The 48,827-nt window shown below is 60.9% G+C and carries 44 protein-coding genes and 1 pseudogene; 32 read left to right on the top strand and 13 right to left on the bottom strand.

All coding sequences use genetic code 11. The annotated features are described in order from the left end of the window. Positions 1–121: 121 nt before the first annotated feature. The 3 genes from G8767_RS30145 to G8767_RS30155 all read right to left on the bottom strand — a co-directional run bounded on the left by G8767_RS30145 (position 122) and on the right by G8767_RS30155 (position 3,176). The gene (locus tag G8767_RS30145; protein ID WP_166813532.1) at positions 122–862 is read right to left on the bottom strand and encodes a hypothetical protein; all 741 of its coding nucleotides are present in this window, start codon (positions 860–862) and stop codon (positions 122–124) included. Beyond that, positions 859–1,824, bottom strand: coding sequence for a ParA family protein (locus G8767_RS30150; protein WP_003942441.1), 966 nt, complete (start codon positions 1,822–1,824; stop codon positions 859–861). The genes G8767_RS30145 and G8767_RS30150 overlap by 4 nt, the downstream gene beginning before the upstream one ends. Before the next feature lie 677 nt (positions 1,825–2,501). Beyond that, complete coding sequence (locus G8767_RS30155) at positions 2,502–3,176, bottom strand: hypothetical protein (RefSeq protein WP_166813534.1); 675 nt, start codon at positions 3,174–3,176, stop codon at positions 2,502–2,504. Positions 3,177–3,553: 377 nt separating this feature from the next. On the opposite strand from G8767_RS30155, the gene G8767_RS30160 reads away from it, so the two are divergent. After that, a complete protein-coding gene (locus G8767_RS30160) occupies positions 3,554–4,297 on the top strand; it encodes a hypothetical protein (protein ID WP_346843051.1) in 744 nt (247 codons plus the stop codon). Between the two features lie 265 nt (positions 4,298–4,562). On the opposite strand, the gene G8767_RS36020 is transcribed toward G8767_RS30160, so the two are convergent. Then, complete coding sequence (locus G8767_RS36020; protein WP_070161016.1) at positions 4,563–5,087, bottom strand: hypothetical protein; 525 nt, start codon at positions 5,085–5,087, stop codon at positions 4,563–4,565. A gap of 172 nt (positions 5,088–5,259) precedes the next feature. On the opposite strand from G8767_RS36020, the gene G8767_RS30170 reads away from it, so the two are divergent. Further along, positions 5,260–6,021 carry a hypothetical protein gene (locus G8767_RS30170; RefSeq protein ID WP_166813536.1) on the top strand — a complete coding sequence of 254 codons (762 nt, stop codon included), beginning with the start codon at positions 5,260–5,262 and terminating at the stop codon, positions 6,019–6,021. A 140-nt stretch (positions 6,022–6,161) separates the two neighbouring features. On the opposite strand, the gene G8767_RS30175 is transcribed toward G8767_RS30170, so the two are convergent. Then, the gene (locus G8767_RS30175; RefSeq protein ID WP_166813538.1) at positions 6,162–8,162 is read right to left on the bottom strand and encodes a cutinase family protein; all 2,001 of its coding nucleotides are present in this window, start codon (positions 8,160–8,162) and stop codon (positions 6,162–6,164) included. A gap of 280 nt (positions 8,163–8,442) precedes the next feature. Beyond that, positions 8,443–9,282, bottom strand: a complete 840-nt coding sequence (locus G8767_RS30185) for a sigma-70 family RNA polymerase sigma factor (RefSeq protein ID WP_176741996.1) — start codon at positions 9,280–9,282, stop codon at positions 8,443–8,445. Positions 9,283–9,622: 340 nt separating this feature from the next. Between G8767_RS30185 and G8767_RS30190 the strand changes: the two genes are divergently transcribed. The 8 genes from G8767_RS30190 to G8767_RS30225 all read left to right on the top strand — a co-directional run bounded on the left by G8767_RS30190 (position 9,623) and on the right by G8767_RS30225 (position 19,471). After that, positions 9,623–9,877, top strand: a complete 255-nt coding sequence (locus G8767_RS30190; RefSeq protein ID WP_070161006.1) for a hypothetical protein — start codon at positions 9,623–9,625, stop codon at positions 9,875–9,877. Next, positions 9,874–11,067, top strand: a complete 1,194-nt coding sequence (locus G8767_RS30195) for a conjugal transfer protein (RefSeq protein WP_166813540.1) — start codon at positions 9,874–9,876, stop codon at positions 11,065–11,067. Before G8767_RS30190 ends, G8767_RS30195 begins: the two co-directional genes overlap by 4 nt. A 26-nt stretch (positions 11,068–11,093) precedes the next feature. Continuing rightward, a complete protein-coding gene (locus tag G8767_RS30200; RefSeq protein ID WP_070161002.1) occupies positions 11,094–11,414 on the top strand; it encodes a hypothetical protein in 321 nt (106 codons plus the stop codon). Between the two features lie 139 nt (positions 11,415–11,553). Continuing rightward, on the top strand, positions 11,554–12,168 hold the full coding sequence (locus G8767_RS30205) for a hypothetical protein (protein ID WP_166813542.1): 615 nt from the start codon (positions 11,554–11,556) through the stop codon (positions 12,166–12,168). Positions 12,169–12,204: 36 nt separating this feature from the next. After that, the gene (locus G8767_RS30210) at positions 12,205–14,700 is read left to right on the top strand and encodes an ATP-binding protein (RefSeq protein ID WP_240952909.1); all 2,496 of its coding nucleotides are present in this window, start codon (positions 12,205–12,207) and stop codon (positions 14,698–14,700) included. Then, positions 14,697–17,063 (top strand): hypothetical protein, encoded by a 2,367-nt coding sequence (locus G8767_RS30215; RefSeq protein ID WP_166813546.1) that lies wholly within the window; start codon positions 14,697–14,699, stop codon positions 17,061–17,063. The genes G8767_RS30210 and G8767_RS30215 overlap by 4 nt, the downstream gene beginning before the upstream one ends. Continuing rightward, positions 17,063–18,778 carry a peptidoglycan DD-metalloendopeptidase family protein gene (locus tag G8767_RS30220; RefSeq protein WP_070160994.1) on the top strand — a complete coding sequence of 572 codons (1,716 nt, stop codon included), beginning with the start codon at positions 17,063–17,065 and terminating at the stop codon, positions 18,776–18,778. The genes G8767_RS30215 and G8767_RS30220 overlap by 1 nt, the downstream gene beginning before the upstream one ends. A gap of 12 nt (positions 18,779–18,790) precedes the next feature. After that, the gene (locus tag G8767_RS30225) at positions 18,791–19,471 is read left to right on the top strand and encodes a hypothetical protein (RefSeq protein WP_070160992.1); all 681 of its coding nucleotides are present in this window, start codon (positions 18,791–18,793) and stop codon (positions 19,469–19,471) included. Between the two features lie 260 nt (positions 19,472–19,731). Here the strand turns inward: G8767_RS30225 and G8767_RS30230 are convergent, their stop codons facing one another. Beyond that, positions 19,732–20,601, bottom strand: coding sequence for a hypothetical protein (locus tag G8767_RS30230; RefSeq protein WP_166813548.1), 870 nt, complete (start codon positions 20,599–20,601; stop codon positions 19,732–19,734). 563 nt (positions 20,602–21,164) lie between these two features. Here G8767_RS30230 and G8767_RS30235 point away from each other — a divergent pair. The 9 genes from G8767_RS30235 to G8767_RS30275 all read left to right on the top strand — a co-directional run bounded on the left by G8767_RS30235 (position 21,165) and on the right by G8767_RS30275 (position 28,958). Then, complete coding sequence (locus tag G8767_RS30235) at positions 21,165–21,935, top strand: TnsA-like heteromeric transposase endonuclease subunit (RefSeq protein WP_240952910.1); 771 nt, start codon at positions 21,165–21,167, stop codon at positions 21,933–21,935. Next, on the top strand, positions 21,932–23,905 hold the full coding sequence (locus G8767_RS30240) for a Mu transposase C-terminal domain-containing protein (RefSeq protein ID WP_206029933.1): 1,974 nt from the start codon (positions 21,932–21,934) through the stop codon (positions 23,903–23,905). Before G8767_RS30235 ends, G8767_RS30240 begins: the two co-directional genes overlap by 4 nt. 126 nt (positions 23,906–24,031) lie before the next feature. Further along, positions 24,032–24,604 (top strand): AAA family ATPase, encoded by a 573-nt coding sequence (locus G8767_RS30245; RefSeq protein WP_166813550.1) that lies wholly within the window; start codon positions 24,032–24,034, stop codon positions 24,602–24,604. Positions 24,605–24,910: 306 nt separating this feature from the next. Then, positions 24,911–25,135, top strand: a complete 225-nt coding sequence (locus tag G8767_RS36025) for a hypothetical protein (protein ID WP_240952911.1) — start codon at positions 24,911–24,913, stop codon at positions 25,133–25,135. Between the two features lie 191 nt (positions 25,136–25,326). Then, positions 25,327–26,082, top strand: a complete 756-nt coding sequence (locus G8767_RS30255; protein WP_166813553.1) for a VOC family protein — start codon at positions 25,327–25,329, stop codon at positions 26,080–26,082. Positions 26,083–26,099: 17 nt separating this feature from the next. Next, complete coding sequence (locus G8767_RS30260; RefSeq protein ID WP_083291413.1) at positions 26,100–26,933, top strand: SAM-dependent methyltransferase; 834 nt, start codon at positions 26,100–26,102, stop codon at positions 26,931–26,933. Beyond that, positions 26,930–27,538 carry a TetR/AcrR family transcriptional regulator gene (locus G8767_RS30265; protein ID WP_070160024.1) on the top strand — a complete coding sequence of 203 codons (609 nt, stop codon included), beginning with the start codon at positions 26,930–26,932 and terminating at the stop codon, positions 27,536–27,538. The genes G8767_RS30260 and G8767_RS30265 overlap by 4 nt, the downstream gene beginning before the upstream one ends. After that, positions 27,535–28,377: an NAD(P)H-binding protein gene (locus G8767_RS30270; RefSeq protein WP_070160022.1), complete on the top strand. Its 843-nt coding sequence runs from the start codon at positions 27,535–27,537 to the stop codon at positions 28,375–28,377. Before G8767_RS30265 ends, G8767_RS30270 begins: the two co-directional genes overlap by 4 nt. Further along, positions 28,374–28,958 (top strand): ASCH domain-containing protein, encoded by a 585-nt coding sequence (locus G8767_RS30275; protein ID WP_070160020.1) that lies wholly within the window; start codon positions 28,374–28,376, stop codon positions 28,956–28,958. The genes G8767_RS30270 and G8767_RS30275 overlap by 4 nt, the downstream gene beginning before the upstream one ends. Before the next feature lie 818 nt (positions 28,959–29,776). Here the strand turns inward: G8767_RS30275 and G8767_RS30280 are convergent. Then, a pseudogene (locus G8767_RS30280) lies at positions 29,777–31,041 on the bottom strand (IS256 family transposase). 755 nt (positions 31,042–31,796) lie between these two features. Between G8767_RS30280 and G8767_RS30285 the strand changes: the two are divergent. Continuing rightward, entirely contained in the window at positions 31,797–34,154 is a 2,358-nt protein-coding gene (locus tag G8767_RS30285; protein ID WP_240952912.1) for an FtsK/SpoIIIE domain-containing protein, read from the top strand. Here the strand turns inward: G8767_RS30285 and G8767_RS30290 are convergent. Together G8767_RS30290 and G8767_RS30295 are read right to left on the bottom strand one after the other, a co-directional pair. Then, positions 34,133–35,071, bottom strand: a complete 939-nt coding sequence (locus tag G8767_RS30290) for a nucleotidyl transferase AbiEii/AbiGii toxin family protein (protein WP_070160986.1) — start codon at positions 35,069–35,071, stop codon at positions 34,133–34,135. The genes G8767_RS30285 and G8767_RS30290 overlap by 22 nt on opposite strands. Next, complete coding sequence (locus G8767_RS30295; protein WP_070160984.1) at positions 35,071–35,868, bottom strand: type IV toxin-antitoxin system AbiEi family antitoxin domain-containing protein; 798 nt, start codon at positions 35,866–35,868, stop codon at positions 35,071–35,073. The genes G8767_RS30290 and G8767_RS30295 overlap by 1 nt, the downstream gene beginning before the upstream one ends. Positions 35,869–36,112: 244 nt before the next feature. On the opposite strand from G8767_RS30295, the gene G8767_RS30300 reads away from it, so the two are divergent. Then, positions 36,113–36,481 (top strand): hypothetical protein, encoded by a 369-nt coding sequence (locus G8767_RS30300; RefSeq protein ID WP_070160982.1) that lies wholly within the window; start codon positions 36,113–36,115, stop codon positions 36,479–36,481. Between the two features lie 66 nt (positions 36,482–36,547). Here G8767_RS30300 and G8767_RS30305 read toward each other — a convergent pair whose 3' ends face one another. Then, positions 36,548–37,012 (bottom strand): helix-turn-helix transcriptional regulator, encoded by a 465-nt coding sequence (locus tag G8767_RS30305; RefSeq protein WP_083291532.1) that lies wholly within the window; start codon positions 37,010–37,012, stop codon positions 36,548–36,550. A 443-nt stretch (positions 37,013–37,455) separates the two neighbouring features. On the opposite strand from G8767_RS30305, the gene G8767_RS30310 reads away from it, so the two are divergent. The 5 genes from G8767_RS30310 (at position 37,456) to G8767_RS30330 (ending at position 41,590) form a co-directional block, all read left to right on the top strand. Continuing rightward, a complete protein-coding gene (locus G8767_RS30310; protein WP_240952913.1) occupies positions 37,456–38,727 on the top strand; it encodes a hypothetical protein in 1,272 nt (423 codons plus the stop codon). A 131-nt stretch (positions 38,728–38,858) separates the two neighbouring features. After that, positions 38,859–39,497: a hypothetical protein gene (locus G8767_RS30315; RefSeq protein ID WP_166813555.1), complete on the top strand. Its 639-nt coding sequence runs from the start codon at positions 38,859–38,861 to the stop codon at positions 39,495–39,497. Beyond that, positions 39,490–40,158 carry a TetR/AcrR family transcriptional regulator gene (locus tag G8767_RS30320; protein WP_166813557.1) on the top strand — a complete coding sequence of 223 codons (669 nt, stop codon included), beginning with the start codon at positions 39,490–39,492 and terminating at the stop codon, positions 40,156–40,158. Before G8767_RS30315 ends, G8767_RS30320 begins: the two co-directional genes overlap by 8 nt. A 159-nt stretch (positions 40,159–40,317) precedes the next feature. Then, positions 40,318–40,599 (top strand): hypothetical protein, encoded by a 282-nt coding sequence (locus tag G8767_RS30325; protein WP_118604099.1) that lies wholly within the window; start codon positions 40,318–40,320, stop codon positions 40,597–40,599. 187 nt (positions 40,600–40,786) lie between these two features. After that, on the top strand, positions 40,787–41,590 hold the full coding sequence (locus tag G8767_RS30330; protein ID WP_166813559.1) for an alpha/beta hydrolase: 804 nt from the start codon (positions 40,787–40,789) through the stop codon (positions 41,588–41,590). A gap of 12 nt (positions 41,591–41,602) precedes the next feature. Here the strand turns inward: G8767_RS30330 and G8767_RS30335 are convergent, their stop codons facing one another. Further along, positions 41,603–42,385, bottom strand: a complete 783-nt coding sequence (locus tag G8767_RS30335) for a helix-turn-helix transcriptional regulator (RefSeq protein ID WP_166813561.1) — start codon at positions 42,383–42,385, stop codon at positions 41,603–41,605. Between the two features lie 268 nt (positions 42,386–42,653). After that, on the bottom strand, positions 42,654–43,130 hold the full coding sequence (locus tag G8767_RS30340; RefSeq protein WP_240952914.1) for a helix-turn-helix transcriptional regulator: 477 nt from the start codon (positions 43,128–43,130) through the stop codon (positions 42,654–42,656). A 206-nt stretch (positions 43,131–43,336) separates the two neighbouring features. Here G8767_RS30340 and G8767_RS30345 point away from each other — a divergent pair, with 206 nt between their 5' ends. The 6 genes from G8767_RS30345 to G8767_RS30370 all read left to right on the top strand — a co-directional run bounded on the left by G8767_RS30345 (position 43,337) and on the right by G8767_RS30370 (position 48,639). Then, positions 43,337–44,041, top strand: a complete 705-nt coding sequence (locus tag G8767_RS30345; RefSeq protein WP_166813563.1) for an SAF domain-containing protein — start codon at positions 43,337–43,339, stop codon at positions 44,039–44,041. Between the two features lie 99 nt (positions 44,042–44,140). Further along, complete coding sequence (locus tag G8767_RS30350) at positions 44,141–44,845, top strand: hypothetical protein (protein WP_238704744.1); 705 nt, start codon at positions 44,141–44,143, stop codon at positions 44,843–44,845. Next, positions 44,842–46,491 carry an ATPase, T2SS/T4P/T4SS family gene (locus G8767_RS30355; RefSeq protein WP_166813565.1) on the top strand — a complete coding sequence of 550 codons (1,650 nt, stop codon included), beginning with the start codon at positions 44,842–44,844 and terminating at the stop codon, positions 46,489–46,491. Before G8767_RS30350 ends, G8767_RS30355 begins: the two co-directional genes overlap by 4 nt. A gap of 2 nt (positions 46,492–46,493) precedes the next feature. Beyond that, entirely contained in the window at positions 46,494–47,372 is an 879-nt protein-coding gene (locus tag G8767_RS30360) for a type II secretion system F family protein (RefSeq protein ID WP_070161042.1), read from the top strand. Beyond that, complete coding sequence (locus G8767_RS30365) at positions 47,369–48,268, top strand: type II secretion system F family protein (RefSeq protein ID WP_003944267.1); 900 nt, start codon at positions 47,369–47,371, stop codon at positions 48,266–48,268. The genes G8767_RS30360 and G8767_RS30365 overlap by 4 nt, the downstream gene beginning before the upstream one ends. A 116-nt stretch (positions 48,269–48,384) precedes the next feature. Then, entirely contained in the window at positions 48,385–48,639 is a 255-nt protein-coding gene (locus G8767_RS30370; RefSeq protein ID WP_070160963.1) for a hypothetical protein, read from the top strand. The last annotated feature ends 188 nt before the right edge of the window (positions 48,640–48,827 follow it).

The following is a 48,827-nucleotide window of genomic DNA, read 5'->3' on the forward strand; positions in this document are numbered from 1 at the left end:
TTGGTTTCGCAGCTACTGAAAGCCTCGAATTCGATGACAGTCCCCAGCGTCGTTCAAGAGGGGCCGATGACGGAGACGACCTCCGAGGCTCACCTTTTGCGGCCGCGGAGGTCGTCCGCCACTACCGTGTGTGCGCGCCCAGGTGCAGCGACAAGACGCCCGCAAGCAAGCGGCTGCGCGATTTGGAACCGACTACCTTCACTTGCTCGTCAAGCCAGTCGCGTTGAGCGGTGGTGAAGCGGAACCATGTCTCGACAGGTCCCCTGACCGCGAACGGCTCTTGATGGACTGGAATCCCTGAGGACGATCTGCCCGCTACTGGTTGGAAGAGGCCTCGCAGTCGCTCGATACCTACTGCGTCGAAGGCTTCGATGGCGACGTCGGCGTGGTCGCATCTCCGTTCAGCCGCCCGACTCACCAAGGCGTCGCGAGTGGCACGATCCAGGTAGGCGGTGACAGTCACCTTCGAGGTATCGGCAGGCGGCAGATACTCGTCTTCCAAAATCTGGGTTGACGGCGCTCCGGCGGCAGTGGGTGCAGGTTCGACCACAACAGGAGGCGCCTGCGGTGGCGCGACTGGAGCGGTGACAGCTTCGGGTTCCATCGGCTGCACCCGCACTGGAGATTCAGGCGCCGAGACGGCGGGTTGAGGGGCGTCGGTGACTCGTTTGGGAGCCGCCGGGTGAGGAGCGGTGGAGTCGATCTCGGGTTGAGCCGTGTCCGGTGTCTGTGGGCTCATGGCGCGGCGAGGCTGCAGACCGCCGGCCGGGGGCAAGAGACCAGCGAGTCCCTCTGCTCGGTTGTGCTTCGGGGCGAAAGACCTGGCAATGCTCTTGCGGTTGCGGACCTTATCTTCACTCATGCCGAAGCCCTCTCAGCGGTGATGGTCGACATCCGTACGAGGATCTCGCGGGTGAGGTTTGAGTAGTCCTCGGCCAGGCCAGAGGCGTTTCGCGAGAGCATCAGATCCTTCGGTTTCGTGCCTTTCCTCAGCGCTGCGATCCGTGATGCGGTTTCCCCGGCCGATCGCTCCTCGAGCTCATGCACCAGTAGTCCCTGGCGTCGCGCGTCGAAGGCGGTGGTCTCCATCGTGCGGATCCGAGATTCGAAAGTCGGGGCCGAATCGCCGATCATCTCCTCCACTGCTTCCCTAATCGTTGCGTCAAGTTTGGTTGCGCGTGAGCTGACGCCGAAGAGGCAGATCCCGCCGAGTTGGAGCTGGGGGTTCACGGCAGGAAGGTTTCGTTCCGGATCTCCGTCTCGTGCTGCCGAGAACTGGCCGGCGATCGTTTCCATGCCGTCGAGGCTGGCATCATCTGCGCGGATTGGAATGACCACAGCGTGGACTACTTCCATCACTGCTTCGATGATCGTGAGATCCGTCGGAGGGGTATCGAAGATAATGACGTCGTAATCTGCGGCCACTTGAAGCAACATGGCCAGCAAGAGCTGCCCTAATCGTTTGCCTCCCTGTCGTTGCTGCCTGGACACCATGACTGCGGCAAGGTCGAACATCGCCGGGCCACCTGGAACGATGTCGAGATTCTCGCGGCCACCGACGTTTTGGATGATCGGCGGCGCCGACCCGCTCAAGAGGGCTGAGAACAAGGGCACACCGTCCTCCTTCACGAATCCGAGGTCGCGGCACAAGTTGGCCTGGGGGTCGAAGTCAAGCAGGAGAACCCGGTAGCCGCCGGCAGCGAGTAGGCCTCCGGTGTTCGCGCAGAGTGAGGTCTTGCCCACTCCCCCTTTGCCGTTGAAGAATCCGAAGCAGGCAGGCAGTTGCTGATGAGTGGGTGTCGTTGGAACGGCATCTACAGACATGGTGGTTCTCCCAATGGACGTTGGTTTGTGACGAGTGGTCTGTAAGAAAAGTTAGCAGGGGTCCTGGACAACTCGCGGTATGCCACGCGTGCGGAGCCGTATGTGTTCAGGCATGTAGTTCAGCATGCGGATCGGCGTGATGTACTGCAGAGCGACCTCCGGTACGGACCGCAGATAAACACGCTGGTAGGAGCGCATGACCATCAACGTGATTGTATGCGTGAAGTTATGCGTGAAGGTACGCGTATACACACGCGTGAAGTAACGCGGAATGAATGGCGGGTAAGTAAACGTGATCGTCTGCGTGCGATCCCGTGTGAGGTAACACGGAGAACCACACGGGATGCTCTGCGTGTGAAACCGCAGGATGACGTGCGGAGCGTACAGCGGTTTGATACGCGGGTATGTCTCCGTGAAGTATCACGTGACTTCTCGCAGGATGAAGAGCGTGCACGAGGACGGGCAGTCGTGCGGGGTGCAGCTTCGGGTTCCTGTACGGAATTGCGTGCGGACCGGCCTCCTGTGTCACAAGCGGAATCAGTTGGCGATTGACGTGCGGGTCGGCCTGCGTGCAGGTGTGTGTGACCACGTGCGTGTTCAGGATTCCAGGCCCCGGCTTTTAACTTGCGTGATGCAACATGGATAGCAGTGCGTGAACGTGTGCGTGAAATAGCTGTTTAGCTGTATTGATGGGGAGTCCTGCGTGGATCGCCTATGGCCCCACGCAGTGCACGCTGCGACCTAATTCGATGCCCGAGGCCGGCGACGGTGCTCACATCTGCGGCCCGGGCGATGTCATCAGCCCGGCGTAATCCGTCGAGTTCGACGGCGAGATCGACCAGAGTGTCTTCGAGGATGTCCTCTGCAGCCGCATAGAGGCTCCACAGTTGTTTGAGCTCCCATGCGCGGATTAGGGGGTTCGAGAAGTAGAGCCCGTCAACGATCTTCTGTACCCGGGCTACCTGGGCATTAGTGCGTTCATGTGCCTGCGACCAGATCGAGAAGTGGGAACTCGCCGAGCAAGTGAGCACTGTCGTGTCTAGTTCGTGAGCAACTGTCGACCAGGATGTGGTCGTTTCGAGGCCTCTGCGCGCATGTCTGGCGGCCTCGCCGAATGCACGTTGACACACTGTGGCGTAGGTGGCGGCCGAGCGTCGTGCCTGGCTCAGTTCGCGCAGCTCAGACAAGGTGGTGAAACTTTGACGTCCGCGAGTGAATTCGGTCGCGGCTAAAAGGGCGTCGCTACTTGTCCATTGAAAACGTGACTGTCTGTACTGGTCACGGTGCCAGCGAAGATCGTCGATCCATGCGAAGTTGAGCTTGAGGCCCATCTCACTGTTGGGAACGGTCATAGAACAATGATGACACCACACCGGTGGTGTGTCATCAGTAGTTCTAGTTGCGTCCCAATCGGCGGTAAATGCTCTGGTGGTTCGAAATTAGGAGCCAATAACAAGCGGGTGTTACTCATCGCGGAATAGCATGGACGTCGGTTTGGAACGCGCTCAAGTGGGCATCAAGACCGTCCCAATACCGTCCCGGTTGACGTTGCATCCAGCAGCAAGTAGGGGACACTCTGAAATTGGGACGATACTGGGATGACATCGGTAGGTCTGCGAAGTGACTTTGAGTTTGTGAGGGCAGTACGCATAAGGCAATACAGTGCTCGTGCCTTGGTCGTAGCGGAATGATCCGATACGTTTCTCTAACGGCGACGACGGCGACTTGGGTGGAGGATTCGCGGGTCTTGGGTGGCTCGTCTTACCGCACCCGAGTTGTCCAGGGAGGGTTGTATAACTCTCAGCAGGTTCATTTTGGGTTTGAGCGAGCGCATCTCGTTCCCTGTTCAGTATCGGAGATTGACGTGACCAGCATGCACAACCAGGGCCCGACTGAGTCGACTGGCGGGCACCGGCCGCTCGCCGGCACCTTTCGCTCGGCAGCAGCCCGATCTCTCGAGGGCATCGCTACGGCGTACATCGAGGGTGATAACGACGAAGTTCAACACCAACTGGAAGCACCCGCGCAGGCTGAGCGCCCTGCCAAGTTGGAAGCTCCTGAAAGTCAACAAGATCGGGAGCCAATCGACCGTTCCTCCGATCTGGAGGGGGGAGGGAAGTCCTCCAGTGTTCGGGTCCCGGCCAGGTGCTATGCGAAGCTCGAGGAATTGCGTGCGAGCACGGGGATGACGAACGGTCAGATCTTCATCGTCGCGATCGAAGCGACTCATGATCGGCTTTCGGAACTGCTCTATCCGGGCGGGCGAATCGGTGGCGGGTTGTTCGCGGCCCGAGGTATCCGCGCTAAAACGTCACGTGACGATAATGAGACGCAGGTGACTTACCGACTATTCCACGCCGACTTCGATGTTATCGATCACCTCGTCGCGGAACTTGGCGCGAAATCCCGCTCGCACCTGATCGCCGCGGCGCTGACCGGATACTTCTTCAAAGACGACGAACTCGGAACGTGACGCGGGGGAGTGGACGCGGGAGAGCCTTCAGCGTTTCCTCTTCGCTCGCACCCAAAGGGCAAGAACAAGCACGGGAGAGAGAGCGACAGGAACCGCAAGTACCCAATGATAGGCCGTCCCTGTCTCAACCTTGCTGTTGATCAACGTCAGTAGCAGGGCTGCGACGAACCACAGGAACGCGACGTGGCGCCAGCGTAATCGCCGCAAGAACAGGGTCAGGCCTGCAGGCATTTTCAGTCTCGATATTCGGTTTGGCATAGCTGACTCAATTCAGTTGGACATCGACCATGCGCCGTCGGTCACCTGCTGAGAAGTAGGCGAGCGCGTCGAAGCACGCTGCCGCCGCTTCCGCCATTTGGACGGCGCTTTCGCGTGCTCGTACAGGAACACCCCACAGATTGCAGGTCTGTTCCGTGGTGGGCATATGGGTGGGTGGGATCCCCAGTGCGCCGGCTGTCAGTTGCCGGATATCGGAGTTCTGATGCCACGTCGGAGAAAGACCCAGTTCTACGAACAGACGTCTGAGGAGCCGGGTGTGCGCATCCGGGTGGAACCCCCCGGCGATCTGACCTTCGATGTTGCGTGCCAGTGCCGCGAGTTTGGGGACTGCTGCAGCGTCGTCTGCCAGTGCGTCTTCGCCCGCCAGGATGATCTCCCACGATCGACCGCTACTTGTATCAATCGCTGCAATTTCCCGCACCCACTGGTCGCCAGTGCTCGTCGCCGCCGTATGGAGATGGACGACGAACAAGTTGCGGCCGCTGTCATCGAACGGCGAAGGGGGAGCCATGGGGGGAGGCTATCTGCAGTCATGGACTACCCGCCGCGCTGAACGCCCTCAGCATGAAATGGAGGTCAACGGGCACATCGGGTTTGGGTCCGCCCAATTCATCCCCCGGTTGATCATGTTCTCAGCTGGCACGTCGGACCCGCACGCTCCATAATCGGGCAGGATGGGGCTTATGTACAGCGAAGCGCAACGACAAGGCGGTAGCAAAATAGATTTCTGTGACCGTGACCCGCTGCAAAGGTGGCTGACCCAGGCGACGCGAGAGAGCGTCACCGACAGTTTTCGTCGCAAGGTCGCGGACAGAGCGCACGATCTTGGTGCGGGCGCCGATAAGTCAGTCCTCATACACCGCCTTGCTGAATGGCAGGTCGATATCAAGTCGGGAGGTCGGCCCGTGGGACTCTATGTCCCAAGGCTCGTGCTCGAACGAGAAATCACCGCTGTCGACCCAAGATTCAAGCGGCTTTATCGCGATGACCGGAGCAGTTCCGGCCGAGCCCGATTCGATGAGGCCGGCCAACGGCTTCGAGCTGATCCGTCGCTTACGAATGACTGGCTCGCGCTGACGGCGTCATTTGGGAAGACGTTCGCCGACCACGTGAAGGAGAGGTATAGCGCTGCGCGGATCCGCTTGTTCCGCGGCGTTCGTGGCGATGCCGGCGAGCTTGCAGGCATGGCGCACGATCGCCGTTTGAGCTGGGCTCGCGAAAATCTCCTCCACGGAACTGCGGAGAACTGGAGCCCTCTTCCTGGGGTTGCCGAAGGAGCTCTCAACGGGACACCTGGGATCGTCATCGGAGCTGAATTCGACACCGCCGCAGTCGTCTGCACTCACGAACTTGGAGCCGAAACGAATGTCAGACCTTGGCGGGTCGAATCCGGCCAAGTCATTACGACCTTCCGCTACACCAGCATCGACGTCTACGTTCGATAGTCGCGCAAGCACTGCGGACGATCCACCGCTGGCCAGTGTCCGCGTGAACGAATCCCACGAAACAGCTGTAGACAAACGAAAAGGGTCCCACCGGTAAACGGTGGGACCCTTCTCTGGCCATGCGGATCTTTTGCAGAATGTCAGGCGGTCACTTTTGCGATGGCGTCGCGGAAGTGGTTCGTCAGATCTTGGAGGGCGGTCGTGCCGGCGGAGTCGATGACCATTTCGCCGTAGCTCTGATGAGCTCCGGAACCGATGAACGAAGCGAACTTCAGTCCTTCGGTCCCTATCTGTGCCAGTGCATCGGCGCCGTCAGAACCTGCCAGTGCGGTGAGGTTCGAGGCGAGACCACCAAGGTCTCCGGCCTGGGACTGCTGCGTGAGCTGCTGGCTGGTCGCCGACGATGTGGACGCAGCTCCCAGTTTGGCCGGATCAGTCTTCTGTCCACCCCCGAGCGTGCCGACCGCGATCTTCGCGAAGTCGAGGATGTGGGGGAGTGCACCCAGACCGGCTCCGATGACATCGCCGGTTTCGATCGCATGCCAGAGCTGCTTCTGCAGTTCGCCGGCGGAGTTGGCCAATCCTATGATGTCGAGGTTGCCGACGAGTCCAACGATCATCGACACGATCTGAGCGGTACCGGACGGATCGGGGATCATCGCGATGAGCGATGCTGCGGTTTTGTAGTCCAGCCCGGCAGCGAGCTTGACGAGTGGTTCGAAGAGAACATTGATGCGGTCGAACTCGGCGTGCACGGCCTTGACCTTCGCCATGGGATCGAGTGCGGGGTCGAGAACGATCTGCGGGATACGAGTGACGAAGATGTCCGCGACAGCAGGGATGTTGTTGGCCAATGCGAAGGCATTCGTCCCGATGTGGGTGACCTGATCGATCAGGACGCTTGGCTTGATGATCGAGAGCGCGTTCGCGGCAATGGAGAGTCCATCCGCCGGGGTAGCAGTCAGAGGTGAGACCTGATTGGTGAGAGTGTCGACGGAGGCCTGCAGCTGCGGTACCTGCGCCGCGCCTGTGGCTCCCTGGACTGTCTTCGCGATCGTGTCGGCGGCCTTCAATGCGCCGGCTACATCGATGCCCTTGACCGTCTCGACGATCTTGCCGGCCGCGAACTCAGGCGTGGATGCGTCCGCTGTCTGGAGTGACTGCTCGACAGCGGGATTTTGTGTCACCCACTTGGTCGTATCGGCAACAGGGACCAGAGTGTTCGCAATGTCGGATGCCGCTTGGCCCACGCTGGCAAGGTCGGGGGAGCCAGATTGGAGCTGCTTCTGCAGTGTGTCGACGTTGCCGGCAAGGCCCGGGAGGTCGACCTTCGAGTAGTCCGAAACCAAGGCGTTCTGTAGCGCCGCGGTGTTGGGCTGAGAACCGTCACTCTGCTGTGGACCGGATGCAGTAGGAGGTTGGGAAAGCACTCGGCCGAGCCCGGCGAGTAGCCCGTCCTTGTTGCTGCTCGTCGAGCAGTAGAGGTCGTCAGGTGCGCAGTACGACCGCGTTACCGCCGCGGTCTTTCCGAATCCGCCTGGCCGAGCCCCCGCAATACCAACTCCGTCGACAGGTGGACCAACGAGAGTGTTGTCGCCGTTCGGACTCTGTCGGGGATCGGCAACCAGGCCGACTGCGATCAGCTTCTCCGCGGGAATCGGCCCCTTGTCGTGACCGATCAACCACGTCAGATCGCCCGCGACATCGGCACCCTGGCTGTAGCCGCCGAGAGCGAAGACAGTGTTGGCGCACTGCGCTGCACGTGTCTGCATAACTTTCGCGGCGGCCTCTATTCCGGTGGCCTTACTCGTTCCGTAGGTCTTGCCCTTGTTGAACGCTGATGCTTCGTATGCGGGGTAGGTGACTTTGATGGAGCTTCCGAACTGCTGAACAAGTGGGTCCGTTACTTGCTTGAGAAGACCAGTCGCGACTGAAGGATCAGCAGCCGAATCTGTCTCGAAGGTTCCGGTCAGCATGACCACCTCTGCGGTGGGGCATCCTTCAGAACCAGGTGCCGCGTGAGCGGTCCCGGGCGTCGAAATCATGAGCAGAGTTGACGCTACGGCTGCTGTGAGGAGGGCTGCCGATCCGGTCGAGAATGCGCGTCGGTAGCCGGCGGATGTGGAATCGGTAGTCGTCATGACAGGTCTCTTTTCGTGAGCGATTACAGCGAGGGAACGGTGGAAAGCCCGCCGCTCGAATGTGCGGTCAAGGTGTTCGGGAGAAGGTCGACCACGGTGAAGGCAGCGCGGTGAGCGAGTGACATCGCTTGTCCAAAAAATTCGGGATGAGTCGCGAAAGGAATACGTAACGCAGCGTCGAAACTCCGTGCATTCTCGAGCAATAGGGACGATTCGTTCAGAACGAAACCAGCGATCAGGAAGCACGCCACCAAAGAAAGTGTGTCGAGGGTTCGAGTCATCACAGAACCTGTTCGATCGGTCGAGCGCTGCGCGATGCACGGGCGAAGCGCGCATGATCGGTCGCCTGATTCGAAGTTCCCATGCTCTTCCGGATCTTCGACACCGCTCGATAGAGCCTCTGACGAAGTGCGGCCGATGTCATGCCGAGCTCAGTTGCAATCGATGTCAGATCGGTGTCTGTCTGGTCGAGATATGCACGTTGAATGAGATCTCGGTCGGTGCCGCTGATGACTCCGTTTCGCACCGACCATGCGAGCAAATCCTGGGCGAGAAATGGGCTCTCGGTCTCGGCCTCAGGAGCATCTGAACGATCCATCAGATCGGATGCGGGGATTTCGCCGGCGAAGGTGTTTTCGTGTGCGATCTTCTTCAAAGTCCGCAAGAAGAGTGCTGCATAAATGTTCTCTCCGGACGGGCGATAGTCGGCGATCAATGACATGAAGGTTGCGATGGTTGTGGCGGCGCGCTCGTCGTAGGCGTGGTAGGAATCGAAGCCCGTCACTCGTGCGTGACGGGTCAACGAGATGAGCTTTCCGAGCATCAGCTGCAACAGCGCGCGGCCGGCAAGAACGCTGCCTTCCTGGTGGAGGGTCAGCAGTGCCAGCAGTACGGCGTCGCGATCGAGGCGATGGGCGCCAGCCAAGTCGTTGAGTTCTTGCACCTGCTTCAGGGCCGACTGATTGACCGACCATGTGAGCACCTCTGCCGCTGCTGAGGGTCGTGCGCACAGCTGCATCCATTCGGTGTTCAGGCGGCTGTAGAGGTCGCCTCGAGTCGCGTCGTGGGACGGCAGGGCGGACGACGAATGGCTGGGTGCGGTTGCTGCGTGGGTGGACATTTCCACGGGTCTCCTCTGTGCGCGTGCGAGGTTGGTCTCGCGCCCAGTAGAGCAGCCCTATATTGCCTCTGACCTGCATGTTTGTTGTTGCCGGAGGTGTGTTTGTTGTTGCCGGAGATGTTGTTGCCGCGTGCTTTGCCGTGAGTGGATGCGCATGTATCGAGGGCGCCGACGTGCACGTTTGAACCTCTGGCAACAAGCACCTGGCCGCCCTCGGAAAAAACTTTGAAAAAAGTTTGGCGAGCTCTGTCACTCAGGTCTTCGCGCCCGGATCTTCCTACAAGTAGAAGCCCACAAATTCGGTGCGGTTTTCACACTCGCCAGTCGCCAGGAGGACCGGATGCACGACTCGATGCAAGCGCTACTGCACGATCTCGGCTACGCCCATGCCATTGCTGAGGAGATCCGTCGAGTCGCCGCGGCTCTCACACGAAACCCATTCGACGAAGAAGCCAGCGCGGCGCTCTCGTTGTTGGTATTCGCAGAGGCGCCCGCCGCTCGTGCAGCGCTTACGCGGGCAATGAGCGCCGACATCTCGGACGGCGAATCAGACCACGACTCGTCCGAGCAGCCGACCGAGGCAGGTATCCGATGAACATCGATTGGAAGAAGATCAACAACTTCGGGCGTACTCCGAAAGGGAAACAGGAAGGCTCCGACGTCGCCGATTCCGCCGAGACGATCGTCGATGAAGTAGAGGAGCGTGTCCGCGCAGAGCGAGTCCAGTGGGGCCTTCGACAGCAGTGGACTACACGCGCAATTCGCGGTGCGATCATCGCCGCTCTCGTCGCAGGAATCGCCTCACTGCTGCTCGTCGTATTCGGATCGTCGTCAACTCCGGCAGTCGTCAAAGCAACTGACAACGAAGCACAAAGCATTGACACCGCAGCACAAGCCCAAGCCGAAGACGTAGCCCGTCAACTGGTCGTGACGTGGCTTCAAGGCAGCCGAGGAAACGAGCGTGAGATCGAACGGTTCGTTGCCACGCCACCGAACCTCCCGGCATCTGCGCTCTACGTTGCGACGGACCCCGCCATCGCATCAATTGCCTTCGATCGCGACGCACGAACTTACGCCGTGACGGTATCGGTCTCCGTACGCCCCGCCGACGATGCCTCCGCAACAATCGTTCGGCGCTACTTCCAAGTTCCTGTTGTAGTGACCGAATCCGGTGCACGTGCCGCGACACTTCCTTCCGAAGTTGCGCAGCCGTCGACAGCCGTGGACGTCCAACTCGGATATAAGTTCCGCGTCGCGAACCACCCGATCGGAACGTCGGCCAACCAGTTCCTCGCCGCACTTCTGACAGGCAACGGCGAGGTTGCTCGCTACCTGACGCCGGGGGTCTCCATCGCACCGATCGTCCCGGCGCCATACCGCAGCATCGCACTCACCGATGTGCTCTCCTCGGTCGATCTCAGTGCCTCGAACTCGGCAGCACCACGTTCAGATGGCGACGTTGTGCGCTTGTTGATCACTGCATCTTTGAAGATCACCGACGCCGAATCCGTCAACGGTCAGTACGCGCTGACGATGACTTCCCGCGGCGGTCGCTGGGAAGTCAGCGCCATCGACTCAACGCCGCTCTTTGCCGCGACTGCTCCTCGCAGCGGAGTCAATTCGGCGACCACGAGCGCCCCGATCCCGTCGACTCCGAAGAACGCTCCGTCTACTTCCGCATCGACATCCGTAGCGCCGACTCAGGCTCCCGCACCAAGCCAACCATCCGGATCGTCGCTTCCAGCTGTCGGCGAAGTCCCACTGTTTTCCCCTTCAGGAAATTGACCCCTCGAACCGAAAGGTGACCCATCATGTCCATCGCACTCGCCGCCGCTGACCCCAACACCGCGGTCCTAGCCGCCGGTGTCTTCGACAAGATCGCAGAGCTGACCAGCAATGGAAAGCTTGCCCTCCAGTCCGCCGCTGGCTGCCTGGTCCTGTTCTTCCTTCTCCGGAACCTGATCCAGTCCTTCACGATCGCCCGGCTGGTCGTGACCTCCCTCATCTGCGCCGCAGCGCTCTGGGTGGTTTTCAACATGGACTCCCTCAAAGACCGAACTGGAGAGGACCTGGCCATCTCGGTCGTGCAGGTCGTAGAAGCACCGGACCCGAGTCTGGATCTGCCGGTGTAAACGGCGACCGCGCGCCCACTCGAATCGCCCTTCACCGACCCTGACAAGGAGGACTGCAGATGTCCGAGGTAACCACCGCGGCAACGGACGCGACCACACAAGCACACCGACAGAACTCCTCACGCGAGTCGGTGCCCGCATGAACGACGACAACAACGTCGAAGTCATCAAAGACTTCACAACAGCTCGGAAAATCCCTCAGCTGATCGGCCGCACACCCGACGGTAAGAAGCTCCCTTTCGGCCCCTACACAGTCCCTCAAGCAGTCAGTGGCGCCGCTGTCGGAGCAATCCTGTGGCTCCTGCATCCGCTATGGCTCGGCGACAACATCACGTGGAACGTCGGATTTTTCGTCGCATGCTGCGGCGGCACGGTGTTCGTCGTCGGCAAGCTCCGACTGGCCGGCCGCAGCCCAGCATCTGTCGCTCAAGGGGTCAACAAGGCAGTCTTCGCACCGCCTGAGGCCAAGCTCAAGATCAACGGCAAACGCGTGAATATCCGAGCACCGCACCTTGTTCACGACGGCGGCTATATCACTGCCGATCCGCGCATCGCAGACCAGGCAAATCCTCTCGCTACCGCTGTGGAACAGGAATCCCCTTCTGAATCTGTACCAGCCGCACACAACGCTGCCGGCACTCAGTCGCGACCTCAGGAACTGCCCGCCCTCTCACCAAACGACCCCGCCCCGCGCCCCGGCCGATCAAGCGTCAAGGAACTCCTTGCGCTGGCCAACGCCGGAAACCCCGAGTAGAAAGCGATCGCCGCAATGGAACAGCCAACTCTGTCGATGGCAGCAAATATCCGGTGGACGAAATCCGGTGTCGTGTGGGCCGACTACGTACTGAGCGGAATGGACTACGGCTACCGACCCAACGTCGACAAGCGCACCGCCCGGACTCTGCACACGATGCTCGTGCGCGCACTGCCCGGCGAATCGATGTTGATGGGCATCGCCTCATCGCTGAGCGCCGAAGCGGTCGTGGCGAGGATGACCGAAGGCGTTGATCTCGACGTCCACACAGACTGGGCGATCGAATGCGAAGCAACCCTCGACTCCATCGAGCTCTATCGCCCCGGCCAACGAGTGTTCTATCTGAGCATCCCTCTGACAACGACAGGACTCGCAGGACAGGCAAAAGCCGCCACGCACGCGGCATGGTCGTCGCTGTCGGACTTCATCGGACTCCCTCGAACCTCCGTCCCCGAAGACGAGGTCCGGGCGCGTATCCGTCAGGCGGATCTCATCGTCGCCGATATCCCCGCAGTCTTCGAAGCTCGGCCGGCAACACCAGCACAGATGGTCTGGCTCTGGCAGCACTCCATGACCCGCGGCCTCCATGTCGATCGAGACATGCCTGGAGCCGCGTCCACACCTTCCCCGAAATCGGGAGCGGCGCTCGCCCCAGCACGACTCGACGAAGGCGCGCAGTCAGATCGCGATGCGCCCACGACTTGGTGGCGTCCGAAGGTCCCCACATTCAGTCGAGTCCTCAAGATCGATCAGCCCTACGACATCGACGACCGACCAGCGTCGTACCAAGTAATTCTTGCGCTAGCGGGTATGCCCTCCGGCGGCGTCCTCTTTCCCGGCTCGGAATTCTTTTCCCTGGCTGACGACTTCGGAGACATCGACGTCGATTTCGTTGCTCGACTCAAGGTGACGGCAGGCGCTGACGTGATGCGAGCGAACAAGCGAGCGCTGGAAAACCTCAAAGAACAGTACGAGCAGCGGGAAGGCGAGCTTGCAGGTGGACAGGGCGCCCTCGATATCGCAGCCTCTGCACTGACCGAGTACAGCTCGCTTCTCGAAACCAACCGTGACGAGGTCGAAGTCGCCTGGACAGCGCTTTTCGCCGTAGGCGCGCCCACCGAAGAGCAGGCCCTCGCTGAAGCCCAAACAGTGAAGAAGTCCTTTGAACATCAGGACTACAAGCTGGTCGCGCCGCTCGGATTTCAAGAGGACCTGTGGTGGGCGATGATTCCCGGCGTTCCGACGTCGAAGATCGTGCGCGAATTCGGGCACATCACCACCTCGACACATTTCGCGGCCTACATGCCGTTCACTCGCAACGATCTGGGCGACAGTTCCGGACCCCTGCTCGCACTGAACATCACGGCAGCCCGGATCGGTGCGGTGTTCAACGACATACTCGGTAAATCCCTCCGCGACCAGTCCTCTTCGTGGGCTGTCACCGGGGAGCTCGGATCCGGAAAGTCCGTCACCATGAAGGTGATCGCCGGCCACGTCGTCGACTGCGGCGGCCAGGTCATCGGCATCGATCAAAGTGACCTCGGCGAATACGCCAACTGGGCTCGGGCGGTCACCGATGCGGTCATCGTCGATTTGGTCGAACCCGATTACAGCACCGACCCATTGCGGATCTTCCCGCCCAGCATCGCGGCGGAGATGACGCAATCGGTGATGCTGGCGTTGCTGCGAATCCAGCCGACATCAACACACGGCAAGGCGTTGGCCAAGGTGCTCGAACCGTCCTATCGCGCGAAGCACCCCTACGCAGGGCTGGGCGAGCTCACCGAGCACCTCCTCTCCGCCGACTGCCTGATCGCCGGTGCACACGACCTCGGCGAAGAGATGAACGTCTACGCCCGGTTGACCTATGCTGCAGCGCTCTTCGCGAAAGACCTTCCGGCATTGCCGATCACCGCACCCGCGATCATCTTCCGCACCCACCGCGTGGAGCTCCCCACCCAGCTGCAGACAGAGAAGCAGCACCTGTACGACAATCTGCCGCTCGAAAAGCGATTCGGTCACGCCGTCTACACACTCATCGCGAAGATCGCCCGCGGTCAGTGCTTCGCCGACGCTGATCAAATGGCGCTGTTCCTCGTCGACGAAGCTCATCACCTTCTCAACGCCGACGACGGTATCGACATCGTCGAAGATTTCGTACTTCAAGGCCGAAAGTCCTCTGCAGCAGTGGGATTAGGTGATCAGGACTGCGCGTTCGGGACACCGAAACTTCGCGGCCTCATCAAAACCCGATTTGTTCATCGCCACACCGACGAAGGCCTCGCCAAGCGCGCGATCGAGTGGCTGGGCCTGGACCCAGAGAACCAAGACCTGGTCAAAGAGCTCACGGAGCAGACAGCGCCGGTCACGGGGAAAGACGGCTACGTCGAGCCGCACCGTCGAGGCGAGGGCTACATGCGAGACGGCAGCGGAAACGTCGGCCGCATCAAAACTCTTCTCCCCGCCACCGAATCGCGCCGTGAAGCCGCGCTGACCACCCCGAAAGACAACAAGAAGCTGGTGAAGGCATGACCTCGACCGCGGCGCACCCCCTCGACCAGGACGCTGTCGAGGGCCGTCCCGAAGCCCGCGAGTACTTCAGCGTCCGCGCCGCGGTCACACACTCACTGCGTTGGCTCCTGCACTCCGCCAGCCGGATCGCCCAAGCGTGGATTCCCGAATCCTGGTTGGTCGTCATCATGTACGTGAGCAAACCGATCTCTCGCTGGCTGTGGTCACGCTGGTGGAGTCGCCTGCTCATTCGGGTGGTCGCGGGATGGCACGCTCTTGGTGCACTTTTGCTGATTTTCGCTACGCCCGCGGCTGCGGATCCCAGCGGAGGAGGAGGTGCATCACCGTTCTTTGCATGGATGGCGCTCAAGGACACGCACGGAATCGACGCCTGGAGCTACTTCCTCTCGATCGACAAGGGCAACGCCTCAATGGGCGGCACCTGGAGAATGATCTGGGCGTACATCATCACCCTCGAATACGAGGTCTTCCGATTCATGATGGCGACGGCGATCTGGTTCATCACTTACGCGTTGTCCTTCGACTGGATCGAAATGATTCTCACGCCGGTCCGCACCATCGCAGACTCCGTCACTTCGATCACCGACCAATTCGCGCTCACCCCACTGATGTTGACAATCGCCGGATTCAGCGTGGCCGTGTGGTTCGTACGCGGGCGCTTCTCCACTGGCATCTACGAACTGCTCATGTCGTGTGTCATCGCGGCCGCGGCCGTCGGATTTCTCGCCAACCCGCTCGACCGGGTCGTCGGTAACGACGGTCTGGTTTTCGCTGCACGCGATGCCGGACTCGAAGTCGCGTCGGGACTGGCCAACGGTGGGAACACCAGCGGCAACGCCGATCAACAGATCGACACCATCAAATCGACCCTCGTAGATACCTTCCTGCGCCAACCCACCCAGCTGATCAACTTCGGTGTCGTCCTCGATGCGCCGGACAACAACGGCAAGTGCGTCAAGGAATTCGACGAGGCTTACGCCGCAACCCCGGACGGGCCAGGGGTCATGGACAAGGTGCAAGAGAAGGTCGGTGACATTCTTCCCGGCGCGGGGGCAGCGCTGGACCTGATCAACCCGGACGACAAGCCCGAAGACCGCATCAAAGACGCGATCGCGGCCTGCGACGGCGATGACGGGCCGATGAAGCAATACGCCGACAACCCTGGCCCTGGTCAAGCGATGGGCCTGCTCTTCTTGATCTTCGCCGGCACCCTGCTGATGGCCTTCGCGATCTACCTGGCGGGCAGGCTGGTACTCGCGGCCGGGGTGTCGATCGGCAACGCCATCAAATCCATCCCTGGCATCGTCGTCGCCATCGCACCGTCGATGCGTGGGCAGTTTTGGCGCACGATCGCCAACGTCGCGATGGCGCTGCTGCAGATGATGTTTTCCATCGTCTTCCTGGTCGGATACGTGCTCGTCGTCCAAGACCTTTTCGCTTCAGACGAATCGAATCTCATCCGCACCGTCTTCTTCGTCGACATCTTCCTGATCGTCGCACTCCTCCTCTTCCGTCGCGCGATCAAGGGTCTGCAACGGATGTCGGACAGTCTGGCGTCGATTCTGGCGAAGCGCCCCGATGCCGCACCGACATCCATCACCCGATCTACCCCGACGTCAGGCCGCGATCTGGCGTTGATGGCTGCACAAGGACAGCAGATCTACCGGGGCGGCAAGGCCGCGGTCCAGGGTGCCAGCAAGCTCGCCAAGAAAGCATCCACGTCGGGCAAGGCTGCAGCCACCGCGGGCAAGACCGCTGGGGCAACGGCTGGCAAAGCGACGGTCGGAGCAACATCTACTGCGGCAACGGCAGGCGTCGCTGCGGCAGTATGGGCGGGGACGAAGGCAGTCTCCGCAACAGCGAAGAAGACCAAGAAGACGATCGACAAGGTCTCCGATCCTGACACGATCACCGCCTCACGGTCCTCCAGTTCGCCGAGCCGAGGAACTGGTGCGAATGCCGCGGCCGCCGCGGTTCGCAGTCGACTTTCGAAGTCGGCTGTCGCGGACAAGGCAGGCATCAAGAGGTCGATTGGCACGGCACTGTCGGGGTTTGCTCCGGAGCGCGGACAAGTTCGCAGTTCAGCATCGAAGACCGTTGCACCAGACGGTCGGGCTTTCCGCGAATTCATCACCGATTCCGGTGCGCCGCTGTTGTTGCCTACTACTCCTACCCGTGCTCCGAAGGCGCCGAAGCCAGCCGCCGCGCCGGCACGTCCGCCAGCTGCTCCAGTTGTTCCCGCCGTCAACATTCCCACCGGATCCAGCTCCAGAACTGCCGGACTGATGGCGGCGGCAGCTCAAGCAGGAGCAGGTAACGCGAGGACCCCGCAGCCGAGCTCGCTGACCCGGCGGCCGCGCTGATGACGCTCCTCGCCGCACCACCGTCCCCCGATTCGGAAAGTTCGTCGAAGAAGTGGTGGTGGATCCTCATCTCCGTGCCGATCGTGTGCATGGTCGTGTTGATGGCGCCGATTCTCGTCATCTTGTCCCTCACCGGTGAGGACTCCACCTGCGGACAGCCGACCGGTACCGACATTCGTGCAGACGGATCCTTGGTAGGTCTGAAACCCGGATCTCTGGCAGTGCCGATGGCCGAAGGTACGTACACGATCAGCTCGCCGTTCGGCATGCGAGAAGGCGGAATGCATGACGGACAGGATTACGCCGCCCCATTGGATACCCCCTTCTACGCCGCAGGCGACGGCGAAGTCGTCGTCGCCGGACCGGCCTCGGGCTACGGACACTGGATCCGCATCCGACACACCATCGATGGGCAGACCGTCGAATCTCTCTACGGACACATGACCGCAGCAGGAGTGCTCGTCAAAGCCGGCGACAAGGTCACCGCAGGCCAACTCATCGGCAAAGTCGGCAGCGAAGGACAGTCCAGCGGCCCGCACCTGCACTTCGGTATCTACCCAGGACAATGGTCGATGGGCGGCGGAGTGGACCCGGTTCCCTGGCTCAAGCAACGAGGAACCGCCTCCCCGGCAGCAGCCTCCGTCCCAGCTCAGCCCGACGCAGAGTTGGTGGCGAAATCCACCCCCGCCGGCACGGGCGGTCTCAACGCCAGCCAAACAGCGCTGGCGAAACAGGCTGTAGCCATAGGTGAGTCCATGGCCGTTCCTGATCAAGGAATCGTGGTTGCCCTGGCCACCATGAGCCAGGAATCGACCTATCGAATGCTCGCCAGCTCCAACGTGCCCGAGTCGCTGCAGTATCCCCACGACGGCGTCGGAAGCGATCACCTCTCGGTCAATCAATACCAACAGCAAGTCGGCATCTGGGGTACCGCGGAAGAGTTGATGAACCCCGTCACGGCGAACGTCAAATTCTTTGACGCGTTGCTCAAAGTTTCGGGCTGGCAAACTATGCCAGTCACCGTCGCCGCCCAAACCGTGCAGGGATCGGCCCACCCTGAGGCATACGCCGACGACGAAACGCTCGCTCGGCAACTAGCTTCGCAGTTCAAAGGTTCAGGCAAAGACCTGACGCCGCAGGAGCTGGCAGACATCGTCAAGGGCGGCGGCGCAACAACGATCATCGATGGTGGCGCTTGCGCGCCTGGAACCTCGAACCCCGGTGGACCCCAGTTCAAGCCCGGGGGGCCATTCGCAGAGAACGTGATCGCTGCGGCCTCCCAATGGATCGGAACAACGTACGCGTGGGGAGGCGGAGATCAGAACGGCCCAACGAAAGGCATCAGTGATGGCGGCGGGGCAGGAGATGCGAACGGCGATTCGAACAAGGTCGGCTTCGACTGCTCAGGCTTGACGTTGTACGCGGTTTACCAAGCATCCGGTGGCCAAATTTTGCTCCCTCACTTCACCGGAAGTCACTCCAACCCCGGCCAGCTGTATGACTCCCGAGGCCAAGACATTCCGTTCGACCAGAAGCGTCCAGGTGACCTGATCTACTTCGGCGCAGGCGGCGACACCCATCACGTCGGCATTTTCTACGGCACCGAAAACGGACAGGACATGTTGCTCAACGCCCCGGAATCGGGGAAAAGCGTCTCGATCATGCCGCTCTCCGGCTGGGCCGGCGAAGAGATGTACGTCAAACGATTCGGATAGGAACCCTTCACCATGATTACTCGCAAACGCTCGATTGCTCTTGCTGCTCTCACATCTGCCGCGTTGGTACTGACAGCGTGCGGGGGAAGCGACGAACCCGAAGATCATCCGGTGGAAACGAGCGCCGAGGCCGACAGCTCGTGGACGGTGCCCCCACTCCCATCGACAGACGTCTTCGCTGAAAGTAGCCAGTCCGGTTCGGCGTCGACGACAGTTCCATCGCCGTCGACCGCTCCTTCAGCACTGACCACCGCTCCGCCTCCAGTGCTCCCCGACACACTGGCCGGAGCCAACGAGAACGACGCGCAGTCGGTCATGCTCGCCGCCGCTCGTACCCTGCTCTCCTACGCGCCAGGAAAGGACGTAAACCAATCCGCGGCAGCGCAACGGGCGGCGCCGCTCCTCGACGAGAGGTACTACGCCGCGAACGCCGACTCATTCATTGCGCTCGCACCCATCACCGGCAAGCAATGGCAGAACTGGGCAGACGACCATGCGATCGTCATTGCCACAGCGAGTATCGCCGGCGACGAACACCCTGCTGATCAACCCGAAAAAGTTTCCCGCGTTCTAGCAGTGACGCAGACTGCCACCGGACCGGATGGAAAAGAACTGAGCAAAAACACTTTCGCCGTCTACATGAGTGCCATCAAACTCGGTGTCTGGCGTGTGAGCGCCGTAGCCGTCCGATGAGCCAGGAGTGGTCCACTCATCTGCCACAGCACAAGCCTGCGCCGTGGCAGATGAGTGGACCACGCGAGAAATTCGGTCCCGATTCGGAGTCGAAACATGTCAACGAGGCTCGTCCGGTGTTATTGCCACAGTCCCGGCGAGGTGTGTTCACGTCAATCGCGGACCCAACATCCACTTTTGCAGGAACCTGGCGTTGAGCAGCAAGAACGACCGCTTGGCAACAACGCGCATCGATCGAATTCGGATCACTGACACCCCCTTTATGAATCGCCAATCCTGGTTGGCCTCCAAAAAGGTCGACGCGCTGGACCGAGAAGGTTGGCGGCTTCATTCACTGCGTCGCTCGTGTGATCGGACTCGGTCAGTAGAGCGGTCGATGTCGGACCGTTGCGCCCTCGTCCACTGGAGACCGCAGCGACTTCGGAAACTGTGGGAACTCCCCGCACTCCGCCCGGCTTCATGACAACGACGACGTTGACGACCTCGTGAATGAACTTTTCGATGTCCTCGATTCCGTCGGCACGCACACGAGTGGTCTCTGTGACTGGTAGTGCCGCGAAGTTCGCGGCCATTCGCGATAAGGCCTCGTCGGCAGTCTGCCCCTGAATCGTCGCCAGCGCCCCGCACACATTTTCGGAGACGAACCGAGTGAAGAAATGCCCATCACCAGGCTCGATGATCTCGTCCACGACCAGGTACTCGAGTTGTTGCCGACTCAGCGAGAACTCCCAATCCAGTGATGGAGTGAGACCTGAGGGAACTTCGGCAACGACCGCATTGTTCAAGTGAGGAACGAGCTCGTCGAGTCCTTTCCAGTCCCCGCGCGCCACGATGCCGACTCGTGCATCCTCCCGGATACCTCTGACCAAGGCGTTCAACAGGGCGTTGCGCCCGCTGCCGATCGGTCCGGCGATGACGACAACTCTGCCCACGGCAACGCAGCGTTTCAGAAATGCTGCGGTGCCATCGCTGAGCACGCCGTCCTCGATCATTCGAGACAGGGTCCACGAGGACAGACTTGGGACTGAGGCTTCGATCTTCTTCACTGCAGCGAGCGCCGATGCGTAAGTCCCGCCGTGCAGTATCTGGTGTTCTCGGGCAGCTTTCTTACGAGCCGAATTCGAGACCATGAGTGTGCTCCGATCACTGGGCGCGTTGACGGGTGCCCCGCATGTACCCATCAAGGGGTCAGTGTCGAAAAGCATCCGCGGATCCGGAGGACCTTCCCCAACTTTGTGCCGAAACGACGATGCGGGCGCCTGCTCGAACATGGGTGGGAGTCACGCGAAACGACTCGACACCGAACATATCGCAGACACCGGACAGGGACAGGCTCGCGACGTTGATTCCCCCATAGGAGGGGCGTGGGTGGCGATCGGGAGAAGACACTTCTGCGGTTGTCTGCCTGGGTGCGACGAGGAGACAAGGGCCGGTTCGGGCCCTCGTTTCCAAGGCCGCAACCAGCTGAACAGCGCGAATTAGATCTAGTTGCCGGGGAGAGAATTTATCCCCTACGCGGGGGGTCGCTCCGATCCATGCTCACTTCGTTGCGCTGTTCGGAGCGTAACCCACGTGTCAAGGGGTGACGGTGTTATTTCGTGTTCTGGCTCATAGCACCTGATGTGGACTCATCGAATCTGATCTTTCGATACGTCAATATGATGCAGACTCAGGGCATCTGATGCGGTGTGTCATGATCGCTGCCCCATGGGGTTGGCTGCGGACGAACGGGAGCGCGGAGTTGTCGGTCGGGTTGGACGCATTCGAGGTCGGCTTCGTGGGCTCGGGTGGGGTCGAGGTTCGGTGTTCGTTGGCCGACGCGGTGGCGGTGGGGTTCGAGCGGGTTCCGCCGATCCGATCGATTCCGTCGTATCGGGGCCAGCGGCACAATCCTGGCTTGTACTGGTCGGCGACGGTGTCGGCGCATGTGGAGTACGAGTCCTGGTTGGAGCGTGACGAGGCACTGGCGCTGGACTTCGATCCGGATGTCGTGGGTTTCGCGGCGCAACCGTTCTGGCTGTTCTGGCGCGACGGACACAAGAGACGATCACATGCACCGGATTTCTTCGCCCGCCGCGCCGACGGGACCGGGGTAGTGATCGATTGTCGACCCGCGGTGCGGATCAAGCCGCGGGACGCGGCCGCGTTCGCAGCGACCGCGCGGGCATGCGCGTCGATGGGCTGGGTCTATCGGCGAGTGAGCGAGCACGATCGGGTCTGGTTGGCGAACGTGCAGTGGCTGGCCGGATATCGGCACCCTCGTCACCGAGTGGAGTCGACAGTTGCGGCATTGATGGCAACAGCGTTCGCGGAGCCTCGGCCGCTGATCGAGGGCGCGCGTTCGGTAGGCGATCCGGTGGCTGTATTGCCGGTGCTGCATCACCTGTTGTGGTCGAAGGAGCTGATGGTGGATCTGTCACAGCGGTTGGAGTCGGTGTCGATCGTGTCGGCGGCGGCGAGATGACGAAGCTGCTGAAGGTCGGTGACCGCGTGTTTTTCGACGACGACGAGTATCTGGTGGTGGCGCTCTCCGGTGTGCGGGTGAGGTTGACGGCGTCAGACGGGACGGCGTCGGTGGTTCTGGTGTCGCATCTGGTGGACTCGTCGGGGTTCGCGATTCTCGGACAGTCCGACGCCGGGGTCGTGTCGGGTGGACTGCCTGGGCAGAGCCTCGCCGATGTTCCCGCCGACGCTGCCGAGCGAGCCCGTGATTGGGAACGCCACGTGGTCGAGGTCCAAACCGGGTTGCCGCCCGGAGCGGATCCGGGAGCCACTCCTCGACCCGAGTACGACCCGGCGCGGACCACCATTCGCCAGCGCGAGGCAGCCAAGGCCGCCGAATTGACTGCAGCGGGGTTTCCGACCAGCGCGATCACGGTTCAGCGGATGCGCAGCCGCTATCGTTCCGGCGGCGTGCGCGGGCTGGTCGACGGCAGGGTGACACGGCCGTCGTCGACCTATCGGCGCACTGACGAGCGCGTGGTGGCAGCGGTCCTGGATGCGTTGGACGGGGAAACGAAACGGTCCACCGGAACCCGGGATCGACTGCGCCGGCAGGTAGAAATGCTTCTGGTGCAACGGCACGGTGACGGGGTGGTCGCGATGCCGTCGAAGGCGACATTCAACCGGCTGGTGACAGCGCTGTCGACGGGACAGTACACGTTCGGTTCGGCGAAGACGCGGCGATCCGCGGCCAATCGGCCGACCGGCCCCTTCACCACGACATGGGCGTCGCGGCCGGGACAACACGTTCAGATCGACACGACGCCGTTGGACGTGTTGGCGGTCTTCGACGACGGGATCGCCCGACGAGTCGAGTTGACCGCAGCGGTCGATGTCGCAACGCGCACGATCGCGGCGGGAGTGCTCCGCCCGGTCGGTACCAAGGCGGTGGATGCATCGATGCTGCTGGCGCGGATGCTGGTACCTGAGCCGATGCGACCGGGTTGGGCAGACGCGTTGCGGATGTCGGTGTCGCGGTTGCCATATCGAAGTCTGGCAGACATCGATATCCGTATGGAGCAGGCTGCGGCGAAACCGGTAATCGTCCCGGAGACGATCGGCTGTGACCGCGGAAAGGTCTACCTGTCCGAAACGTTCCTGCGGTCGTGTCAGGCGTTGGGCATGTCGGTTCAGCCGTCCCATCCGCGCACTCCGACCGACAACAGCGTGATCGAGCGGACATTTTCCTCGATCAACACCCTGTTCTGCCAGTATGTCGCCGGTTACGTCGGCCGCGACGTCAGCCGCCGCGGCGCGCATGTCGAGGACGAAGCTGCGTGGTCGCTGGCGCAACTGCAGGATCTGTTCGACGAGTGGGTGATTCACTGGCAGCGCCGTCCACACGACGGGCTGCGCAGTCCCGACAGCGGTCAGGCGGTGTCACCGAACGAGATGTACGCGGTGCTGGTCAGCGCCGCAGGCTATCTGCCGTTGATGCTGACCGGTGAGGACTACATCGAACTTCTGCCTTCGCAATGGCGCACCATCAACGATTACGGGGTGCGCCTCGACCGGCGCACGTACGATGATCGCGCGTTCAATCCCTATCGGCGCCAGCATTCCGGTGTCACCGCCCGCAACGGGGCTTGGGAAGTCCGCTACGACCCGTACGACTTGTCTCAGGTGTTCGTCCGCAACCATCACGAAGGTGGTTGGATCCGAGCGACCTGGACGCATCTACCGATGGTGTCGGCTCCGTTCGCGGACTTCACCTGGCGTCACGCCCGCCAGACCGTCGCCGATGCCGGGCCGACAGATGAACCGGTGGAGACCGCGACCGCGCGGGCGCTGGCAGACCTGCTGGATCGAGCATCCGCCGGCCCGGATACACAGCCAGCACCCAGGAATCGCCTCAGGACCAAGGTTGATCGCAAGATCGCGGCCCGTACCCGGGGCTGCGACACCTCACCGAGCCACGGTCGCGCCGGATGACCTGCGAGTGCTCGACGGTGACGACTTCGACGAGGGCAGCGGTGGTGACGAAGGCGAGTGGGGCACGGTGATCCCGTTCGGTGTCTTCGACGCCGCTGCGGAGGCACAGCGGTGGCCCTGACCAGTATGAGTAAATTCGACCCGCCACCGGACGCCCCACTCACCACCAAAGAAGGCTGGAAACGCTGGGTTGACCGTGATCGCTCTGCGCCTGAACTGCGCGGAGACTGGCGCGAGCTGGCACCGCCCGAACGTGCCGACTACGACGATACCCGGCTGGACTACCACTCTGAACTGATCGTGGTGAACACCCAGACCATCCAAGACATCACGAAAACCGTTCGGCGGCTGTTGATTCTCAATCGTCGCCAGATATCGGCTCGGCGCGGGCTAATCGTCACCGGTGGCGCGGGCACGGGCAAGACCACCGCGTTGACTCAGTTGGGGCTGGCGCACGAGCTTCGAACGCGGTTGCGCACTCCTGTTCGGGGGACACGGATTCCGGTCGTTTACATCACCTTGCCCCCGGCTGCGACCGCGCGCATGGTCGCGGTCGAATTCGCGCGGTTCCTCGGTCTTCCACTCACGGGACGTGCCAATCTCACCGACATCACCAACTCCGTCTGCGCGGTCCTCTGCGACGTCGGCGACCATCGTCGCCCCATGCAATGCCGGGTCGCCGGTGATGAGCTCGCATGACTCAGTGACCGAGTCCGCCATCGCTGCGTCGAAATCCGCGGCCGCATCAGGATTGCTGGCAAGATGCTGCCAGAAGGAAGTCTTGAATACTGCGTCAAAGGCAGGTCGCCCGGTCCGGATCGCGTGCGCGGATTCTTGCCACGCCGCATACTGCGTTCCCGCCGAGGTCGTTGCCCATCGAGCAAGTGAGCCGGGTGCGTCGCGCCGCAACAGCTCGCCCGCGGGGGTGAGCGAGTAGTAGCCACCCGTTCGAGTGACCAGACCGACCTCGAGCAATGACTCGAGTAGTCGACCGGTTGCCGATGGATGGGTTCGGCATCGTACGGCGAGTTCATCGGCCTGAAGGGGTCCATCGGCGAGTGCATCAGCGATGCCGAGGTCAGCGGCAAGGACCGTCACCTTGGCGCGCCGGTAGCCGGTCACCAGCTCTCGGACATGTTGTGCGGGATCGGATACCGAGGAGGATCCTGGCTGGCCAGCAGAGTGGGAAGCGGAGTTCATGAGCGTCTCGATCCTGAATCGATGCGGTAGTGACTAGTTTTTCACGAATATATACGGTATCGTAAGTCGGTACCATAATACGGTACTGTCATACCGCTTTTGAAGGGCAGAAACTCCAGCGGAATTCGCTTAGGGGCACGCCGCGTCATGTCCGAGACCGCGGGCCGTGGGGATCTGCCGGACGTGTCGACTCGAATCACAAGAAGTAAGGAGTGCAATCGGTGAACGTGAAAGATGGTCGGCCTGGAGTGGCCTTGGTGGACGTCGCAGTTTCCGATCCGAACGGTGCAAGCGAGTTCTACGGTGAACTGTTCGGCTGGGAGTTCGACCCTGAGCTGTGGCCCAACGGCTACCGTTACGCACGCGTGGACGGTTCGATCGTCGCAGGTATACGTCCTTTGAACGAGCAGGAATCTGCCAAGTGGGATGTCTACTTCGGAGTCGATGATGTGGAAGCCGTCGCCGCAAAGATTTCTGACCTGGCTGGGCGCGTGGTTTTTGGTCCTAATGACGCCGGTGGTGCCGGCAAAGTCGCGATTGCTCTCGACACGGCGTTCGGAGCCTTTGGGCTCTGGGAGGCAGGTGCAGGGTGGGACTTCATCCAGGGCCGTGACAACGCGCTGGTTTGGTCGGAATTGGTCACGCCCGAAGCCTCAGTGGACGAGTTCTATTCATCGGTGTTCGGCTTCGAGACCCGTCAGATCGGTGAAGGGGCTTTCGACTACACGATTTGGACTCTCGACGGCGACACCTCGGTCGGTCGGTTGAAGTCTTCCGACGGAGAAGATGCCTCTTGGACACCATATTTCGGTGTCAATCCTTCGGTTGGCACTGACAAGGTCGTTGCCCGAGCGGCCGAGCTCGGCGCGCAGATTCTGTTCGGCCCCGCGGATATCCCAGCGGGACGCGTCGGGACTTTGCGAGATCCTTTCGGCGCGCGATTCTCCCTTGTCGACCTGTCCCGTTCTGCTCGTTGATGCGGTCGGCCTCTCCGATGAATACAGATGAACCCGTTCACGCCAGCGCTGCCCGTATGTACGACTATTACCTCGGTGGTACCCATAACTTCGCAGTGGACCGTCAGCGTGCAGAAGAAGTCATCGCACTGCTGCCGATAACGCCGATGATCATGCGAGCCAATCGGCAGTTCTTGCGGCGAGCAGTTCGCTTTTGCGCAGAGCAAGGAGTGAACCAATTCCTGGACCTCGGCGCGGGAATTCCGACCGAAGGTCCGGTGCATGAGGTAGTTGCTTCAGTGACGTCGGACTATCGGGTTCTTTACGTCGACAGTGAGGAAGCTGCGGCCGTCTACGGTAGAGAAATACTCGGCAGCGACCCGAGGTGCGCATTTCTGCACGCGGACATCTGCGATACCGACGCCGTCCTGGACAGTCCGGAGGCCAAAGGCCTTCTGGATCTTTCTCAACCAGTGGCAGTACTGCTGTTCTCGGTGTTGCAGTTCGTTCCGGACGCTGCTGATCCATGGGGTGTGGTCGCGCGCTATCGAGATCGACTGGCCGAGGGTAGCCACCTTGCGCTTTCCCACGCCACAGCCGAAGGTTTACAGGCACAGTCCGGTGATGTGACCGCAATCTATTCCAAGACCGATAATCCCATTCGATATCGCAGCGATGAGGATGTCTACGCCATGTTCGAGGGCTTCAAACTGGTCGAACCCGGGATGACACGCATACCGGAATGGTGCAGGCCCGGTAATGAGTTGGATGGAGAGTATGTCGGAAAGGTCTTCGGCCTTGCTGGTGTCGGAGTCAAGGCGGGCACCGCGTCAGAGGCAACGGGCGGACCTGGGGGTAGGGTTCGTCGATGACTTTTGCTCACACCCGGCGGCGACGTGCAGGCGGCGAACGCAGGCAAGCTGTTCTCAAGAACGTAATCGAGGTCCTCGCTGAGCGGGGTTACTACAATACCCGTTTCCGAGATGTTTCGGATGCAAGCGGGGTCGCTATCAGTACGTTGCAGGGGTACTTCGGATCGCGGGAAGACATGCTGGTCGAGGCCCTACAGGCGGCGACCGAAGGCGAGGTCACCGAGATGCGTCGAGTCAGTGAAGGCATCGAGGACCTGTGGCAGCAAGTGGTGCTGTTGGTTGATCGTGGCATCGACACCCCGACTCCGGTGTGGCGCATGCTGATGGAGTTCTGGACCGCTGCAGCTCATGACGACGAGTTGCGGGCCGACAGCATCGGACTCCAAGCACGCTATCGAGAACCGTTCGAAACGACGTTGCAACTCGGCGTCGACACCGGAGTGTTCCATCCAAAACATGACATTGGATCGGTCGTTGACCTGGTGGTCGCCGCCCTCGATGGACTCTGTTTTCCGCGGGTGCTGCAACAGCCGTACCCGCAGTTCGAAGGCTTTCGGGCTGTTCTGCTCGATCAGCTCGCAACGACGTTAGGGGTACAGACGTGACAGTTCTGGTAACCGGCGCGACAGGCAAAGTGGGTTCGCAAGTACTCGCCGAGCTCGGCCACCGTGCTGTGGGGGCACGGGCGGCCGGCCGCAGTTCCTCCCCTCCGTTCGATTGGCAGAATCCGCACGGTTGGGAGCAGGCACTCGTCGGTGTCGACAAAGTATTCCTTGTTCTTCCCGGCGGCGACGACGGCCATCGCTCTGTCCGCGGTTTGGGCGACGGCGCCATCACATTCCTGGATGTACTCGAGCGATCGAATGTTGAGCGAGTCGTCGTCATGACCGCACTGGGGATGGAGTATGCGCCGGAGACGGTTGATCAGCGCCGGCTGGAGTTGCGGGTGCAGGAATCATCGATCGACTGGACGATCGTGCGCCCGAATTGGTTCCACCAGAATGTTACTGAGGGGCCGTTGCGAGATATCGCCGCTGCCGCGGCCGGAACGCTTCGGATTCCAGTGGCTGAGGCCGCCGTGAGCTTCGTCGACACCCGAGACATCGCGGCAGTGGTGGCCGAGGCGCTCCTCGCAGAAGGTCACGTGGGCAAGGAGTATGCGTTGACCGGGCCAGATTCGCTCACGTTCCGTGAATTGACCGCGTTGACTGCCGGAACCGGAATTGGCGTGGAAAACTATGAGGCAGTGACGGTCTCGGAGTTCGAGCGTTTCGCGCTGGAACTCGGCTGGGATGCCGAGTACATCGACACGTTACTTGGTCTGTTCTCGACAATCGCGGACGGACACGCAGCGCCGACGACAACCGATGTCGCCGACGTATTAGGAAGAGCGGCAAGCACATTCGCGGATTTCGTAGTGTCCACGGCCAGCCTGTCGCAATGATGTTCACTGATCGGGTCGCTCGTGGCATCGCAGCCGGAGAGATCACCCACGTGTTCCGACGCTGGGCCGTGCCGAGAGTACGCGTAGGCAGCACGCTTCACACCACCGCCGGGATCGTCGAGATCGAGTGCGTAAATCGGGTCGACATACGGGAAATCTCGGACGAAGACGTTCGCGCAGCCGGAGAACAGAATCTAGCCACACTTTCCGCGACTCTTCGCGGTGCCGAACGAGACCCGGTCTTCCGGATTGGAGTTCGCTACATCGGCCCTGATGAGCGCATCGAATTGAGCGATCGTGCCGAACTGTCCAAACAGGAAATTGGTGAAATCGAGGCATCGTTGGCGCGATTAGATCGGGCAAGTCGGCGAGGACCTTGGACCACCGCGGTGCTCACAGCAGTCGCAGACAACCACGGTTGTCGAGCAGCTGAACTGGCGGAGCTACTCGGCCGAGACAAGGACTCGCTGAAACTCGACGTCCGCAAATTGAAGAACCTTGGTCTGACGCGCAGCCTGAATATTGGTTACGAAATTTCACCGCGAGGCGATGCCTACCTGCGAGCTATCCGCTCCAGATAGCTCACGTAGCGGTTCGCTCGCTGGCCTAGTGTGCATCGCCGATCTCTACAGCTTCTATCCCTCCGTGTATCACAACATTGACGAGACGGGTTCGTTAGCTCGCCCGGAACATCTCGATACGGCGCAAACACGTTCCTCCGCTCTGCGATCTGATGTGCATTGGGAACTCGTTCATGCGGCTCTCGACGAGGTGAGCGTGATCGTCGAGAGCCAAGGACGCGATGGCCCGCGTATAGCTTGGTGCCTGAAGGACGTTACTTGGCACCGAGCTATACGAACCAACGGCGGCTTAGATGCTGCGAAATTTTGGAGCCTCGGCACCTCGGTCTAACTTCGAGCAGGGGCACGAGGTCAGCGACAGACGTCAGCAGCCGATGCAATTGGAGAAGATTGTCACGCAAACGTAGTCAGTTCTTCGATGCGGTCGGTGAGATCGGTGCGCCGATTTTGCGAAATTCGGAATAGTCTCGTTTCTTGGGTGCCGCCGGTGTGAACCTCCGAGTCTTAACTCCGAGCAAATCTGCTCACCGACGTTGACAACCAAAGTTTGAGCATGCCCCCCCGCTCGTGAACAACTTGATCGGCATTCCGGAAGCAACTGGTCCCGTGCGATTGAGCTGTTTCATTTCGTAGATATTCGGTGCGCATCGAGCAGTGTGTCTGTGGTGCAATTCTTTTCGATTCCTCATAGGTTCGAGCGGCTTTTACGGACACGGGAGAAGGGACTTCTGGGATCCGTCGGTTGGTCGACATCTCGATGAGCCCGGTCAAGTCCAAATGTGTGGTGTGTGAGGACGGGCACTGCGCGATCTCCTCGTTCAGGCTGTCAGTGCAGCAGAGGTAGTCGAGTTCATCTCCTCATCAATTGTGTTGTCGTCACCGGTTTCCGAGGTAACGAGACTTACTCGGGAGCGAGCCAAGACGTCCAGTCCGAGGTATCGACGGCCTTCGGTCCACTCGTCGTGTTGCTCGGCGAGCACCGCTCCGACGAGCCGGATCAGGGAGGTACGGTCAGGGAAAATGCCGACGACATCGGTCCGCCGACGGATCTCCTTGTTGAGTCGTTCCTGTGGATTGTTAGACCAGATCTGACGCCAGATCTCCTTCGGAAACCCGGTGAACGCAAGCAACTCGGCGCGGGCATCATCGAGATGCGCCGCCACCTTCGGAAGCTTGCCAGACACCGCATCGAGCATCCGATCATACTGTTCCTCAACACCTTTCCGGTCTGGTTGATCGTAAATCGAATGCAGCATCGTCTTCACCCACGGCCACTGCGTTTTCGGGGTGATCGACATGAGATTGACCGCGTAGTGGGTGCGGCAGCGTTGCCACGATGCACCAGGCAGTGTCGCCCCGATCGACGCCACAAGGCCGGCATGGGCATCGGAGGTCCCAACTTCACGCCGGTCAATCCGCGGGCGACCAGACCGCGGAAGAACGTCAACCAACCGGCTTTGTCCTCCCCGGACGAGACGTCGACACCCAAAATTTCTCGGTGCCCGTCGCGATTGATCCCGACCGCCGACAAGGCGTGCACGTTCATCACGCGCCCGTTCTCCCGAACTTTGAGCACCAATGCATCGGCGGCGACGAACGTGTACGGGCCTTGATCAAGTGGCCGAGTACGGAACGATTCGACGTGTTCGTCGAGGTCACGAGACATGATCGACACCTGCGACTTCGACAAGCTGTTGATGCCCAACGATTCGACGAGTTTCTCCATCCGCCGCGTCGACACCCCAAGCAGATAGCAGGTTGCCACGACAGAGGTCAGGGCACGCTCGGCGCGCTTGCGGCGCTCGAGCAGCCAATCAGGGAAATACGAGCCCTGACGCAACTTCGGGATCGGGATGTCGAGTGTTCCTGCACGAGTGTCGAAGTCGCGGTGCCGGTAACCGTTGCGCGAGTTGACGCGGTCGTCGGTACGTTCGCCGTATCCGGCACCGCACAGGCTGTCCGCTTCGGCGCCCATCAGCGCGGTGATGAACGTTCCGAGCATCGATCGGAGCAGGTCGGGGCTCGCTGCGGCGAGTTGGTCGGACAGAAACTTTTCGGGGTCGATAAAGTTGTGATCGGTCATCGCGTGTTCTCTCTTCAGGTCGAGTTGGTAGCTCTCTTGAAGAATCACGCGGTGGCCGTCCTCATCGGGGTAGCGACACGCCCACAGTTTCAGGACGAGTGGTCGTACACCACTCTGCTGGACTCAACCATGAGCCCGTTGTCGGGATGTAAACCTGATGTCATTTTTGCAGGTCATATCTGCCAAATCTCTCGGTTAAATCACTTGGATCATTCCGGTGTCGAGGTATATCGAGGGTGATCTTGTCAGCGAACAAAGGGCATGCTCGGTCGATTCTCGATGCATGTCGACAACCACCATGACGCTTCCACGCGCCTCAGGTACTTTGAGCCGCGCTGAATCCCGCTGGCTCAACCAAAGTGATTCCTCCCAGGTCAATTCCGCGAGGAAACATCAGATTCAATCAGTCTGAACAGCGATTGGAATGAGCGCCAGTTGTTGTGCGGGCTCCGCAAATGCGAGTTGCGGTGGGAGGGCGATGGGATGCCTCCCATGAACCTGTCACTCAGTAATGCATCGGATACAAGGCACTGCCGGATGCGCCGGTAGAAGGTCAGGCAGGAGTGAAAGTCCAGAGACATTTTTCTCTGAAGATTTTTCGCCGCGATGTCACTCAGGTCCGGTCGGCGGGATCTTCCTATGAGTAGAAGGACCATCCGAGGCAGCTGCGCGAGCGCGCGGTTGACCGACCACAGGAGGAGCGCCATGCAGATGCAGACCGGAATCGATCGCCGCCAGGTGATCGGGGGTCGGCGATGACGAGTCCCGCGCAGGAAAAGGCTCCCGCCCGATTCGCTCGTTCCCCACGCATTAGTTCACTGCCGGCACGGTCGCATAACTGGGTTCGCGACAGCTTCTGCCTCGGAAGCGCAGCAGTGGGTGTCGGCGCCGCAGCCCCGCTGTTCGGGTATGCCGCCTTGTCCATTCCGGCGGCCGCAGGTCTGTCGATAGGCGCGGTCTACACCGGAGTTGTGGGGAAGAGAAAACAACTCCGAGATGTCGACGTCGACGAAGTCGTCGAACGACTCTGCCCTGTCATGGGACTCCCTGAAGCGACGCGGGCGGTGTTGTCGGTATCGAAGTGGAGCGGAGGGACCCCGGGCGTGCCGGGAAAACTCACCGTCTATTACCAGTCGGCTCAACCGCTCAACGACGACACATGGGTCGACGACATCTGCGAGGTTTTCGAAGACCAAGGGTGGGGATTCTTCGCCCTCGCAGAACACGACCGCAACCGTCGGCGATTGATCTTCACACCCGCGGCGGAACCGGAACGAGAGCCCTCTGACAGTGAAGCGGTGGCGCGTGCAAAACGCTATGTCGGGCAACTGCTCGGACCGACCGCAACGGTCACCGCGATCGATGTCGATACCAAGACCGGAGAAGTCACCTCCATGAAGGTGCGGCACGAAATCGGATCGAAGCTCGTCTCGGACGGTTATCGAACTCGTGTCGAACGCGCGATCAATGCGATGTTCCCCGGACGCTGGCGCGCAAAGTGGAACCACCACACAGACGAGGTCACGTTCGAGCAACGCACCGCGTTCCCCGACAGCATTTGGTTGCCCGCCCCGGACATCGACCCGGAAGTCGATTTGTTGGCCAACTACGACTCGGTCGAGATCCCATACGGTGTCGACGAAGACGGTAACGAAGTGGTGTGGCGCCCCGCGATCGATCCGAATCTGATGCTGGTCGGACCTCCCGGTAGCGGCAAGACAGTGACGGCACACAACCTGTTGGTCAACTTCTCGCGCCGCGGATGGCCGATCTGGGTGCTCGATGGAAAATACGTCGAGTTCCTCGGCTTCCAGGACTGGCCCAATGTTCAAGTGGTCGCCACGTCCATCGAACAGCAAGTTGCGATGGTGCACCGGGCACGTGACTTGATGGAGTTCCGCTACGACAAGATCAAAATGGGCGAGGCAACGGAAACGGACTTCGAACCGGTCCTGGTGTTCCTCGACGAGTGGGCGGAATTTCGCGGCAATGTCGAAGATTGGTACTTCTCGGTCAAACCGAAAGGCGGTCCGAGGGAACCACCGGTGCTCAACATGCTGGCGTCGATGGCACGCAAAGCGCGTACCTCGCGAGTGCATCTGGTCTTCGGCACACAGCGCCCCGATGCGATCTATTTCAAGGGCGACATGCGCGACAACTTCGCGATGCGCATCTCCATGGGGCGGCTCTCACCTCAAGCTGCCGTCATGATGTGGCAGTCGCCGTCGATCGGCACGAGCGTTCCGCGCAAGTGCCGAGGACGCGGTACCACTGTCACGGACACCTATCAGGCGCTCGAAATTCAGTGCTACCGCGTGCCGGACCCGCGGAAGACGCGAGACGGCACTCCAGACGCTGAACTCCTCGACAGACTTCGGCCAGCGGTGACCAGACACCCGCGGTTGCTCATCGTGCCGCCGGAATCTCTGGCAGACATCGACGACTCCGACGAAACGTCAGAACCCGCGCCCCTGACCTATTTCGACTACGTCGCCGCTGACTGGGTCCTTGCCAGTGACAGGCCCGACCTCGACCCGGTACTCACACGAGCGCGGATGAATGGCGAGACCGACCCCCGGCTCGCATCGCCAACCGCATTGTTGGGTCTGTTGGGGGCGTCCGAAACTCCGAAGAAGCGACAAGCGATGGCAGACTTCGTCGACCTCGACACCTACCGCAGGCCGACGCTCGCGAAAAACGATGCAGCAGATGCGGCGGCGTTTCTCGACAAACTCTCCGATCCTGCATCCCGACGAGAACCGTCGAACGTCGAACAGGCCCGAACCAGACTCACCGTCGTCAAGGCAGCAGTCGACGATACGGCTCCACGCGAGGAACCGGACTATGCATTCAGCAGCGGAGACGAACACGAGGACCAATACGGACCGGTCCAGGATGTTCGCGCCTCTGACGTGGCACTGGGAGATCTGATGTTGATGGAGGACACCGACGAGTGGGTCGTTGTCGACACCGAACCCGAGCCCGACATCATCGAAGACTCGTTGCTCTCGTTGACCTGGCGCAGCGACACCGACGAGATGGGCGATCTTGCGATTCCGGACAGTTCGTATGTCTCGATTCGCAAGCCTGTTCAGGTACCTGAGCTGGTGTGACCTCTGTCGAACTCGGCCGGTACCCACTGCCGTGCGGCTGGGTCCCATGTCCCTGTGGATCTCAGCCCCGACAGCAATGGAAACAGTGCACGGCTGAGCTCGGCGAGTGCGTCGTCGAGGGTATGAAGCTCGGAATTCAACGACGTTTTCGACGCGAGTGCTCGATAGCCGGCGGCCCAACTCGGGCCGGGGGATGCAAGCGTGTGGGGGAGCGTGAGCACACGACGGGCCTGTTGGGCTCGTAGTGCGCTCACGGTGTCTGCGGCGTCGAACGTGCATGAGGTGATGATGAGTAGCAGATCAACGAGATCGCGGAAACGCGTTGAAGGAGTGACCTTCTGGGGGCCGTGAAATTCGTACATCGCGCACAGTTTGTCAGCGATCTGATCGGCGACAGGTACGACAGTGAAGGTCGGCAGCGTCGAGACGTCTGCGATTTCGACGGCGGGGCGCGGCTGCAGTCGCTCCACCGGCCCGACCAAGGTGCGTTCGATCGCAATGTCGATCGGAAAGTTTCCCACGCGAGCAGAGCCGAGATAAACGGTTGCTTTCAATTGAGCCCCCCGACTGACTCCGGTCAGTGACCCTTTCGCCTCGATCTTGAAAGTGAATCGGTCCAGGTCCGGACGGACGCTGAGAGCACGTAGTTCGTCGACGGCGCCGATGATGTCTGTTCCAGGATGAAGTAGATCGACGTCTTGGCTGTAACGGGCCCCAGGGATGCGAACGAGCATCCCACCACCTCCGGTGAGGATCCACCTCGAATCAGGTGACGCGAACACCCTCGCCAAGAACCGCTGGGTGAAGTACTCGCGTTGAAGTTCCTCAGTCGTGCGACCGCATGTTTCGGCCTGGCTTCCCAGGCGGGCCAGCAGTGCCCGGTGGAACGCTGCCGCCGACGGATAATGTTGGGCCACTATACAATTCCTTGCTTGCGTAAGGCGCGGAGCGCGGCAGGCAGAGCAGGATCACGCAGGATGTTCAGGACGCCCTTCCTGGCCTCGTCCGTGGCGCCGGCCTCTTCCTGGCGAGAGGCCCTCGTATCGGTCGGCGTGGACATCAGGTTCGAGGCGACAACGTCGTCGATGAGGGCGGCGACGAACCCTGCTCCGTCGCCGAGGGGCGCGCCGTAGAGGTGCGCGAATGGGCGCAGTTCGGACTCCAGTTGTTCTCGCGAGACCTGGTCGGTGCGCAATGCATCCCACACCACTCCCGCGAGGTGTCCACCGTCGGTACGAGAGGAAGCGAGGTCGACGATCGTCCTTGCCGTCGTCGTGACCGGCAGACCGTCGAGTAGGGACCAGTCCGTAGGGGCCAGCGCGGCGACGTGGAAACGGACTCCGTCGCTACGCGTGTTGCGCCGCCGCGGGACGGTGAACTCTGCAATGTCGGCATCGATGTCACCGAGTTCTCTCAAGTCGGCAGCAGTTCGATGAGAGGCCACCCCGCGGGGATCGGCACTGTTGATGCGCTCTGCCGCCGAGCAAGCCGGGTCGAGTGCAAGCCATTGCGCGCGCACGTGATCGGCGGGGTGAATCGGCGTCCCTGTCAGCCGGTACACGCCATGCCTGATGCGGGTGAGAATGAATCGGTCCGCCAACCGCTTGAGGTGTTGCGCACTTACACCCGACTCGGCGGCCTGGGCTGAGGTGAACATGCCCCACTGTTCTTGGGCAAGATCTGCCAGCGCCAGGACCCGATCATCACCTTTCATGCACCGATAATATCACTCTAGATGTAATTTTTGACGCCCGGTCATTGAGTTTTAGCGACAGCTGCTGTACATGCGGCCGATTGTCGAACGCAAAAAACGCGGCAAGAACGTGCCGATCTCCCACGTCCGCCACGTGCGACACCCAGATTCCGAAAATAGTTTGCCCACGCGTGTCACACAGGACGCCTCCACTGGATCTTCCTACTCGTAGAAGCCCAATTCCGGCGACACGAGGAGATCGGTCATGTTCGACAGTCAGTCAGAACCCCAACGGGCCACCCCGAATACGGCGAACGCAGCAGGACTCTCTGACGCCGATCAGATGCACCTGCTGATGGCAGCCCCACTGATCTTCGGGATCGTCGTCGGAGCCCTTCCTTCCATGTCGACCAGGGCCACAGCCTGGCTCCTCGAACACAACATGATCATCGCCGCCGCGGAATCGCCCTTGCTGGCCCTTCCAGGCGCGGAAGGCGCTGGCCTCGATATCCGCCGGCTCATCGTCGTCGCCGCAGTCCTTGCGGTAGCGGTAGCCCTGGCGATCAGCGGACTACGCCAGGCAGTTGATCGTCGACGGCAGCAGCGGCTGCGAATGGGCGATCAGGTGAAATAGCAAATGCGGCACAATATTTCGGTAAGAGTGGAGACCCTCGAAGTAATTTTCGAAGCGTGTGCGGCACTACGCCGGGGTTCCTGGCGGCCTGTTCTTCGTGTTTTTGTACGCGCGTTCAAGCCCGTCACTCGTGGTGTTCAGCGCCTTGATCAGTGCATCAATACGCGCCGGTTTGATTGCAGTCAGGCGTACCTCAGCGCGCTCCAAGGCGCCGATGGCCGTAGTGCTGATACCGGTGGCTTTGCCCAGTTGAGGCTGCGTGAGCCCGGCAATATTCCGGAGATCGGCAAGCGTCCGATCCTTCTCCGGGATGGGAATCAGAGTGTCCATCGGCACTCCGAGCGCAGCGGCAACCTTAGCGAGAGTGTCGACCTGAGGTGTTGCTCGTCCGGCTTCCCAGTTGCCGAGCGCAGTGAGGCTGATCGATGCGATTCGCGCGAGATCGCTCCGGGTGAATTTGCGAATCGTCCTGGTTCGGACCAACGCGGCGGGGTCGAAACCTTTGAGAATTCGTCGCGTCACAGTGGCCATGGAATCAGCATAGTTGCACGCCGTCACAGAATGCGGGCATACTGTGACGGCATAAAGAGTTTTTCTCGTGTGCAGAGCCTGCTACCAGCGAATTTCCGAATAGCACGACGGTTCCCATGAACCAGCGGTCTGACCAGCCGCCAGACGGAAAAGAGTTTTCGATGACCACCGGCACCGCAGCACCACAGCGCACGTCCGAAATTTCCAGCAGCCGACGCGGCTGCCGCTCCTCGGCACGCCAAGCGTCCGTAGCTAGACTGAAAACAGCCGGAATCCCCGCCCGGTCTACTACACCCAGTCGCGACGACGGGTGGTTCCAGACATCGCGACAATCGGGTTCAGGGGGACGTGACGGGCAGGCTTGGACACCTGCCCGTCACGTCGATACATCAGTCGACCTCGCAAACGTTCGCTACCACGTCAACGCTCTGATGTGCGCGGGAATGACAACCGAGCTGATCGCTCAACTCGCAACACTGCCCGTCGCAACCATCCGGGCGTTGCGCAAGACTTCCACGACGTCAGCACCCCAACGTGTCGTCGACGCAGTCCTTTCCATCACCTTCCACCCCAGCCGCGGCCGCGATCTCACCCCCGCAGTAGGAGCGCACCGGCGCCTGCGCGCACTCAATGCAATGGGCTATGGAGACGATCTCTTGGCAGCGCGTCTCGGCGTCGACATCAACGTCGTCACCGGTATGCCGACCAAGAGCCTCATCCCCAGTGGCCTATGGAAGGCGATCGACAGCATCTACGACGAGCTGTCCATGCGCCCGGGCCCGGATGCAGAAATTCGTGAACAATCCCGCGCCGCTGGCGTCGTACCGCCACTCGGGTGGGACGACGATGAAATCGACAACCCCAAGGCACGGAGTCAGGAACGAGTTCAACCACGCCAGGGAGCGGGAGCTGTTCCCGTCGACGAGGCCGTCGTGATTCGCCGGCTCGGTGGAGAACAGATGCCACTGCGCTTCTGCGAGCGACGCGAGATCGTGCGCATTGCGTTCGAGAAAGGTTGGTCTCCTACCGAACTCGCAACAAGGCTGTCCATCAAATATGACTCGGCAGTCACCGAATTGAGCCGCTACCGGCGCGCACTGGCGCGCGATGCAGCTGCCGACAGCGATTCATCGCCAGAAGTGAGCAACCCGCAGGAAACAACCGCTGAAGTACTCGCTGTGCGCGAAGAATCTGACGAACTGCCTCCTGTCGAGGCCAACTCGGGCCGGGAGCTGGAGCCGATCTTGCTCGACGAAGAATCGCCGGAAGAGGCGACATCGAGCGCTCGCGCGGCGGCCGTGCTCGACGTGAGAAACGGCCGAGTTTCGTTGCCACATTCTCTGTCTGGGCATGAGGATGGTGCGACACCGAACCGCGCCGCGTGCCATCTGCCGCGCACTCTGAGTAAGCGCAGCCCCGGAGTAGGCCCTGGTGGTCGAATCATTCGCCATCAACCCAGACGAGACAGGTTGCATCCCAACTTGACTGGTCGATTGCTCGGACCCGATCAACACTTCAACGATGCCATGCAGTGCCGGCCGTCGCAGCCGCTGTCGCCCGCACATGCATCGCGTCGGCGCGGTCGATTCTTCTCAGGGGCTCGCACCAGTGCATTCGTTTACAGCCACGCCGGCGGTCTGCCGCAGCGAAAGGCGAACGAAGGGAAACAACCGCAGGGATACGTGCGCCCGATCGACATCGCTGATAGCGGCTGAAGCAACTCTCGACGAGATTCCCGTTGAAGACTGAAAAGCATGCCAGGACAGTGCATTACGAAGAGATTTTACGATTCTTACAAATACAGGCATCTCCGGTTCCGACCTGAGAGCCCAGACGGGACCTGCTCATGAACACGACATTCGCCTCCGCGCTCAACACCATGACCCCCGGCGACGCTGTTATGTGTCTTGCTGCCGGGTCAGTCGAGCTTGCTCTCGATGACGCCCCGGAATCGATGCGCTGGCAATGGTTCGCAGACCTCCTGGACTCGCAGTGGGGGCTGACCGGCAGACTCGGCCCGATCCTGACCGAGCAGATCATCTCCGAATTGGAGCAGGTTGCCCGCATGTGCCGCGCCTCCGCGCAGCATTCGCTAGACCCTCAGGTGTGGATATCGGCATACCAATCGACTGCGGCGCTGGTAGAAGACCCGGTGGTGATTTCAACGGACGCGCTGCACCTCGCGCTTTCTGCCGCCAACGACATCGCGCTGGAAGCAATGGACACTCCGGATCCTGATTTCTCTGTCGCCGTCACGCTGGCATTCGAAGCACTGACATCGGTAGCGGGTGTTGACCGCGAGGTGTCCAGAAGTTGGATTTTGACTGCAATCGGAGAGTGGGTTGCGAGGACAAAGTCAGCTCACGCGGGCCTCCGATCGGCACAATCGCGCGCAAACGCTGACAATAGGCAGATTGCCAACTCCTCCGTTGTTTCTGCAGGATGCAGCGAGAAGACACCGCTGAAAGTGAGAGGGAATGCGTGAAACCGTCGTCCAATCAGAGCCGGCGACTCCGGATCATTTCGGTCCGCCCAGCGAGTCCGTCGCCGGTAACGCGGGCAAAGGAAGGCAACGACAAAAACGGTCGGCGATTACTCGCGAGAAAATCGTCGACGCTGCTGCCCGCCAATTCGATGCTTGCGGATTCGCTGCGGCAAGCATGAACGCCATCATCGCAAACGGGAACCTCACCAAAGGTGCCGTATATTTCCACTTCCCCTCCAAAGAGGAACTTGCACAACAGGTTATCGAACGATGGTCCACTATGGTGGATGAGGAGTATGCGGCTCTCGGAGAGCCTGACGGCAGTTCCCCCTACAGCCGGTTGGTGCGGTTCTGCAGCGAGGTGGCGCACCGCATCGATGCCGACCCTGGTCTGCGTGCTGGGTTGCTTCTCACTGTAGAACCCTCCGTCACTGGGGGGAAGAGCGCATACATCAAGTGGCGCAACAGTATTGATGACTTGGTTGTCCGCTCCATCGAGGCGGGCGAGATACGGGCCGGCGGCGCAAGCTACCGATTGTCCGATCAGGTGTGCGCGACGTTCATCGGCGGTGCCCAAATCCAGTCAATTGACGTCAGCTCCCCGAATTTGCAAACACGGGTAGCGGACGTGTTTGAAGGACTGCCCGAAAACCCGGACTAGCCCAACTACAGCACCTACGAAAGACGTTTCACTGCAACGTATTTCTATGGTCGCGCATCAGGAACTCAGGGGACTCCCGTATCCACGTTCGCACATGAGCAGGATCGAATCCGCGGTCACTATCCGCTTGCGGAACACCAGGAAGCGTCAGGTATTGAAATGGCACATTCGGACTCGTCAGCATCGTTCCATGACAGGGAAGTCCAAGATCTCGGCTTCGTCGGCCCCGATCGCTACGATTTGGTGCGCATTCTCGGTGGCGGAGGCCCTTCAAGCGATCGCGATTCCTACTTACTCGAGGAATACGAGCGCCGCGACGCTATAGCCCAGAAGTGGTACTACGAAGAAAAAGCCGCGGGTATGAGACGCAATCTCACGGCTCTCGTCGTCCTCGGAGCCTTCCTGATCGTGGCGTCGTTCCTGCTTCCCTATCTCTTCTAAACAGCTGCGCCGCACCTCTGCGCACGAGGTCATTCAAGGTCCAGCCCGTGTCTCGCTTCCGGATTCCCTATCGAGACCCGCCGCAGCGGCCGGTCGCATGAGGCGGCGGTGTGCCTTTCAGTCCACTCAGCGTCCTCGCCCTCGGCCACTGGTGGCGAAGGAATGCGTCACCCCTAGTATCAGGTTCGTGCCGAACGTGAGAACGCCCGACGCCGATATTTATTACACCGACAGTGGGGGAGCGGGTCCCGTTCTGCTGCTCGGTCATGGATTCTTCATGGATTCGTCGATGTTCGCCCCGCAGGTCGATGCCCTCGCAGGCAAGGTCAGGGTGGTGGCCTGGGACTCTCGCAGGCACGGCCGAACAACCGATCACGGTGCCGCGTTCACGTACTGGGATTTGGCTCGCGACTCCCTCGCGGTCCTCGACGACCTCGGTGTCGAGACAGCGATCGTCGGCGGAATGTCGCAGGGCGGCTACACCGCGCTGCGGACTGCTTTGCTCGCCCCGGAGAGAGTCCAAGCGCTGCTGCTGCTCGACACCGAAGCATCTGCCTGCACCGATGACGAAAAAGCTGGATACAGGGCCATGTTCGATCAGTGGTGCAGCGATGCGCCGATCGAACCGCTTGTCGAAGCTCTGGCGCCGCAATTGATCGGTGGAGACTCACGAGAGTCGTGGGCGCCGTGGATCGAGAAGTGGACGTCGAGCGATCGTCGAGCGATTCGGCCGGCTGCGGAGTGCTTGATCGAACGCGACGATGTCGTCGACCGGTTAAAAGCCATCGCGGTGCCGGCCTTGATTGTCCGCGGTGAACACGACATGTCCGCGCCTGCGGCCAAAGCGAAACAGTTGTACGACCATTTGCCGCTCGCAGTTCCGGTCCTCACCATTCCCGGCGCAGGTCACGCGGCCAATTGGACGCACCCGCAGCCCGTGAACGAGACCATCGCAGCTTTCGTGAAGATGGTCGAAACCGGCTGGCTGTAGCGGTTCGAGCAGCTATTGCGTTCCCGGGATTCGCACCCCTAAGTACATCTGGACGGGGTAGTCGCCGCGCATTTCCGTGTGTACCTGGACGTGAACGCGGTATTCCTCGCCGGTGTCGGCATCGCGCAGGTGCATGAATGGCTGGTGCCGGCCGAATCGGACGTCCTCTTTGTCCCACAGGCGCCGAAAGGCCGGGAACTGGCTCAGTTCTTGCAGGGTTTCGATCGCCCATTCAGGGTTGTAATAGCGTCCCATCAACGCGCGGAACCAGTTCACCGTCAAGGTCGTCTCGGCTTCCCACTCCACCATGACGCGCTTGGACTGCGGCGTGGAGAAGAACCAGCGCAACACATTGCCGTCGTCGAGAAGCCCTGGAAAGGCGCGATCGTAGGCAGCGTTGCATTCGATGACATTCCATCGCTCGTCCAGATAGGCCACCAAATGTGGATTGAGCGCTGTGATCACCGTGCGCATCTCGGGTGTGATGAGCGATCGGTACTGATCGATCGTCCACGGGGTGGTTGATGTTTCCCGTTCAGTTTGAGTGCGACGAGCAAGGTTGTACAGATGTCGCCTCTGGGCCGGATCGAGGAAGAGTTCTCGCGACACGCTTTCGAGGAATTTGACCGACGGGTTCGGCGCTACGTTACGTTCGATCTGCGTGATATAGCTCACGCTCCAGTAATTGTTGGCCGCAAATTCGGCTCTTGTCAGACCATCCGGGTGCTGCGGCGTGGATCGTGTGCGCAACGCCCGAACGTAATCGCCCAGGTTGGGCGGTCGGACCGTGTCCATGCGTGACCTTTCGCGGGTATCTGTAACGCGGCATAACACCCAAAGCGGAGCTTCGACGAAAAGTCAATACTCGCAGGTAACACTCTTTAGTGGTACCGGCAACCCTCGCATCGGCCACACAAACCTGCTGTCCTGTTTCATAAGAAGACTCTCAGCTGGCGTGGCAGGCAGGAGAGTGAAACAGCAGGGAAACGAGTCAACACCGGGGCGGGGAGAACCTCGGAGTTTGCTCCAGAGGGGGATAGCCATGCCACGTGTACGGCGAGGCTCAGGCAGGCGTTCCAGGAGGTCGCCGCTTGGCTTTCATGTATGCCCGATTCACCTGTTCCCTGGAAATCCCCAACGCGTCCGCCAAAGCGATCTCGATCTTCTCGGTGAGAGCGATCTCACCGCGTTCGATGCGCGTGATCGTGGTGGTCGTCAGCCCGCACACCTTGCCGAGCTGGGGTTGGGTAAGGCCGACCAGGCATCGGTAGTCGCTGAGAAAGCGTTGCTCCGGATCCGTGACGACGACGTCGCCGATCTCGATGTTCAACGCCTTCGTGGCTCTGGCCAGGAAATCTATTTGAGGAGACACGGCACCGATCTCCCAATTGCGGATAGTCGCGGCAGTCGTGTCAGCCAAGCGGGCGACATCGCCGCGCGACATCCGAGCTGCCTTTCGGGCAACTGCGAATGCTTTTTTGTCGAAGCCGCGCAGGACGTTGCGGCTCATCGGGTTGGTCCGTCCATCGCTAGACACCATGCCGCAACCCTTCTAATATGCCATCCAGATTGGCTTTTAGATTTGTCATCAGAATTGACAAGAATTGCGGCGAACCTACCGCCACCGAAAAGCCGAGGCAAACCGTTCTGCAGCGCAGTTGGCGCCAGCCAGTCCAGGTCCCGTCCTACTGTCCCTGTACGACCTGCCCACCTCGTCCACTCGTCCACTGTGAAGGACCACCACACATGGCATCCCTACTGACCAAAAAGATCGATTCCATCCGCTCGTCCGGTGACAAACCACCAGCACATAACGGCGCAGACCCGGATGGCCCACCTGATCTGACTACCCGTGCGCGTGTTCGCCGACGCCCGATCTACTTGGCCGTGGGCATTGCCCTTGTCATCGTCGCTGTGATCGGGATGCTCACCGCTGTGAGTGCCATGCGGGCCACCACGGATGTCCTCGTGCTCGCCCGCGACGTCCAACAGGGTCAAGTCATCGAGTCGAAGGACCTCACGGTGAAGACCGTCAACGTCGACGCGGACCTGGGTGCGCTCTCAGCAGGTGAACGCGGCCGTGTCATCGGCATGAGCGCCGGCACGCGTCTGCCGGCCGGATCCGTCTTGATGCCCGCAGCCGTCACCGACCAGGTAGTACCCGGGGAAGGCCTGACGATGGTCGGCATCACCGTGGGATACCCACACCTACCGTCGGAAGCGATTGTCCCCGGAGACATGATCCGCGTCGTAGACACACCCCGCGAAGGCGACGACCCGCCCGTCACAGGACCCGTCAACACGAAGGCGCAGGTCTACTCCACAACTGTCATCGCGGAAGCGGGCGAAACCACTCTCAATCTGCTGGTCCCGGAAGCTGAAGCAAACTGGGTCGCGGCGCGTGCCGCGACGAAGCGCGTGTCCATCGTCCTCGACAACCGAGTGCGGTGACTATCGATGTATCTCGCACTCATCTCAGCATCCGGGGCACCGGGGGTCTCCACGACAGCATTAGCTCTGGCCTTGAATTCACCGAGTAGCAACACGCTCTTGGTTGAAGCTGACCCCATCGGCTCCTCGCCGGTGCTCGCCGGATACCTGCTCGGCGGCCGCTACCACGACAAATCGTTGATCAACCTCGTCGACGCCAACCGTCACGGACGCCTCAAATCAGCGCTGGCCGCCGAGGTGATCACCTTCCCCGACACCACGGTCTCGGTTCTCCCCGGCCTTCTGCATTCCGCTCAAGTCGACGCAATGCGCGCCGTCTGGAGCCCACTCGGAATCCACCTCGCAGGACTCGGGGTCGACGATGCCAACGTCATCGTGGACGCCGGCCGGATCGGACAACACGGCTCACCGGTGGAAATGATCGTCAATGCCACGACTATTGCCATCGTCACCCGCACTACTCGCCCGGCACTGGCAGCACTGCGAGCGTCGATCAACGGATTGCGTCAACAACTGTCCGCTACACAGTCCACGGCAAGCCTCGGGCTGATCCTCATCGGCGAATCCCCGTACAACGCAGACGAAGTAGCCAAGGTCGCGGGACTCGATGTCATCGCGGTCATCCCGGATTCGAAGGACGCGCGGGTGTTCTCCGACGGTGAGGTGTTGACCAAGTGGCGCCGCCGTCGGTCGCTGTATCTGCGTGCACTGCACCGAACGACCTGGCCGAAGATCGAAAAATTCGCGGCCACCCACCAGGCCGACTGGAAGTCCAGCCTCGCCATGACAGGAGACCGACGATGACGACAGACGAGACAGCGCAGACTACGCACAAGAACATCACCGATCTCCCGTTCTTCTCCTCGATGCTTCCAATCGCCGATCAGCCCCAGACTGCCCCCGAACCAGTGGTGCCGGTGCCGGCAGAGACCGCGGATTTCTTCCGCACCAACAACCTTCACGACCTACCGCCAGCGCCGCGGCACAATGCCCCTGGTGAGGTCGTACAGTCGCAGCGGAGTGCGGCCCCGAAGATCCCAGTCGACCGAAAACTCGTCCGCACCCTGCAGCGAGAAGCGGCCGAGCTGCTGCGCGAACACCGCACCAAGCGTGACCGAGAGCTCAACGATCCGAAGAACACGAAAATCGTCGCTCCCTTCACCGCAGACGAAGAACGCGAATACGGGCGAGAGACAATCACCCGGCTGGTGAAAAACCACGTCCAACAAACGATCCGGTCCGGAGGCGAAACCTTCGATCTCAACCAGGAACACGCCCTCATCAAGGCGATCTTCGACGCGCAGTTCCGCCTCGGACCTCTTCAAGACCTCGTCGAAGAACCTCACATCACAGATATTTACCTCAACGGCGACGCCGTGTACGTCAAATACCCCGACGGACACTACGAATCCAGAGACTCCGTCGTCGACAGCAGCGACGAACTCCTCGAATGGATGAGTCTGCTCGCATCCAGAGCCGACAACGGCGGCAGGCCCTTCTCCAGGATCAATCCCTCCCTCCGGCTCAACATGCAAGGAAACCACCGACTTTCGGTCCTCGGATACACCACCATCCGGCCCTCTGTCGCAATCCGCATCCACCGCCTGACCAACATCACCCTCGAACAACTCTCACTCGACCACCGCATGATGCCCCCAGAACTTGCACACATGCTCGGGTGCGCCATCCGAGGAAGAGCATCGACCGGAGTCGGCGGCGGAATGGGCTACGGCAAAACGACATTCGCCCGCGCCCTGGCCAACGCACTCCCCATCCAGACACGAATCGGAGTCGCCGAAACCGAACGAGAACTCTTCCTCGACGAGCTCCCAGGCCGTCGAGACTTCATCGTCGATGCCGAAATGATCATGGGCGGCGGTGAACGCGGCGCAGACGGACAACTAGCCGGCGGCTTCAGTCTGAGCGCAATTCTCTACGAGTTCGTCCGCCAGGGACTCGACTTCCTTGTAGTCGGTGAAATCGCAGGCCTCGAGATCCTCGCCCTGGTCAAGGCCCTCCAAACGGCCAATGGCGGAATTTTCACCACCCACGCTTACACCGCACGCGGTGTCATCGACCGACTCGCCAACCTCGCCCAAGAGCCGCCGATGAACGCGTCAGCGGAATACATCGAGCGGCAACTCGCCGAACACGTCGATGTGATCGTTCAGCTGGCGACGAAGGTCAGGGTCAGCCGCGAAGGCACCACAACCGCAGTCCGATACGTCTCCGAAGTCGTCTACGTCGAACCTGGCGACACCGACAAGCTACCCAGCTTTTCCAACATCTACCGCGGATACTCCGACGGCACAGGCGTATTCGGCAGCATCCCGCAGCCGATGCTGCGCAAGCTCCTCGCCGGCGGATTCAAGAAAGTGGACCTCCCTCCCGACACTCTTCGGAGTTTCGACGAAGAACGCGATCTGTTCGACGACGAAGGAGCTGCATGATCATGTACCAACAAATCGGCGTCTTCCTCGTCCTGCTGCTCTGCGCAGGAGTCGGCTGCCTCGTCGTGGGGTGGAGGGACCGCCGCGACCCCACAGCCCCCACCCGTCAGCGCCGCCGAAAGGGCGAACGAGCGAAACTATCGGGCACCACCCAACTTCTCCTGGCCGTCGGAATCGGCGCAGGCGCCACCGTCTACTACCTGAGCGGATGGCTCTTCACGCTCTTCCTCGTCCCCGCCCTTCTCGTGGGTCTGCCCTACCTCCTGAGCCGACCGGAAGCCGAACACCAGATCAGTCGCTTGTCCTCGATGGACGAATGGACACGCAACTTGTCGAGCAGCATGCGAGCCGGCTCCGGAATCGAACACACCATCATCTCGACCCCCATCCCAGAAGCGCTGAAAGACGAGATCACCGCCTTCATCAACAGGCTCCGCAACAATGTCCCACCCGCCGAAGCGGTCACACGATTCGCATCCGACCTCAACGACAGCGTCGGTGACAAGATCTGCGGCGCCCTCCTTCTCGCCATGCAACTGCGTGGTGTCGGCCTGGCCAACGTCCTCGAAGGCCTCGCCGAAGACGTAGGCGACACCGTCGCCCGCCGCCGCCGCATCGAAGCGGACCGCAAATCGACTCGAACACAAGCCAAATGGGTCACCATCATCACCATCGCCGTCCTCGCCGCAGCGTTCGCCTTCACGAATTTCATGGAGCCCTACCGTTCAGGCGGAATGCAGATCGTCCTGCTGATCCTGCTGACGCTCTTCGCGGCGGATCTGTACTGGATGAAACAAGCCACCAAGCCGCCGGTCTACCCGCGGTTCATCGGAACCAACGACCGCGTCGAACGCACTGACCTCGTAGGAGCGCAGCGATGAGTATCACCATGACGATCATCGTCTACACCAGCGTCGGCACAATCGGCATCTACCTCGTGGCCCTGTACTTCCTGCGAGCCCAACCCGCCCTCACCGACGTGATGTCCAGAATGTCCGGACCCGCGCCGGAAAAAGCAAACACCGCAGGAACATCACTCGTCGACGGGCTCGCCAACAGGCTCGGCCTCCGCGTACACCCCTACCTACAAGACAGCCGATTCCTCACCCTCCCCACAGCGGACCTCTCACTGCTGCACAAAGATCCGGCGCACGTGCTCGGCGAAAAACTTGTCGCAGCGTTCTTCGGTCTGCTGATCTTCCCGATACTCAACCTGGTCCTGACAGCCTTCGGACTGGGATTGGCATGGTCGATGCCGGCGATCCTCTCACTCGCGACCGCCGTCTTCCTCTTCATGATTCCCGACATCGACATCCGGCGACGCGCAGCTGCCGCCCGCGCCGAATTCGCACAAGCCCTCAGCTCCTACATCGACCTCGTCGCGCTATGCCGACGAGGCGGAGTCGGATCCACGCAATCCCTCGAGATCGCCGCCCAAGTCGGAGACAGTTGGGTGTTCCTCCGACTCGACGAGGAACTCTACGAAGCGGGCCGCTCCGGCGAAGCGCCCTGGAGTGCTCTCACTCGCGTCTCGCAGCAGCTCGGACTCGCAGAACTCGGCGACCTCGCAGACATCATGACGATGACAGGTGACAAAGGCGCCAGCGTGTACACCTCACTGCGAGCCAAAGCCGCCAGCCTGCGCTCGGCACAGACCTCCGCTGAACAGTCCGCCGCCGTCGAGGCAACGGAGAAGCTCGCCATGCCCCTTGCCGGTCTCGCCGGCCTGTTCATGGCACTACTCCTGATCCCGGCGGTTTCCGTCATCAGCGGCTAACCAAACCCACGAAAGGAAATCCCTCTGAACAGGCAAAACGAAGAAGGACTCATCGACCGGACTCATCCAGTCCAGGACAACTGCTACACATCCAGCACACCAACAAGGAGCGCACCATGACCACCAAAGCCATCACCACCACCCGCCGCGCAACCCGCGCCGCCATCACCTCCTACCTCACACTCACGGCGATGTTCGTCGCCGCACTCGCAGGAAGCCTCCTGCAGCGTGCAGGCGGTAAGGATTCGGACCGCGGCCCGTCCACCCTCGAATACGTCATCATGGCCGGAATCGTCGCCGTCGCGGCCATCGCGGCCGGCGCCGTAGTCGTCCAGAAGATCCAGTCCCGCGCCGACTCCATCCCCGACTGACACTGCACAACGCAGTTCGGGTGGAGGAGCGGGTCTATCTCTTTAACGGTGTTTCGGCGGATTTCCATCAGTAAGTTTCCGATCCCGGCCAACGATCGGCGAACGTGATCGCAAACGCGTTCAGAGCGGGCTTCCACCTCGTTATCCATCGTGCCTGGCCCTTGCCTGTCGGGTCGAGCGAACGTGTC

Origin of the sequence: Rhodococcus sp. IC4_135 (genome assembly GCF_011602025.1) — a bacterium.
GTDB lineage: Bacteria > Actinomycetota > Actinomycetes > Mycobacteriales > Mycobacteriaceae > Rhodococcus_F > Rhodococcus_F baikonurensis.

Excerpts from the sequence above, each read along its gene's own strand:
- G8767_RS30220 (WP_070160994.1), top strand. The coding sequence starts at position 17,063 with ATGACGCTCCTCGCCGCACCACCGTCCCCCGATTCGGAAAGTTCGTCG.
- G8767_RS30265 (WP_070160024.1), top strand. The coding sequence starts at position 26,930 with ATGACTTTTGCTCACACCCGGCGGCGACGTGCAGGCGGCGAACGCAGG.
- G8767_RS30240 (WP_206029933.1), top strand. The coding sequence starts at position 21,932 with ATGACGAAGCTGCTGAAGGTCGGTGACCGCGTGTTTTTCGACGACGAC.
- G8767_RS30215 (WP_166813546.1), top strand. The coding sequence starts at position 14,697 with ATGACCTCGACCGCGGCGCACCCCCTCGACCAGGACGCTGTCGAGGGC.
- G8767_RS36025 (WP_240952911.1), top strand. The coding sequence starts at position 24,911 with ATGGGTTCGGCATCGTACGGCGAGTTCATCGGCCTGAAGGGGTCCATC.
- G8767_RS30320 (WP_166813557.1), top strand. The coding sequence starts at position 39,490 with ATGCGTGAAACCGTCGTCCAATCAGAGCCGGCGACTCCGGATCATTTC.
- G8767_RS30305 (WP_083291532.1), bottom strand. The coding sequence starts at position 37,012 with ATGGCCACTGTGACGCGACGAATTCTCAAAGGTTTCGACCCCGCCGCG.
- G8767_RS30190 (WP_070161006.1), top strand. The coding sequence starts at position 9,623 with ATGCACGACTCGATGCAAGCGCTACTGCACGATCTCGGCTACGCCCAT.
- G8767_RS30365 (WP_003944267.1), top strand. The coding sequence starts at position 47,369 with ATGAGTATCACCATGACGATCATCGTCTACACCAGCGTCGGCACAATC.
- G8767_RS36020 (WP_070161016.1), bottom strand. The coding sequence starts at position 5,087 with ATGGCTCCCCCTTCGCCGTTCGATGACAGCGGCCGCAACTTGTTCGTC.
- G8767_RS30295 (WP_070160984.1), bottom strand. The coding sequence starts at position 35,868 with ATGAAAGGTGATGATCGGGTCCTGGCGCTGGCAGATCTTGCCCAAGAA.
- G8767_RS30225 (WP_070160992.1), top strand. The coding sequence starts at position 18,791 with ATGATTACTCGCAAACGCTCGATTGCTCTTGCTGCTCTCACATCTGCC.
- G8767_RS30285 (WP_240952912.1), top strand. The coding sequence starts at position 31,797 with ATGACGAGTCCCGCGCAGGAAAAGGCTCCCGCCCGATTCGCTCGTTCC.
- G8767_RS30155 (WP_166813534.1), bottom strand. The coding sequence starts at position 3,176 with ATGACCGTTCCCAACAGTGAGATGGGCCTCAAGCTCAACTTCGCATGG.
- G8767_RS30195 (WP_166813540.1), top strand. The coding sequence starts at position 9,874 with ATGAACATCGATTGGAAGAAGATCAACAACTTCGGGCGTACTCCGAAA.
- G8767_RS30370 (WP_070160963.1), top strand. The coding sequence starts at position 48,385 with ATGACCACCAAAGCCATCACCACCACCCGCCGCGCAACCCGCGCCGCC.
- G8767_RS30355 (WP_166813565.1), top strand. The coding sequence starts at position 44,842 with ATGACGACAGACGAGACAGCGCAGACTACGCACAAGAACATCACCGAT.
- G8767_RS30360 (WP_070161042.1), top strand. The coding sequence starts at position 46,494 with ATGTACCAACAAATCGGCGTCTTCCTCGTCCTGCTGCTCTGCGCAGGA.
- G8767_RS30310 (WP_240952913.1), top strand. The coding sequence starts at position 37,456 with ATGACAACCGAGCTGATCGCTCAACTCGCAACACTGCCCGTCGCAACC.
- G8767_RS30260 (WP_083291413.1), top strand. The coding sequence starts at position 26,100 with ATGAATACAGATGAACCCGTTCACGCCAGCGCTGCCCGTATGTACGAC.
- G8767_RS30325 (WP_118604099.1), top strand. The coding sequence starts at position 40,318 with ATGGCACATTCGGACTCGTCAGCATCGTTCCATGACAGGGAAGTCCAA.
- G8767_RS30170 (WP_166813536.1), top strand. The coding sequence starts at position 5,260 with ATGTACAGCGAAGCGCAACGACAAGGCGGTAGCAAAATAGATTTCTGT.
- G8767_RS30210 (WP_240952909.1), top strand. The coding sequence starts at position 12,205 with ATGGCAGCAAATATCCGGTGGACGAAATCCGGTGTCGTGTGGGCCGAC.
- G8767_RS30275 (WP_070160020.1), top strand. The coding sequence starts at position 28,374 with ATGATGTTCACTGATCGGGTCGCTCGTGGCATCGCAGCCGGAGAGATC.
- G8767_RS30150 (WP_003942441.1), bottom strand. The coding sequence starts at position 1,824 with ATGTCTGTAGATGCCGTTCCAACGACACCCACTCATCAGCAACTGCCT.
- G8767_RS30345 (WP_166813563.1), top strand. The coding sequence starts at position 43,337 with ATGGCATCCCTACTGACCAAAAAGATCGATTCCATCCGCTCGTCCGGT.
- G8767_RS30185 (WP_176741996.1), bottom strand. The coding sequence starts at position 9,282 with ATGTCCACCCACGCAGCAACCGCACCCAGCCATTCGTCGTCCGCCCTG.
- G8767_RS30300 (WP_070160982.1), top strand. The coding sequence starts at position 36,113 with ATGTTCGACAGTCAGTCAGAACCCCAACGGGCCACCCCGAATACGGCG.
- G8767_RS30175 (WP_166813538.1), bottom strand. The coding sequence starts at position 8,162 with ATGACGACTACCGATTCCACATCCGCCGGCTACCGACGCGCATTCTCG.
- G8767_RS30205 (WP_166813542.1), top strand. The coding sequence starts at position 11,554 with ATGAACGACGACAACAACGTCGAAGTCATCAAAGACTTCACAACAGCT.
- G8767_RS30340 (WP_240952914.1), bottom strand. The coding sequence starts at position 43,130 with ATGGTGTCTAGCGATGGACGGACCAACCCGATGAGCCGCAACGTCCTG.
- G8767_RS30145 (WP_166813532.1), bottom strand. The coding sequence starts at position 862 with ATGAGTGAAGATAAGGTCCGCAACCGCAAGAGCATTGCCAGGTCTTTC.
- G8767_RS30245 (WP_166813550.1), top strand. The coding sequence starts at position 24,032 with ATGAGTAAATTCGACCCGCCACCGGACGCCCCACTCACCACCAAAGAA.
- G8767_RS30235 (WP_240952910.1), top strand. The coding sequence starts at position 21,165 with ATGATCGCTGCCCCATGGGGTTGGCTGCGGACGAACGGGAGCGCGGAG.
- G8767_RS30335 (WP_166813561.1), bottom strand. The coding sequence starts at position 42,385 with ATGGACACGGTCCGACCGCCCAACCTGGGCGATTACGTTCGGGCGTTG.
- G8767_RS30315 (WP_166813555.1), top strand. The coding sequence starts at position 38,859 with ATGAACACGACATTCGCCTCCGCGCTCAACACCATGACCCCCGGCGAC.
- G8767_RS30230 (WP_166813548.1), bottom strand. The coding sequence starts at position 20,601 with ATGGTCTCGAATTCGGCTCGTAAGAAAGCTGCCCGAGAACACCAGATA.
- G8767_RS30200 (WP_070161002.1), top strand. The coding sequence starts at position 11,094 with ATGTCCATCGCACTCGCCGCCGCTGACCCCAACACCGCGGTCCTAGCC.